Genomic DNA, 57,671 nt, shown 5'->3' with positions numbered 1-57,671 from the left:
GGTTGCTCATAGGTCGGGTCGAGCGCATCCTTGGTGTTGAAGATGTCCGTAGGATTGGCAAAATAGCCAGTGCCCAAAGAGATCTGCTGCTTGCCGGCCGTCACCGCGAACCGGTTGAGTGCGAACCGTGCGTATACATTGTCGAGGTACAGTGTATCTTCAAATCTGAAGGAATAGAAGGGACGCAGTAGAGGCGGTATCGTCGATGTCAGTTCTGCCGGCAGGAAATCGAGTATGTCCCAGTCGGTCTTACCGTGGTACAGCAGGAAGATCACGTCCGCTCCGAATTCGGTGTTTGCTATCGCGGTGCTCTTGAGGTCAACGCGCAGCTTATTAGATTGGAATTGATAGTATGAATCGCCAGAGTAAATTCCGTTGTACTGTGGTTCGAAATAGCCGTATACGTCAACCGGTTGAGCATATGCAACGGTGTATAGCAGAAGCGCTGCTGTGATCAACTTTGTTGTCTTAGTCATCGCTGCATCCCCATTTCAGTGAAGAGATCGTCCGCGAGATCGACCTGGTAAGTGATGTCGACAATATGCATTTTGGTGTATGTGTTGTCGAGTTTGTTAAACATTGTGCAGTCCATCGGCGTGTAGATGTCTTCGATCAGTTCTACGTCGTGACACACGAGTTGTTTCTCGTGCAATTCGGGATCGTCTTCGTGATAGTAGTCGACCACGAGAGGAATGAAATTTTCCTTATCTATCCAAAGCATGACGCGCGAGTAACTGGCGTTGCTCTCTGCTTTGCGCGTCAGCTCAATTTTGTAGCAAGAACGGCCTTCTTTGTTTTCATCGTTCAAACGCAGCGCATTGTATTCTTCGATGAACGCATCGGATGCGCCCATGTCTTCGTAAGAGAAATCGCTGCCTTCTACCTTCTGTTTCTTGGCATGCGTGGCGAGTTTGCGTACGCGTTTGGTCCTTGGAAAGTATGTCCAGATGTCGTTCGCGTCGTTCAGCATGAGTATGGTCTGTCCCTTGACCCGCTGGGGTTCAAGATATTTCATGAGGCTTTTGTCACCCTTGTCCTTGGAGAATGTCTCATACTTGAAGGTTCGTTCCTGCCCGGAGCTGGTCACGATGGTCATGGTCATTGTCCCATGTGACTGCTCTGGGTTCATTGTTTCGGTCAAAGTCTTCAAAATTTCATCCGCAGTCATTTCTTCTTGCGCAGTAAGTTGCCCAGAGGGCAAAATAGCTGCCAAGGAAACGTGCAGCAATATCATCAAGATAGTGTGTTTTCTGTGGTGTATCATTTTTCCTCCTTGTTCTTCTTTCCCATGTAGCCATAGAGAAAGAGATCAGCCAGTGCATCGGCGTAGTTTTCGTAGAATTCGTCATTCAGTTGCGCAGCGTATTCTTTGAACTGCGGATATTGTTCGGCCGCATACTTGCTCTGGAAGTGATTGAGGATCACCGCGATGATGGCGGTCGGGCCAACACTTTCCTGAAGAATGTCCTGTGCATCGACGTCCAGTTTTTTACGGAAGTGGGCCATGCCTTCGCGTATGCCTGTGACCCATTTGATCTTCAGTTCCATCACTTCCGGAATATCAAGTGGTATGATATCAAAGGCGACGATGACGAGTTCGGTGTTGTCCTTGAAGAATTGGACCGCGGTGTGGATTATTTTGCGTATGTGCTCCTCAATCGGAAGGTCTTCGTCGCCGACCGGTTTTATCGTTTTGAAATAACGGTCATAGCACTCGTTTATGATCGCTTTCAGGATTCCCGCTTTCTCTCCGAAGTAGTAGTTGATCATTGAGATATTAACGTCAGCCTTCTTGGCAATTTCCCTGACGCCGACCGCGGCATAGCCTTTGCGCGCGAAAAGAGCCAGGGCTGCTTCGAAGATCCGTTGTTTTGCTATCTTATGATGTTCAGTCGTCATGCCTTCCTCCCTTGGTATTGAACGTTCGTTTTAAACGAGCATTTGTATACCACATGGTAATGGCCTCTGTCAAATAGCGCTCACAGGATATCTCACAGTACTTCATCGACGCTGCGCACGAGATCGATATACTCATAGAACCTCCTTTCATGCAAACGATTGTTTTATACACACATTTGTTTTAATCAATCGTTCGTTTATATTATAACGAAAAAAATCGATTTGTCAAGGGATAAAGTGCATTACTATGGGGTTATTGAGAAAAACGGCGGTCTTTGAGTCTCTCGATCGTTGCCTGGCGATCGAGTTTCTTCCCTTTTTTCAAGAAGAAGTCTGTGATGAAATAAAATTCTACGCTGCAGATGATAATTATAGGCGCGTTGACCGCGGTTTGGTGCCACGATTCTTCCGATTCCATATCAGCCCAGGGTGCCATGAGTCCGACCGCGGTAGCGAGCGACCCTGCAAGTCCAGCGACTAGGCCCAGTGACCCAAACAGCATTTCATTATCTGTCCGCTTTGAGTAACTGATATCCTGTTCGGTGATCGGGAATCCGGCATTGTCAAAGGCGATGATGTTCCGGCCGATCGCGTCGAAGATTACCTGGTGTGATTTTGATTGGTGCTTTGCCCACATGTAACCCAGTCCCGAGCCGATTGCCGCACTACCCGCATAGACCAGGGGATTGATCCGGTAGTACTTACGTGTGATCTCGACCGGCACAAACGTGCACCCGCCATTGCCAGCCCAACATCCGACTGGTATGCCGATCGTGTCGACCTCGGTCCACGTTTTGCGAGTGATCAAGGCACCGGCATAAGCGCCCAGGGCGCAGCCTCCAGTAATACAACAGGATGTGGTCAAGAAACTGCTGCCTTTTAGTGATTTGGCTGCTGTCTGGATGTCATTATGAGAAATTATCGGCCAGTCGACTTTGAATTCCTCAACAAAGGTGCGGCGGAAATTATCGTCTTCGATGATGAGCCTGCAATTTTGGATATACGAGTTCAGCGTGTTGAAAACATTTCGGTCAATGGTCACTGCTGTATCAATGACCGTTTGGTCACGCCATATTTTCATGTGTACAGTTATTGTATCATCGGATTCAATGAATTGTGCCGAAACAAACCCTGCGATATCGCGGAATAGATGATACTTCTTTGCTTCCAAGGAATCGATTTCACTGCCTACCACTGCGTTGATTTCGAGTTGGGTGAAGATACAGAGAACGAGGAGCATCATTGTTTATCCTCCTTTGCTGTGCATTATACGATCGCCAATACAACTCATAGATTATACTCTTCATCTATTATACATGGAAGAAGGCATAGCTGTCAAGCGTTCGGGAGAATGAGCCATTTGCCATACGGCCAGGGTAGTAACGGTGGGAGGTGTACGCAATCAGAGTTTGACTGAGTTACGTATCAATATCGGATCTAGTGGATCATTATTGTCGATAACGATATCGGCAATTTTCTGCGGTTCGACGTCGTGGAGATATATCTTCTGACCCCGGACGTAGCGTTGTTCATAGCGTTCGGTTATTCTTTCCTTCGTGCCGAAAAGGGCGAGGTCCCGGCAAAGGGCACGCTGCAGAGAAACATCAAAATCAATGTGTAAAAAAATGCGTACGTCCCAGTGGTCATTGAGCTCAGGACGTAAGAGAAAAACGCCGTCGAAAAGAAGAACCGCTTCGGTCGGTGCACGCATCAACGGCGAAAGGAGCGGAGAGTCATTGCGGAAATCGAAGACCGTAGTTCGGTACTCACCAGTTCCGCCCGGCCCCAGCGGATGCAAGAGGTAGTCTCTGATTGCTTCATTGTCAAAGGAATCGTAGTAGTAACCCTCCGGAGAGAGTCCACCGCGAAAGTATCGGTCCTTTTTCGGCCGGTGAAAACCATCGATCGATGCCCTGATCACATGTTTATTGTCATGCTCCAGGGCGGCAGCGATTTCATCGGCAAGCGTGGTCTTGCCGGCGGCATCGATGCCATCAATGGCGATGCGTATCGGATGTCCGGATTCCAGCCTGCCGATCGCTTGTGCTATAAGGTCTACCAGGCGTTTATGTAACACGATTATGTATTATAGTTAACGCGTCACACAAATCAACCTGTCCCTGGCCCCGATTGACAATCAACCGGCTTCTGGTATAATACTACACATTTGAACAAAAATACTTTGATTAAGAAGTTCGAAGAGATATCGATGAACGCGTGGCCTGCGCTGCAGACGATGCTGTACGACGGTTGGGTGCTCAGGTTCGCAAACGGTTATACCAGGAGGGCGAATTCGGTCAATCCAGTCTGTGCTTCGACCATCGACTTGAGTACGAAGATATCGTATTGTGAAAAAGTCTATGCGAAGAAGGGGCTGCGTACGATTTTCAAGATGACTGAAGATGCCTGTCCACCTGACCTTGACCTGGTGCTTAAGGACAAAGGGTATGCGCGTGAAGCCGAAACCTCGGTACAGGTACTAATGCTGGATTTGGTCAACCCAACTGCTGATGGCCGCGTTGAAATCAGCGAACGGGTGGACGATTCATGGCTTGATGCATTCTTCCGCATGAGCGGAGCGGACGTGAGGTATAGAGATACGCTGAGTTCAATTCTGGAGAAAGGCCTGCTGGACAGATGCTTTGCCCGGATATGTAGTGGCGGGTCGATCGTTGCCTGCGGTGCTGGGGTCAGGGAAGAGAAGACGGTCGGCCTGTTCGACATAATCGTTGAGGACCGATTCCGTGGCAGGGGGCTGGGTAGAGTGATAACCGAAGGCATACTCGCGTGGGCACGGAACGCCGGAACGGAAAGATCGTACCTGCAGGTGATGGTCGATAACAGTATCGCGCTCGCGCTCTACCACAAGCTTGGTTTCAGGGAGATCTACCGTTACTGGTACCGGGTGAGCCCATGACGTTCTTCGTAGATGAGTTGCATGAGATAGACGTCCAGTAGCCGGCCAAATTTTTTTCCGACTTCTTTCATTATGCCAACGTGCCTGAACCCTAATGATTCATGGAGGTGAACGCTGACCTCATTGCCTTCTGCTATACGCGCGATCACCGTGTGCAGACCGGCATGCCGTCCTTTGTCCAGTATGTTCTTCAGCAACTCGCGGCCGATGCCTCTACCCTGATGAGACTCCCTGATGTATAGCGAAATTTCGGCCGTATCTGAATACGCACAGCGGTCCGACCACTTGCTCAACGCTGCCCAGCCAACGATTTCACCGCTCAGTTCAGCAACGAGGATCGGATTGGTTGCACCGTGTGCTTGGAACCACGCTTCCTGCTCGGCGAGACTCTTTGGCTCGGTGTCGAAGGTGGCGACCGTTTTCAGAATTGCTTCATTATATATATCGGTAATGGCCTTCAGGTCTGGGATCAGTGCCTGTCGGATGACTAATTGCTCGCCTGTCATATTATGCAAGAGAATATACGGGCGTCGGTCGCTGTCAAGAAGTTGCAGAAGAGGCCAATCCGTACGCCGGTCTGAATTCTCTTTTAGTGAAGTCATGTTCGGTGAGTCATTGACAGACAAGTTTATTGTTCTATAATGAACCACTAAACTCAATAAGATGTTGTGAGCGATCAGGAGGTCGGAATGCAGAAAAAGTTGTTGTGCGCAATATTTTGTTTAGTCTCACTGCTTACCGCGCAGAGTGTAGTATGGTCTTACTACACAACTACCGGAGGAACCTATGCACATTTCAGAGCCACGCGTACGATTGCCGATGTTGATGGAGATGATCATGACGATGTCATAACAGTATCGGAAAACGATACACTTTTTTGTTTCTCCGGAATATCGGGCTCGGTGATTTGGCGTTTTGCGGCCGACCCATGCTACGTGGAGCGCGGTCTGATATCGGTGCCGGACCTTGACGGTGATTCGGTCGCCGACGTCGTGCTCGGTACAGTCTGGGGCACGCGTTCGGTATTTGCGATCTCTGGTGCAGACGGTAGTGTCATATGGCAGTATGACACGCATGAATACGGTGACGGAGGTTGGATCTACGAAGTGGCATTGATGGAAGATATAAATGGCGACACGATCGCTGATGTTCTTGCGTCGGCCGGCGGCCCGGATGCGGAGCGTGTTTATCTTTTCAATGGCGCCACAGGTGCGAAGATCTGGGAGTACCCGGTCGGGTATGCATGTTATGCGGTGCGCGCGATAGGCGACATCAACGGCGACGATATTTCCGACGTTGCGGCCGCCACCGGCAATTATGTACCGGCCGCGTACAAAGTGATATTCCTGAATGGAATGAATGGTAATCTCATACATCAGGTGGCATTGGCGTCTTCGGGTTTGTGCGTGGTGCCGGTCGGTGACATAGATGATGACACGATACCCGATGTCGCATGCGGCACGAGCGGCGGTAGTGTTCTCGCGCTCTCCGGAGTCGATGGAGGCACGATATGGACGATGAGCACAGGAGGGATGGTCTGGGATCTAAGCCTGTTGCCGGATGTAGACAACAGCGGCCACCCTGAATTACTCCCTTCTGGCGTTGCCATGTACAGTTTTGGGTGTCTCGACGCGGCGAGCGGAAATGTCTTGTGGTCGACGCCGGCGGTTGACCAGATCTTCGTGAGCGTGGCGATACCCGATATCAATGGCGATAGCATATGGGATGTGGTGGGCGGTACTGGTTACACGAGCAGCATGTTGTATACACTGGATGGTTTGTCCGGGTCGGTGATCTGGCAGTATTCGATCGGCAGCCCGGTCGAATCGGCATATTGGATCGATGACATCGACGGTAATGAGTTCACTGACATCCTCGTCGGCACGCGGCATGGTTGGTTCTACGCGTTCAGTGATGGTAACGTCTCTGTGTTGGAGAATTCTCAGTTAGTAGATGGATTCACACAGCTCGTGAGCCGTTTCGGCGCGCTGGAAATAAAACACAGCATACCCTTTGGACAAACTGTGAGGATTGAGATCTACTCAGTGCTGGGGCAGAAAATGATCGATCTGAAATCGCACTGTAACAAGAACCCGATGAGTATCGACGTCAGCGGATTGTCTTCCGGAACATATTTTTGCCGGCTTCGCAATGAAGAATCCGACAAACTCTTGAAATTCGTGGTCTTTGACTGAACCCGATGACTTTGTGGGAGCGCAGGGTTCAGGGAGGTGACATGCGTAGAGCATTACTGGTTTTGGCACTCTTGACGGTGTGTGCGCTACACGCGGATGTCTTCAAGTTCTTGAATACGGCGCGTATCGCCTATTTCAATGAGAAAGACTACGGCCGGGCGAGGAAGTCATGTCTGGAAGGACTGGAAATAGAACCCGGTTATGTCGAACTTCTCGTGCTGCTGGGTGGATCGGAAATGGGCCTGGGGAACTGGGCCGCATCAGCGGATGCGTTCGTGAGAGCGTTTGCCGCCGATACTGCGAAAACCCTTGATTGGATCGACAGGCAGACCGAGGGCAGGAAGTATTATTTCCAGGCCTTCTATTTTCACGCACGCGAATTGTTCGAGAAGGGAGAGTTTGATGAAGCCCTCAGGTATTTGAGTCATGACACGGTTTTCGGAATCGATGATATTAATGTGTATGTACTCAGAGGGGCTTCATTATACAAGCTGGAGCGATTTGATGAGGCCAATAATGAGTATTTGAAGGTGCTCGACCTCGATCCCCAGAATCCGGATGTCAACTTCTTGATCGCAAAGTCGCTCTTTGACAATGGTGACTATGATGGTTGTCTTACGTATTTTACGACCGCGATAGATTACTACATGATCAGCTATCAACGGTTGGGCAGGATGCTATTCCAGAACTTGCTCGAGATCGACAGTCTATTGGCGCAGAAGATCGTGATCCTCTGGTTAAATGGCGAGATGGCAGAACTTGACCGAGTGCTAATTGACACGCTTGGCTTCCGCGAGGGTCTTGCCGTGCAGGGGACGAATGTTGAGCAATTTGCCAAGGCATCCGCTGATCTCGGACGCAGTTACTACTATTACAGCATGGCTCATCACAATCTGAAAGCGGACACGGTTGCCCTGACATACATGTTGCAGAGCGCGAAATACCAGCCGACCGATCTAGACGCGCTGTATTTTGCGGGTGAGATGAGTGTTCGGCTTGGCCGGTACCGCGAAGCCGTGCCGTATCTTGAAAGGCTCACAAGGCTCTCTCCGGAGGACAAGTACGCCTGGTTTTACCTTGGTGTCTGCTACACTGAAATAAAGGAGTATTCAAAGGCGATCGATGTCTATGAGAACCGTGTTCTTAAACTCGACCCGGGTGATATCGACGTGATGAATAATCTGGCGTATGTCTATCGTGAAAAGGGTGATAGCGAAAAAGCGTTGCAGTGGTTGATCCGGGCTGAAGAGCAACAGAAGAAGCAGAAGTAGAAAACAGGGAACTTATTCGAACCTGAAGTCTTTTTCCGCAAAAAGCTTCAGACACGCATCCACGGCATTGACGTCATAAGTGATACCCTTATTCCTTGATATTTCCTCGAGCGTATATTCAAGGCTGTAGGCAGGCCGGTAAGGCCGGTGGGAGGATATCGCCTCCACCACGTCTGCGACCGAGAGGATACGCGTCTCGAGCAGAATATTTTTCTCAAGTAATCCCTGGGGATAGCCAGAACCATCGATCCGTTCGTGGTGCTGCAGGACAATATCTGATATCGGCCAGGGAAATTCTATCGCTTTGAGGATATCACTGGCGACCCTTGGGTGTGTCTTGATGATTGTGAATTCAGCCTCACTGAGGCGCGTCGGCTTGCTCAGGATTTCCGACGGAACGGCCAGTTTGCCGATATCATGCAGCATGCCGGCCAGCCGTATACCATTCACTTGCTCTTCGTGAAGGCCCATTTCCTGCGCAATTGCCGAAGCCAGAGCCGTTACGCGACGTTGATGGTCTGTGGTATACGGGTCTCGCTTGCCTACTGCCGAAGCAAGTGCGTTCACAGTTTGTTCGAATATCATGCGCAGTTTCTTGTAGCTGTTCTGCACTTCCTCGGCCGCTTTTCTTCCCTGGACACGCGTGTGTAAAGAGGCGATACCATAGGCAAGGTCGTCGGAAAGCTCGGTGAGAAGTTTAACTTCTTCCGCGTCGAAAACATCGGATTCGACTGAATATATGTTCAGTGTACCGAAAATGTTACCGTCTTCATTGAGCGGGAGGGCTATCATTGCATTGTACCCGCGTTCTGTGGCCTCGCTGCGCCACGGCGCGCGCGCTGGATGGGCATCTAATCGCTTTATTATCTGGGGCTTCCGGGTGAGAATGGCTTGACTCACCGGTTCGTCTTCTTGACCCGGAATATGTATCTCTGAGACATCGAGATATGCATGCTCGTAGCCAGCATGGGCAACTGGACGGACAACACCGGTGTTGCCATCTGGTGCCACGCCAACCCAGGCGAATTTGTACCCACCGAGATTGACTATTATCTCACATATATCAGAGAGCAACTTTGTTTCATCAGTTGCCCGGACGAGGACCTGGTCGCATTCGGTCACCACCTTCAGCGCCCGATTTAGTTTCTTGAGCAGCTCTTCGGATTTCTTGCGTTCGGTTATATCCCTGATGATACCCAGTGTTCCGAGGAATTTCTTGCCCGTATCCTCCACTTCCTTATCATAATGGCCCGTTGAGCTTACATCACCGAAGGCAATAACGGTGCCGATACGTTCATCCATGCCGTCCGCTTTCTTCTTAAGGAGTAACCTTATTTCGAGGTCCGTAGTCTTTCGATCTCCGGTTCGTCTCTCGTCGAAAAGCTTCGGTGCATCTTCATCGCCTGTTTTCTTGCCGCTGTATGCGGGTAGCACAAAGTTGCGGGCGAATAACTTAACGTCATCGGGATGCACTATCTTGCTGAAATGCTCGCCAACCAGCTCCTCGGGTTGGTAACCGAGACTACGCACCGAATCGTTTATGAAAAGGAATATACCTTCGGGGTCGATACGGTAGACAATATCCGGGAGTGTTTTTACTACAGAAAGATAGCGTTCAGCCTCGCGTTGCGTTGTATGTTTGTCGTTTATTTCACCATTTGCCTTCATTTAAGCAGAAGTATACTGATTATGCTATTATTGTCAAGAACAAATGCTATACTACATGATATGACCGCGATGTGGGAATGTACCGGCGGTGGTATATTGCAGCCATCAACATCTGATGATGCCACAGGAGCAGGAGTGAAGATAACAGATATGCGGGCTGACTGGTCGGCTTGACACGCTAATGGATTAAATTATAATTGTACAAACAGGAGGCGATATGGCAACATACATTCTGGTGACGAGATTATCTCCCGAATTGACCAGGGATTTGAAGAAACGAGCTGAGATCGGGCGCAAATGGATGGAGCGAGTGAAGAAAGACTGCCCCGAGGTGAAGTTTCTCGGCCACTATGCGCTTCTGGGCCCGTATGATTTTCTCGATATCTATGAAGCCCCGGATGAAGAGACCGCGGCTAAGGTATCGATGATCAGTCTGTCCGGAGGTGCAACGTCAGCTGAGTCCTGGACCGCCATTCCCTACAAGAAATTCCTTGATTTGATCAAACACCTGTAATTTGACAGACTGGATTTGCGGGATTTGTTCCAACGCTGCGGTGATCGTTACGTAGATGAATGGAAGCTTTGCTACATCAGATTTTCTTGAAGAATTTTGAGAGCCAACCTTCGTCTTTAGTTTCTTCAATCTTTTGAGGCTGCGGTTTTCTGGGTTCTTTTTTCCGCTCCGTCTTCTCTGTTTTCGGTGTCACCGCTCTGACCAGCCCTGATGAAATCATGCCGTAGAAGATCTTTGCGGTGTCGAATTCAGAAATATTTGACTTTCGGGCAATCTGCTTGACCGTCAACGTGCCATCAACAAAGGAAAGCACCTTCCACTCGCGTGGATTCAACTGAATCTTCTCGACCCCTTCCTGCGGTACTTCTACAATCTCGATGGCCATATCAAAGGATGGGATCAGCTTCTGAACCCTGGTCAGTTCATCGATACGTCGTGCTGCTTCAAGAATGACCTGCTGGATCGGCAGATCTACAGTATGCTGGGGTATTTCTTCACCAGGATTGAACGTGAAGCGCCCCTTTTTCCAGCCGAGGATCGCATCGATGGCAGGTTCTCCCTGTATTGAATTTGTTTGTGCATGAGCCACTTTTCCGTTTTTGAAACATACGACGCCAAGATTATCCGCGGTCTGTATCCTGAGGACGCCATCTTTTTGACCCAGCTGAACCAGCTGGAAAACGTCCGTTATTTCAAAATCTTGTAGATCGCCAGCCAGCGACATTAGGTTTTGTACACTCCCATGTTTCTGAATTTCTGGATGCGCGCCTGAATCAGTTCAGAGATTGGAACGGCGACAAGTTCATCCAGATTCTTTATTATGGCTGCTCGGATATTCTTTGCGGTCGTTTCGAAATCCATGTGTGCCCCACCAATAGGCTCGGGGATCGTTGAGTCTATGATGTTCATCGTTCTCATATCCTGAGCGGTCATCTTGAGGGCTTCGGCCGCATCCTTGTTCTTCGACGCGTCGCGCCAGAGTATTGACGCGCAGCCTTCGGGCGTTATTACCGAGTATATTGCATTTTCCATCATCAGTATCCGGTCACCCAGCGCTATTGCCAGTGCACCGCCAGACCCACCTTCACCAAGAATGATGACGAGGATTGGTGTGGGCAGCGTGGCACACTCGAATAGATTCGAGGCGATAGCCTCGGCCTGTCCTCTTTCTTCTGCCCCGACGCCGGGAAATGCACCCGGCGTATCGACCATGGTCACGACCGGCATTCTGAATTTTGCGGCCATTCTCATGATGCGCATTGCTTTGCGATAACCCTCGGGGTGCGGCATACCGAAATTGCGCTTGATTTTTTCTTTAGTGTCGCGCCCCTTTTGGTGGGCAATGATGGCAATGTGGTGCTGTTCGATCTCGGTGATGCCCGAGATTATCGCGTGGTCATCGGCGAACCGTCTGTCTCCGTGCAGTTCGATGAACACATCGGTGATTAGTTTTATTATGTCGAGCGGATATGGCCGGCGGGGATGTCGGGCAAGTTGCACCCTTTGCCATCGCGTCAGGTTTGCATATATTGTTTTCTTGAGTTTTTCTGCCTGGGCCTTCAGCCGCTGTATCTCGTCGTCGACCCCTTTGAGTCCGCGTAGTTCCTCAATTTTCTTTTCCAGTTCGATAATCGGTCTTTCGAACTCAAGCCAGATTCCGTTCACTAGAGACCTATCTTGAGGGCAATATTATTGACCATGCCTAAATTCTTTGGGTAGAAGGAGCCGCCGTATTTTACTTCCAGGGCGCCGACGTCGATCGTCACGCCGAATCCCGGATAGATTTCATCCCGGTAGTTCGCCGCGGCGCTGAGCGTCAGGCGTTGATGTACGGGTATTGACGCGCCAATTCCAAATTCTAACGCAGAGTCGTTTACCAGGTAGCGCAGATCGCTGCTGAGCGTCAGTTTGCGTATTTGATGAAAACCTCCCACGTTTAAGCACGCCGGCAGGTTGACTTCGCCGTTGTTGATCATCATCTTTGTTCCGAAATTGGTCGCGCCGAATGTTATGCCGCTCGTGGTGTTCCGATATGAGAAGGCAATATCGAGGGCGAGCGCATAGTCTGAATATATATAGATGTTCTCCGTTATGTACTTGAGGTTTATGCCGATTCGTCCCTGTGTGGAGACTTCCGCTGACGCGGCGAGGATAAGAGAAAAATCATACGCGCGATACGTGATAAGCGGGTCTTCGGTCGGATAGTCTGGGCGCCATTCTATATCGCCATAATCAAAGTTGACGATGCCCAGACCAAAATCCACTTTCTTCATTTTCTTGCTCATGGATAGGGAGACGCTCTGCATGCCGAGATAGAACCGGTTATATGAGCATTGAACCGTGTAATTGTCGCTCGCCTCGAAGTTTGAAGGATTATAAAAAATCGCCTCTTCCCTGCTCGCGGTGGCGAAACTCGTTGTGACGCCAACCGGTGATGCCGGCATCAACAGCGATTTTACCCCTGCTGTCGCAAATATGATAAGCATAAAGGTATTCATTTATTCCTCGATTATTTCAACATTGGCCCTGGGTAGCGTGACTTTCCTCTTATCATCTAGTTCTACATCCAGAACCCGGACTATTGCCTCGGTGTCGATCTTGGACAAAGCCACAGGCAAGCCCACGACCTTGCCGATCAAACCAAAATAAGGTTCTCTGATTATTCTTACTTTCGTGCCATTTTCGAGTCCGGTACCAGTTGAGAGGTCAGCCGTTTTCTTGGTCACGTCCTTCCTGGCGAAGGGCACGATCAGTTCCGGACGCATAACACCAGCCCTTATCTGAGTGGCTCCATTCATTGAAGTTTTTCGGCCAACAAGTGACTTCAGCAATTCAAAGGTGCGATCGGCCATGCGTAATTTGCCAAAGCCTTCAGTGGCGATCAGTGTAATGCCAACGTTTTCCGAACCGGTGATCGCAACACCGATGTCGTATCCCATGAATCTCTTGAGGTCTGTATCTTCGATACCACCAACCACGACGCCTTTCGCACCGACTTCACGTGCTTTTTCGAGGGCGTCATATTCAGCAATGGAACCACCGATGACAACTTTATCCTTGAATGATTTATCGAGGCTGCTCGGTGTGAGCACTTCGTTAGGGTCACTGGCTGCCATTGCGATCTCGCCGATGGTTTCGCCGCCGATACCAAAAATTCCCTGGATGAAACTACCTGCGGTTCTGATCTCAACGCCTTCCTTCTTTATTATGCCGGTCACTTCACCGTCGATGTAGGCAATGACTTCCACCGGGATTGGCGGTTCGCGCAGGATGACCTGTCCGGTGATCTTGGAGATACTTTCGATCTCGCCTTCGATCGGGCTCTTTACATGAGACTTGAAAAGTCCGAAGAAGCCTTTGCTTTCAGCGCAGACTTCGTCTTTACAGCAGCTTTCGCCTGGTTTCTTCAACATCACATCGTCGATTTCAGCAGGAAGGACACCCAGCAGGCCTGCTACGTTTAAGGTCTGTACATTGCCCGGCAATTTTGTACGGGCGACAACCTGCTCGGCAGATACAGTAGAACCCTTTTCAACAACAATTTCTCCTGGTAATGGAAGGCGACGTTGTTTGGTCAAAACTGTGTACTCAAGAACTTTGAGCCCCGGAGTATATGCATGTGCCAATTTGTGCCTCCTTTAATTAAACTATATTAGTCATATTTTCACGGAGGTCAAGAGGATATCAATCTGCTTCCCTGATACTCAGGATAACAGGCATGGCCAGCCCCGGCAGGATACGGGCTCATTCAAAGGCGTCCTATCAACCGTCTTACCATTTTCATGTTCATCTGATCTTCCTTCAGATCCTTGCGCGGTGTTTCCATGATGAACGGCAGATGTTGGAGAGCTTCGTGTTGCAGAATATGCGACATGCCCCGTCCGATTTTACCCTTTGCGATGTGCCAGTGCCGGTCGCGACGCGAACCGCAGTCGGTCTTCGAATCGTTTAGGTGAATCAAGAACAGCCGGTTCAGACCGACGATCCGGTCGAATTCGGAAATGGTGTTACCGACCGAATCTCTGGTGCGGAGGTCATAACCTGCAGCAAAGGCGTGGGCAGTATCGAGGACAATACCGATCCTTTTGCTGCGCCCGACCCCATTGATGATCTCTCGCAATTGCCTGAAGTCATGGCCGAGTTCATTCCCGCTGCCGGCCGTATTCTCGAGCAGAAGCTTCACGTCATTCGATACCCTTGTCAGTGCCCGGCCGATGCCTTTACTCATCTGCTTCAGGCCCTTGTCCGGGTCGGGTGCAGAACCAACATGCAGGATCAGAAAAGGGGCACCTATCTGGGCACATCTCTTGAGGCCGTCGATAAGAGAGCCGACCGAGCGTTCGAATAGCCTTTTGTCGGCCGAAGCGAGATTAACGAGATAGGGCATATGAACGAATACCGGTCGGATGTCGTGCTCCTTAGCCTCCTGCATGAACGCGCTGGTATCGTCATTATCCAGGGGCCGGTATTTCCATCCTCGTGGATTGCGCGAGAAGATCTGGATCGTTTCGCATCGGCGTTCTCGAGCCCGGGCGATCACCTTCCTGAAGCCGCCGCTTATCGAAACATGGAAGCCGAATCTCATCTTAAGAATGATTGCGGAAATAATACAAAAGATGCCAGAGATGTAAAGACATCAAAGCCTGAATGTTATTCTTTTCTATGGATCGATAGGGTGTTTGGGTCAATCGTCAGGTAGCGGTCTTTGCCAAAATACAGGACTGGCCGGACTTTCTTTTCGTCGATCAGGTCTTGCTCACGTAGCATGTCTCTGTTAACGTGTATCGACAGGATCTGCCCGACAAGCAGAAAATGATCGCCGTATTCGTGGAGTGCATACTTTTCGCATTCGTACGCGCCGTAGCTTGCCGACATTATTACGCTGTCCACCTTTTCCGTAGTTCTGGTCGCAATCTTGAAATGACCTATTTTTTCGATGTCGCGGCCAGATGTGCTGCCGAGTTCGGCAATGAGATTTGCCTGATCATGCATCAGGAAATTTACCGTAAAACCGTTACATCCGGGTAGCAGCTCGAACGTATGTCGCTTTGGCGATATGAGAACGCCGTACAGTGGTGGTTTTGCGGATATCGGAGTATGCCAGGCAGCTGGCATCAAATTTTTCCCGACGCCGATCACGGCAACTGTCTGGGGAAAGATATAGTAGAATTTCTCTAGTGTGGTGGTGGTGAGCATTATTTTTTCTTTTTCTCGGGTTTTTGACAATCCGGACAAAAATTCTTGCCGCGTTTCGACACCATACCCTTGCCGCAGGACGGACATTTCTCATCGACCGGTGGATAAAAGGATGTGAAATCGCAGCTCTTACACTTATAGATCTTGCCGCGTTTAGTGGAGATGATTATCATTTCGGCACCGCAATTGCGGCATGGCACCTCGTGGGCAACATTTTCAGTGTGGCGGCATTCTGGATAGCCCGAACAGGCGAGAAACTTGCCGAATCTTCCGTGGCGCATGATCAATTCACGGTTACACTCAGGACACTTCTTGTTGCTTTTTTCTTCGATGAGATTCTCCGAGTGCTTGCATTCGGGAAATCCTGAGCACGCGAGGAACTTGCCGTACCTGCCCCATCTGATTATCATCGGGCGTCCGCATTTCGGGCATTTCTTGTCGGTCTTCTCAACGATTTCCTCTTTGAGCTTGTCGGCTTCCTTCTGGGCATCGTTCAACTTTACGACGAATGGGTCGTAGAATTCACGGACCACGTTCTGCCAGGCTTTCATGCCGTTTTCGACCTGGTCGAATTCCTTCTCCATCTTAGCGGTGAAAGAAACAGCGAAGATGTTCGGGAAGCGTGGTATGATTATCTTGAATACCTGCCGGCCAAGTTCTGTTGGGGTGATCCGGCCTTCATGCTTTAGCACATATCTGCGCTCGAAAAGTGTTTGTATTATGTGCGCGTAGGTTGAAGGTCTGCCAATGCCATTCTCCTCGAGCCGCTTTATCAAGGAAGCCTCGGTGTAGCGTGGTGCGGGCTCGGTCTTCTTTTCCTCGAATTCGATCTCGGTCAAGGTCACCCTGTCGCCGACCGCGACCTTTGGCAACACACCTCGTTCCGAAACATCCCCGGTCAGTATCTGATAACCAGGGAATATGTTCCTCAGTTCATCGGCACGGAAGTCGACGCCGGCATTGCTGAGGACCACTTCTTTCTGGTGATAGCGCGCAGTGGCCATTTGAGATGCCATGTAGCGGATATATATCAGTTTGTATATTTTGTACTGGTCCGGGGTCAGGTGTTGTTTTGTCGCATCTGGATCAAGGTGTATTTTCGTTGGTCTTATCGCTTCATGTCCCGCCTGGGCTCCTTTGCGGTCTTTGAACTTTCGTATTTCTTTGTGCAGATAGTCTTCTCCGTATTTGCCGACGATGTATTCACGCAGGTTATTGAGAGCGTCGGCATTGACGCGCGTCGAGTCAGTTCTCATATAGGTGATCAAACCGATGCGGCCTTCGGGTAAGCTGATGCCTTCGTAGAGACTTTGAGCGATGTGCATCGTCTTACGCGCGGACATGCTGAATCGCTTTGATGCTTCCTGCTCGAGAGTCGAGGTTATGAAAGGAGCTGGAGGCGTTCTCGTCGGATTGGTTGTTCTAAATGATGTCACGTTGAATGCAGTGCCTTTTTGGAATATACCCTGCAGCCGCTTCAATTCTTCCTGGCTCTCTATCTTACGGGGCTTACCGTCGATCCGCCAGAGGGCAGCTTTGAAAATCTCCTTATCCTGTGTTTCGAACTGAGCATCGGCTGTCCAGTATGGGGTTGGAATGAAACTTTCGATCTCCTCTTCACGTTCGCATATTAATCGGAGCGCTACACTCTGCACGCGCCCGGCCGATAATCCTCGCTTGATGATTTTCCACAGTATCGGACTCGTGTAGTAGCCAACGATACGATCCAGTATGCGCCGTGCTTTATGTGCATCGACAAGGTTTTGATTGATCGTTGTCGGGTTCGCGAGTGCTTGCCGGACATGCTCTGGTGTTATTTCATAGAAGAGCGCGCGTTTGACATTTGCACCGTTTGAATTCAGAATTTCATAGAGGTGTTGTGCAATCGCTTCGCCTTCACGGTCTGGGTCAGGGGCCAGGAAGATCTCCGCAGAATTCTTGCATACCTTCTTGATCTCGTTTATGATCTTGGCCTTACCGCGTATCTTGATGTACTGGGGTGAGAAGTTGTTCTCTACATCGACGCCTAACTTTGACTTAGGCAAGTCCTTTATATGCCCCTTGGATGATACCAATGCATATTGGGAACCAAGAAATCCTTTGATCGTCTTGGATTTAGTGGGTGATTCAACGATAATAACTCTCTTTTTCGCCACGGACTATTATATAGCATTTCGACTTCGCGTCAAGAACCGTCAGATTTGCCACCTCTTTCTTGACATCACACATGCTATAGTTATAATTGCACAATAAAAGATTCGCTGAAACCCGGTGGATATCGGAGGAGAGGTGTCATGCAAATTGCCGTCCCGTCCTGTAATACTGCCTTGCGGGTACCGAATGCAATCATCATAGAGATATTGAATGTAGAATCTACATGCTAACCAAAAAAGAGTTTCAAGAAATCGTCAAACTCGAAGGGCAGGTCCGGGGTTCGGCCCTGAACACGGACGCGGCTTGCATCCGGAGCCAGGAGGGCAGAGAAGGTCTGCACAGAGTAGAGGAAAGATTCCGAATTCTGGGTTATCCATTGGAGTACCGTCACATAAAGGACATGGGTTGGTACCCGATAAGTTTGCGCGTACTTTCGCTTTGCGCCGTGAGGGATGTTTTCAGACTGGACGAATCCGACATGAAAAAAATGGGTGATACGGCGCCGAAATTTTCTTTCATGGTCAAGGTTTTCATGAAATTCACTGACCTGCGTGATGTTGCGCTTGACAGTATCCCGGGCTACTGGCGCATGCACTACAGTATTGGCGATATGAAAGTTGGTGAAATCAATGAACATATGGGATATATGACCTTTCAGCTGGATAATTTTCGCGTTCATCCTATTCTTTGTTCCTATTTCGAAGGGTATTTCCGCAGATTACTGCAGTTCGGCTTTGTAGATGAACAGCTCGGGAGTTATGAAACAAAATGTGTGCATAGAGGTGATGCTCTTCATGAATACCGGATCAACTGGAAGAAATAGTAGCCGAAAGAAAATGCGGGCATTCACTGCCACGGAGCACGACCTGTTCACCATGGAGCAGTACATAAATGACATATGGCAGTTCCTGCCCATTCCGGTTGCCTACCTGAATCCACTTGGTGTGATACTGGATGTCAGCAGCTCACTCGAAGGTATGCTGCATTACCGAAAGGAAGAGTTGATCGGCGGCACCTTGATAGGTCTCTTTACCGAGCGGGAGAAGATCCAGCAGATACAAAAACTCACTCTGGAAAAAAGCCGCGTGAATGATCATCAATGTGTGATAAAGAATAAGGAAGGGCAAGAAATCCCCGTTAACGTGTCTACATTGATAAGAAAGGATGAACGGGGTGAATCGATAGGATACTTCGTGGCCTTGCTTGATATATCAAAGCGGTTGTCGGCCGAACAGGCTTTCAACACTTCTGAATCTCAGTATCGTGCGACCTTGAATTCAATTGGAGATGGAATCCACGTCGTGGACAAAGATCTTCGTCTTGTCATGGTCAATGAAGCTTTGAGGTCGCGAACCAGAGAGTTAGGAATCGATTTTGAACCGGTGGGCAGAACGATCGGTGATGTTTTCAATTTCCTTCCCGAGACGGTGAACAGAGAATATGCTGAGGTCTTTGAGAAAGGTGAGTTGTTGGTTACCGAGGAAACAGTGAAAGTCGGTAATCGGGAGTTCATTTCCGAAGTGCGTAAGATACCGATATTCGATGGCGACAGTGTCGATCAAGTGGTGACGGTCATTCATGACATAACGGCGCAGAAAAGAGATGAACAGGTCAAGTCAGTGCTCTACAAAGTTTCGCGTGAAGTAAACAGTGCCAGGGACCTTCGTGAGCTTTTCGATTTGATCCAGCGCAGTCTGAGTACAATCATCGACGCCCGTAATTTTTATATTGCCTTGCGCAACAAGGGAAGCAGGGAAATCTCTCTTGCGTATTTTGTCGACGAGAGAGAGGATTTCAAATCATTGCCCTCAGGCAGAACACTTACTACTTATGTGATTGACAACAACCGGCCGCTTCTGGTCACCGAGAGCGATATAGGACAAATGAGACGCGCCGGTCAGATCGATGCTGTCGAAACGCCGGTTAAGGTTTGGCTGGGAGTTCCCCTGAGGGCCAAGGATACCGTTGTTGGTGCACTTGTTTTGCATAACTATAATGATCCCTCGGCTTACACAAGGAAGGATATGGAGATCCTCGAGTTCGTATCGGAACAGGTGGCAGCGGCAATCGAACGGAAAAGAGTGGATGAAGAGATAAATTTGAATTTTCAGCGTTTGAAGAAAACTTCGACGAGCATAATTTTCACGATGGCGAAGATTCTCGAACTTCGTGATCCTTACACGGCAGGTCATCAACAGCGTGTGGCGCGGCTTGCGTGTGCGATCGCTCGCGAGATGGGACTCGACGAGGAGGAGGTCGATGGTATCTTCATGGCGGCGTTGATCCACGATATTGGGAAGATCTATGTGCCGGCAGAGATACTAAACCGTCCTGCCAAGCTCAACGAAACCGAGATGGACCTTGTGAAAACCCACCCCAGTATTGGCTATGATATCGTGAAGGAGATCGATTTTGCACAACCGGTCGATCGTATCGTCGTGCAGCATCATGAACGTATCGATGGCTCCGGTTATCCCGACGGCATCAACGGGAGCGACATAATACTACAGGCAAGGATCCTGGCAGTTGCCGATGTCGTTGAGGCGATGGCTTCCCACCGTCCCTACCGCCCTGCCCTGAGCCTTGATGAGACTCTTGGTGAAATTGACAAATACCGCGATGTACTTTATGACGGTCAGGTTGTAGATGCCTGCATGAAGATATTCAGGGACAGCAGCTTCAAGTTTGAGTGATCCTTTCATGACAGTACCTGTTCAATGGCAGACACTCGAATGAACCCGAATATCGTTGTCCGGGATGATGTATGAATCTGCTACCTTTACAGAATGGCATACTGTACGGACCGATCACTTCACGGCGTCTGGGAAAAAGCCTCGGCATAAATTTAATGCCGACGGGATACAAGTTATGCAGTTTCAATTGCGTCTACTGCCATTACGGTTGGACAAAGGTACATGCGTTTGATGTGGAACCGTTTGTCAGGGATATGCCGCGGTTCGACGATGTCATCAGCGCAGTGGAGAGTGCACTCATGTCACATCTGGAGTTCGATTACCTTACATTCTCGGGAAATGGTGAACCGACGCTTTATCCGGAATTCGCATCATTGGTGGAAGAGGTAGCACGTACGCGTGACAAATATCGACCCGGATTGAAGATCGCGCTGCTTTCCAACTCATCCGCGCTGAATCCTCCTGAAGTCAAAAGGAGTATCATTCATATCGATGTGCCCGTATTCAAACTTGATGCAGGAACCGAATTTGTCTTTAAAAATATCAACCGGCCATGTCCGGACGTGAGTTTTGACGATATCATTGCGAATCTACATTCGCTGATTGGCGTTGTGATCCAGACGGTGCTTGTGAATGGGAAACCCGGTAATGTTGGGAAAGAGGATTTGAATGAATATTTCGACCGGATTTCAATGATCCAACCAGCGTGCGTACACGTTTACTCGATCGACCGGCCGGTACCCAATGTTTCCATTGTCCGCATCCTCCCCGATGAGCTCGAACGGATAGCCGAGTTGGGTACGGGTGTAACCGGTGTCCCTTTCAAGGCATTTTTCATCAGGTAAGTAGCATAGCCATAATACGCCGGCATGCGCCGCCACAGGGTTTTGATGTGCTCACCACTATTCTCGCCGGATTTGAATCTCTTAGTGTTTGACATAATTTGAGAGTTATGATATAATTATGCTATGAGAGATACTGAGCTGATTGTAAGAACAAAGCTCGATACTCCCCAAGTAAAGGGTAAGATACTGCACAGGGATCGGCTGCTCAACATCCTCAGGCAAAACCTCGATAAGAAATTGATCCTCATTTGCGCGGATGCAGGCTATGGAAAAACCACGCTCCTGGCACAGTTCTGCCAGGAAATACACGATCGCTGCGTATTCTACGATCTGGATAGCCAGGACAGTGATGTCTCAACATTTTTCAACACCCTGATTGCTGGAGTCAGGAGACATGCACCCCGTTTCGGACAAAGAGTAAAGGCCGTTCTTTCTGAGAAGCGGGGTAATGACACGGTTGCCGGCACTTTTATCAACGAATTCGTGGAGAACGTACGAGACGAGTTTTTCTTCGTTTTCGATGATTATCACCGTTTGCGTAAGGACCGCAAGATTGCCAACATCATCAATTATATCCTGCGACACCTGCCGGCGAATCTACATTTCGTGATCTCCTCGAGGACAACACCGCCGATATATCTCTCGTATTATCTTGCAAAGCAAGAACTACTGCATCTCGACAAAGAGCACTTACAGTTCGATATCAAAGAGACCCGGACGCTGTTGCATGATTTGTATGAACTTGAAATGAACGATGACGATATAATGCGGATCGCCGAACTCTCGGAAGGATGGGTCACGGTCATCCAGCTCATTCTGCAGAAGATAAGTGCTACACCGGAAGTTCAAGTGAAGGAAACACTCAATACATTCGTCGCCTCGGGAGAGGATGTGTTTGATTACTTTGCTCAGGAGGTTTTTCAGAATCAAACCAAGACGGTCCGTGATTTTCTGATTCGGACGTCAATTCTGGAATACTTGAATCATGATATTTGCGACAGCATCCTCGGCATCCAGGGATCTGAGCAGATAATCAGTCGGTTGGAGACCGAACACATATTCGTGCTTCGTACCGGTGATAATGTACTCTATCATCCTTTGTTTCAAGAATTTCTGCTCAAGCGGTTGGGTGATAGTCGGAAAGGATCCGAGGTCAAGAAACTCCATATCGCGGCAAGTGACTATTTTCTGAGACAGCAGGATTATTCATCGGCGGTGCATCATCTTGTGAGTTCACGGCAGTACGCACGGGCTGCTAAGATCCTCCAAAAACACCATGATTGCTGGTCTTCATTAGGCGAAAGCACAAACTTCGTGCAGCTCACTGAAAAACTTCCAGAATCTTGTATCGAGAAGTATCCATATCTACGGCTTAAGAAAGCCGGCATGTATTTTGAATTGATGAAGGTTGAAAAGGGTTTGAAGGATGTTGACAAAGCGATGAAACGTTTGAGGAGAAGCAACGACCGTAGAGGGATAGCAAAGGCCTACAGCATGAAAGCCCTTGCTAGTCATTGTCTGATGCATACGGCAAAGTCTCTGTACTACGCCAAGAAAGCTTACAGTCTGGCAGGCAAAAGACGATCCCGCGAGAAGGCCATGATCCTTATGCAACTTGGCACTGCGTACCGGGTATTGGGTATGTTTCCTAAAGCCCAAAACGTGTTCAGGCAGGCGCTCGAGATGGCGCGTATTTTGAAGGATGATTCACTTGAAGTGCTTGCCCTTCAGGGTTTGGGTATGTTGTTTTACAACATGTCTGAGTTTAAGGAGGCAGAGAGGATATTCATGAAAATCGTGACAAGATTTCATGATCAGATATATCCTCTTGAATTGGCTTTCACTCATCGTAATATTGCGTCCATCGCCATTGACAACGGTAATGTCGCACGAGCGCTGCATTACATCGAACGCTCCGCAAGTATCGCTCAGCATTATACTGAACGGTACTTGAATAGTTATTTAATGCTATTGAAGGGAAGGGTTAGCGTTCTGCAAGGCGATTATGAGAAGGCAGTTGACCATTTCAGGGAAGTCATCGACTATAACCGGGAGAGCGATGTTAAGATCAGTGACCTTTACGCGGCACTGGATTTGGTCGACGCTCATCTGAAGATGAATGATATCCGGAGCGCGCGCAAGCAGCTGGATTTTGCTGAATCGGTTCTTGCACAAAGCCAGGAAATTCCGCAGCACGTTATTGCTTTTAATATCGCGAAGGGGAGGGTCGAGATCGCGCAGGGAGAATTCGTCAAGGCTCAGGCGTCGCTCGAGAGCGCACTGCGAATGAGTAAGAAAGTCTATGACCCAGTTCAGGTGATGGCGATCTACTACGCGCTGAGCGAGCAGTCCCTGGCACGCAAGAATCTATCGCAGGCTCTTGAATATTTCGAGAAATGTCTCGTTATCGCCCAGCAGTACGGATTCGAGACCTACCTGGTATTGCAGGGGCGTGCAGATATGAGGCTCTTCGAGCTGGCATTTGAAAAGGAATTTATGACCGATTTTCTTCTGAATCTAATACAACTCATTGATACTGACAAAGCTCGAGATATCGTGAGCCGTTTCGATGTAAAAAGAGGGAGTTATGATTTCGAATGCCGCTACTTCGGACCTTTTGAGATGAGGGATGCTGGTGGGAGCGTGATCACACCTCGCTGGAGAACGAATCGTACGAAAACCATTTTTGTTGTACTGAGCATAAATCATCCCAAAGGATGCACGAAAGAGATGCTCGCTGATATATGCTGGCCGCGAAAGAAAGTCGACCAGGCGGTGCGAAGCCTGCAAGTAGAGATATCTTCCCTCAGGAAATTGCTGGATAGGTTGCTCGGAGCAAGACCCAGGTCGATCAGTTCGATAATGTACCGAGACAGTCATTATACGCTAGCTCCTCGTTTTGTCATCAAGCGAGATGTTACTCTTTTCGAGAAATTGGTGCATGAGGCGATGGCGATGGAAGCAATTGACCGACAAAAAAGCATGCAGTCATACGCTCATGCCGTCGAAATTTACCGTGGAGATTTCTGTGAAGGTCTTGCCGAGGAATGGTGCTCAAGCATGAGATCCTACTACCGAGAGATGATCTTGAATGTTCTGAAGAAATTAGCACGTTTGAGCTACGATGAACAGGACCATGAAAAGGCATTGCTGCTATACCGACGCGCCCAGGGTATTGACCGCTATGACGAAACACTACATATCGGCGTAATGCGCTGCCTTGCCGCCCTGAAAGACAGTGAAGGCGTCCAGCGGCAATACCAGATATTAACGAAGACTTTGAGGGACCTGGATATAACACTACCATCCCAAGAAGCAACCAAGATATATCAGGAGAGTTTGAAATAACGTGAGGCTTTCATTCTGGCTCCAGGTGAGTATTATTATCTTAAATACGGCGAATCATGAAAAGAACTAGTCTGATCATCCAGACAAAACTGGAACCACCCCGGGTGAAGGGCACAATCCTGCGCCGAGAACGCCTTTTGAACCTGCTCCGTGACAATCTTGAAAAGAAACTCATTCTTCTATGTGCCGATGCTGGTTACGGGAAGACGACATTGCTTGCTCAGTTTTGCGAGGAGCTGTCGATACCGTTTGTTTATTATGACCTTGACGATTCAGACAGCAACATGGCGACATTTTTTAGCTATCTAGTTGCCGGAGTGAAGAAACATGATATGCATTTCGGGAAGGTCATTGAAGAACTGATCCCGCAGACGGGTAACGTTGATATCTTGGTCGGGACATTCATCAACCAGTTCGTTAAAAGCATAAAGAAAGAATTTTATATTATACTCGATGATTTTCACTATTTTCAGAATAACCGCAAGATATGCAGCGCGATTGATTATTTTCTACGTCACATGCCGAAGAATCTACATTTCATCATCTCGTCGCGTGCAGTGCCAAATATCAACCTTGCGTATCTTATGGCTAAACAAGAATTGTTTAAGATTGAGAAAGAGAACTTGCGGTTCAGTTTTGACGAAATACAATCACTACTTAATGCGGTCCACGGGTTAAGAATCGCGCCTGACGACGTAAAACGAATTGCTGAATTCTCGGAGGGCTGGGTGACTGTTCTTCAACTCATATTGCAGAGGATACGCGCGGCCGGGGAGGATACAGCCCAGGACACCCTCAATAGCTACGCTGCATCGGACGAGAATATTTTCAACTATTTTGCGCGTGAAGTCTTCGAGCAGACTCCCAGGGCTATCAAGGAATTTCTGCTCAAGACAGCAGTGCTTGACTATCTTAATCCCAGAGTCTGTGATCATCTGTTGAACATACGGAGTTCGAAGAAGATCGTAGGATTTCTCGATGCAGAAAATATGTTCATCTCAAAAGTGGGAGATAACTATCAATACCATCCCATTTTCCATGAATTTCTGCGCAAAATGCTCAGCCAATATTTCACCAGCAAAGTAGTAAAACAACTACACTACAAGGCGGGCATGCATCTTTTTGCCCAAAAGGACTACGGTGCAGCGGTGAAGCATCTGGTGGGTGCCGAGCGCTATGCAAAGGCGGCGCAGATTCTTGAGAAAAATTATCAACACTGGATGAGGCGAGCCGACTATTCGAGTTTTATTCAGCTCGTGGATATCTTCCCTGCGGCCATTCTCGACAAGTATCCATATCTGCTGTTGCGTAAAGCAGATGCGCTTGATAATCTGGATAAGAAGACGCAGGCCCTTAGGTTGACCGAATCGGCCATGAAAACTTTCAGACAGAAAAAGGACAATCGTGGTACAGCCGAAGGTCTGATATTGAAGGCGCTCATTTACTACAGTCAGGGTAGGCGCCGCAGAGGGATATACTACGCAAACAAAGCTTACGCTTTGGTGGATCACAAAGACTCTCCGCTGAAGGCAAATGTCCTGATGGAATTGGGCAGCATGTACCGGGACGCGTGCCAGTTCGAGAAAGCGCACGAATGTTTTGACAAGGCCTTGAGAATTCTCCGTAAGTTTGAAGACCGGGAACTCGAAGAATCGCTGCTGACACGAATTGCCTTGCTCCAATACACAATGTCGAATTTCAAAGAAGCCGACAAACTGTTCATGGAAGTACTCTCGAGGTTCGGCGATTTGCTCTCCGGTTTGAATTTGATATACAAATACAGCACGGTTGTTGCCATAAAGTGTGACCTGGGTGATTACCCGGCGGCGTGGGATTACCTGGTCCGCGCCGAGGATTTGCTGCAAAAATACAATGACCCATGGATAACGAAATACCTTGTATATATGAGAGGGAAGTTGCACTGGGCAGATGCCAATTTCAGGAAGGCGATCGAATTGCTGAACGAAGCGGTGGATAAGTACCGGACCTTCTCGAGAATCCTTGATCCTTATATCATCGGGGATATCGTCGATTCGCATTTGAGGTTGGGTGAAGTCAGCCAGGCGCGCACTGCTTTTTCGAAAATGGATGAAGTCATTGATATCATTAATGAAGCTCCTAATTTGCTCGTCGGCTATCTGACGGTGCGTGGGTCGCTGGAATCCGCAGAAGGGAATTACAGCGAAGCGGTGATGTTTTTGAAAGATGCCTTGAAGAGAGCACGCACAGTTGAGGAGAATTACCTGTTCATGACGGCGTATTTTGAACTGAGCAAGTGCTACTACAAGCAAGGCGCTCACGAGCAGGCCTTGTCTTCCTTTAAGAAATGCCTCGAGATTGCACGCAGCAAGGGCTACAATGCCTATTTGTTGATTGAGGCACGCCACAGCATTGATCTTTTCAAACTGGCCCTGGAGAATGACTGCATGACCGATTTCGTCGTGCGCATGCTGGAACAAACCGATAGCGAGCAGGCGAAAGATTTGGTTAACTGGCTGCATATTAAGAACGGGTTGTACGATCTTGAGTGCCGTCTCTTCGGCAAGTTGGACATAAGGGACACTAACGGTCGTGAAGTTATGCCTTCCTGGCGGACAAAAATCACCAGAGAGCTTTTCGTGCTCTTTGTTGCTGGGCACCGGAAGAAATACACGAAAGACCAGATGATCGATACTTTCTGGCCGCACAAAAACTTGCGTGGCGCTGCCCACAGCCTGCATGTGGAAGTCTCCGCCATGCGGAATACTCTGAAAGAAATGCTACGGACTGAGATCGATAAGCAAAAGCTGGTGCTTTTCGAGAATCAGCAGTATTTTTTGAACCCCAAGATATATATTAGCACCGATGTGCAGGAATTTGAGCGATTGGTCAGTCAAGCCGCCGCCGCCCTGAATCAGAACCGCCAGAAGGCCAGGCAATTGTACAACAAGGCACTGGATCTCTATCGTGGTGATTTTGTTGAAGATATTGCCACACAATGGTGCGAAGAGATCAGAGCATACTACAGAAAAATGGCGCTGGATATTTTGAGAAATCTCGGACAGATATGCTACGAGGACAAGGCATATGCTGAGAGTCAAAAATTCCTGGGACGGGCTCTGGAGTTGGATAACTTGGATGAGTCGATTCACGTCGCGATCATGCGGTGCCTCCAGGCGATTGGCGACAGAGACGGGATACAGAGGCAATACAAGAAGCTGGTGAAGACACTGGACGACCTTGGGGTATCGGTACCTTCACGCGAGGCAACCGAGATCTATCAAAGCAGTCTGCGCTGATTTTCTAACCAGCCCCGATAATAATAACTCAAACGTTCGTTCACTAATGCCTGAGCGGTTGTAAGAGCTGCAGGCAGACGATTGTTCACGCTGATCCCACGACAACAGACCATGTGTATCAAATTTGAGAGATTGTGTGAGTATTTTGTGAGTTAGCCCAATACTATTATGCGCGGAGGTGAAACATGAAGAAAATGATTGGCATGATGCTGGTTGGTATTCTGCTATTTGGTGCTGAATACGGCAGAATAACCGGCCGGGTCGTTGATGCCGAAACTGGAGCACCCCTGATCGGGTCCGATGTAATGGTCGAAGGCACTGATCTGGGTGCCGCTACAGACGAGAACGGAGATTTCGTTGTTCTCTATGTTCCTGCTGGTACGTATCGAGTCACCTCGTCCTATATCAGCTTTGATCCCCTTTCTTTTGCCAACGTCGTGGTCAATGCCGAATTGACAACAGTACTCAATTTCCGCCTGCCTCCGACGGTCATAGAGGTAAAAGGTGTAACTGCCGTTGCGGAGCGCGAAGCGATCGTGCGTGACGCGGTGCATACAAGACGCGCAGTTACTTCAACGGAAATGGAACGGTTACCCATAACAACGATAAACCAGGTAATCGCCCTGCAGGCTGGAGTTGTGACAAGCAAGAGAGGGACACATGTACGTGGTGGCCGGGATGGTGAGATATCATATTTCGTTGATGGTATCGTGACCAAGGTGCCGAATAACAATTTACAATCTTCGGTCATCAATCCCTCGGCCGTGGAAGAAGTATCCGTGGTGAGTGGCGGCTTCGATGCTGAATACGGTGATGCACTTTCCGGTGTCGTGAACATCGTTACACGTGAAGGTGGTTCGAAGATAGCAGGGAGCGTAAGCTATCTTTCGGATGAGATGTTCTCGGGATGGCAGGATCAGATCAATTACGGGTTCAGCCAATATGAGTTCTCGCTGGGTGGACCGGTCCCTGTTGCTCCGAGAGTGCGCTATTTCATGTCGGGTGAGTTGATGATGACCGACGCTCAGCATCTGGAAGGGTTGTTCAAAATATCCTCTCCGAGGATCGATTACCGCGGTCAGGCAAGGCTCTCATACCACCTGCCCAGCGCAAAAGGTAAGTTGACATTCACCGGATTCATGGAACGGCGTCAGTGGGTGATCTGGTCGACCGCAACTGGTACGGGTCAGTACGATCTGAAGTATTTCGACCAGAAACCGATAAACCGGATCAAGACATGGATGCTTTCGTCGACGTTCAATTACATGCTTACTCCTAAGACACTCACGTCGCTGAAGGTCGGCATGACGCATTATAACCGTTTCTATGGAAACCGTGATTACGTTTGGGAAGAAGAAAACAACCGGCAGTGGTATGAAGATTATCGCTGCCACGCTGAGCAGTTGTTTCCACTGTTATCCGAGGTTTCAAGCGACGGCTACAAGGTTATAAACGGCGACACGATATTCGTTCGGGATGTCTTGATCGATAGTCTGATGCCGTATCACGTTGAATACACCAATCGCGATGTCGAGGCGCTCAGACACAATCCCTATGGAGTTGAGGGGTTATTCTATACCTTTGGTGACTTTAGGAGCTGGAGCTTGTGGAACAACGATGATATCCAGGCTCGATTGGATGTCAGTCACGCCGTGGGGAAGGTCCATGAGTTCAAGACTGGTTTTGACGTAACGCGCTATGAGATGCAGTTCTTCCAGAATACTTTACCCTGGGTCGCAAATCCGTTCTGGGATTACTATGACCGCAGTCCCTGGAAGGTTGCAGCATACATCCAGGACAAAATGGATTTCGAAGGAATGGTGGCGCGCATCGGATTGCGCTTCGATTATTTCGATGCCAAAACATCAACCTTCCAGAATCCTGAAGACTATCTGAATGATGAGCTTGTTACTTCGGAACCATTGTTTCAGATCTCACCGCGGCTCGGATTTTCATTACCGGTAACCGACCGGATGAAACTGCGTTTCAATTACGGGCAGTACTTCCAGTTGCCGGCGTTAGCTAATATGTACACGTCAACCGACACGCAGGTGGTCAGGGTCTTGATAAGCCGGGGCAACGCGATTCTTGGCAACGTGCTTATCGAACCCGAAAGGACTATTCTGTACGAACTCGGTATCGAGAATCAATTCACCGAAGACATACTGTTCGGGTTCACTGCATACTTCAAGGATATTTACGATCTGAATCAGGTTCGCGAAGTGGTGGCAATTCCTTACTCCTACTATCAATACCAGAACGTGGACTACGGCAATGTAAAGGGTTTCGAGATCAATCTGCAAAAACGCATGACCAACATGTGGGCACTTGGCGTGAGTTACACGCTGCAGTTCGCCAAGGGCACGGCCGCGAGTAATTTCGAGTGGTACCAAGACCACTACTTCTACAATATTCCCGTACCAGTGATCGACTACTGGCTCGATTTTGACGAACGCAATATCCTAAATGCCAACATCGATTTTGAATTGCCCGGTGATTTCTTCTTGATACCGCTGCAGGATTTCAACAACTCATTCGTTTTCTCGTATCATTCCGGCACACCATACACGCCACGCGACCTGCGGGGGACTCGTCTAGGTGATGAAAACTCGGCGCGCGTACCAGGCTACATCAATGTTGACTGGAATTTCAGCCGTCGGCTAAAGGTTGGACCCATGAATTTCGTGGTTAGAGGTATGTTGCTCAATCTCTTCAACAGTGAGCAGATAGTCGAGGTCCACGAAACAACCGGAGATCCGACAAATCACGGTGATCCAGAACCATCGCTTGATCAGTTCGGCTACACATCGATCGCGAGTACTCGTTATTCACCGCAATCCGACTACGATCATGATGGTCTGATAAACCCTCGTGAAGCGAAACAAGCATACATCGACTGTCAAAACGACTACTGGTTTGACGCGCGTAATTATCTCCCTGGGTTCCGTGCCCGCTTTGGTGTGGGACTCATGTTCTGATTGGATGAATGAGATCAAGATTCAACTGCGCCATACTCATCTTTGAGTATAGTTGAAGCCTGCGATCCACAGACCGACACCTGGGAGAGCAAAGCCCCCATGGCGCATGCGCCATGGGGGCTTATAGAATAGGACTGGCAGACAGACGTGATTGGAAAGATTACTATGAGCGTTAGGAGTCAACGAGTTGCAGGGGGTACTCAGTATTTCAATTCACTTAGTTATTTCTAAACATATTTTTTGAGTTATAATATATCATGAGAAGGATTTCTTTGAAGACAATTGAGAGAAAGAGATGGTTGCTCGATAAGAATATCAAGATATTTCGAGTCGACGAAGCCAGGGAGTTCGTTGATCGGTTGGGTTTGGTATCTGCTCTCTCCAATGGTCAATTACCCAGTCTGCAGAGGGCAATATATACCGATGATCTGCAGAACCAGTTTGAGGTGGATCAAAGGTTATGGGATTTCGTTCATGTATTGATCGACAGGAAATGGGCCTTCTACGGCCGCGTACTGGGTGGGCATAACATATTGATATCAATGAAATTGTTACCGAGCTTTATTCGGGCATATCCGGTCCCCGATTACAGAAACATGTGCGAACAGGGAATGCTGAGCAGCATGGCCGGATCATTAATGGATCTGCTCATAAAGCATGGTCCGTTAATGACCCATGAGATCAGAGAGAAACTTGGCATCGTTTCCCCAGCTGCGAAGAAGAAGTCTACCCGGGTGCTTGTTGAATTGCAGCGCAAGCAGTTGATATGTTGCGCGGGGAAGATCGCATACAACAGATACCGGTGGCGTTCTGCGCTGTGGTCGGCTACCGAGCAATGGTTGCCTGAAGAGACAAAGGCACGTGCTCGCGCGTTGAGCGGCGACGAGGCTACACGGAAGCTGATCGAGAAATACATCTACGCGATGACCAGGACGACTGCAAAAAAGATCGCGCGATTCTTCAGCATGCCCTTGATCGAAGTGAACAGATTAATATCTTCGATGATTGACAAGGAGTTGGTTTCATCCTATAATCATAAGGGTGAAACGTATCTCTTCAAAGGCAATCTCTAAAAAATCCCGGCATAATCAAACAGATCTGCTGGTGAGCAGTGCAAAAGACGCGCGGCATTTGTTGTTTAAGAGACAAATGCGTGCACTGAGCAGTGAGATACTCGGGTTCACCAAGGAGTTGATCAGGATCCCCACCGAGAATCCACCGGGCGCACGCTACTCGGACTGTATTGATCTAATATCGAATCGTCTGAAACGATTCGGCATGAGTTCGCAGATCGTCAAGGTACCTGGCCTCGATGACCGCGCCTACCCGCGTTATAGTCTTCTTTCGTCGTACGGAAAGGGTAAGAGGAAATTGTATTTTCACGCTCACTACGACGTTGTTCCGGGAACCGATGCAAGACAATTCAAGCCCTATGTCCAGGCCGGTAGACTTCACGGTCGGGGCGCCGCAGATATGAAAGCCGGACTTGCCGCGATGGTCTATGCGGTACGCGCGCTGCAGCTTCTCGGTGCTGGACTGGACGGTCAGATCTGTCTGGTAATCGTTCCGGATGAAGAGACCGGCGGCAAGGCGGGCGCAGGGTATCTTTTTGAGAAGGGTTATATAAACAAAAAACATTGTGTCGGCATGCTCATGCCTGAACCGACGAGCGGCACGATCTGGAATGCTTGTCGCGGTGCGCTCAGTGTGTTGGTTAAGATCGAGGGCAAGCCCGTGCATGTGGTTCTGCAAAAAGATGGAGTCAACGCATTCGAACAGATGGTCAGTTTGTCAAATGCTTTGCTCGAACACAAAAACACCGTCGAAAAGAGAAAAACGAGTTATAGCATTTTACCGGGGGAATCTGAGAATTCAATACTGATGCTGGGAGGGATCTGCCATTGTGGCACTAATTTCAATGTTGTTCCCGGTTCATGCACTTTCTCGCTCGAGAGGAGGATCAACCCCGAGGAGAATTTTGTTGAGGAAAAGAGGAATTTACTTGCCATCTTCAATAGGTTCCGGAAAGCCGGTATGAATATTGACCTGGAGATTCTGCAGGAAGGCAAATCTGCCGGAATTTCTCGAGACAATGATCTGGTGAATGCACTGGCGCTCAGTGTCATCGAAGTCGCCGGTCAAAAGCCGGCATTCAATATGTGCCCTGGATTGCTGGAGATACGCTACTATCTTCAGAATGGTATTCCAGCTTATGCGTATGGTCCGGGGTTGCTTGCGATGGCCCATCATCCAGACGAGTTCGTCGAGGTTGCACGTGTGATTGATTGCGCGTCGATTTACGCGCTGACCGCGTTCATTTTGTTATCAAGGGGGAAGACATCATGATCACGGTAAAGCAGATGGGCCAGTCCGACATAGCATTCGCCAAATCACTGACCGACATAGAAGGATGGGGTCATCTTGAGGAGGATTTTGAACGATTTTTATTCCTCGATCCTGCGGGATGCTATGTTGCACGGCAGGATGGTAGACGGGCAGGAATTGTTACCAGTGTCAGTTATGGTAACCAATCTTTCCTGGGTAACTTGATCGTGCAAAAAGAAATGCGGGGCAGGGGTATCGGTGTGAAGCTGATGGAAGATGTTATTGATCATCTCGACCGCAAAGGAGCTAAGACGATTGAGCTCGATGGCGTATTCAAAGCGGTACAGACCTACCGGATCCTTGGCTTCAAGGACAAGTATCTCTCGATGAGGTTTGTCCGCCCGGCAGCAAAAGACCGGACTCATATGGAGGAGCGAAAAGCAGGTTGTACGGAAGATATTGAAGGAATACTACGCTTCGACCTTGAAAAAACCGGGATCGACCGCAGCATGTTTCTGGAGCATTTGATCAAAAGACATCCGCACACCACGTATACTGTACACCGGGAGGGTATTGCAGCCTATGCCGTGATTCGCGAACGGGCTAATGAGATGCTGCATATCGGTCCGATGGTTGCGGAAAACGAGAGTGCCGCCGGAGATTTGATCGCTAAAATATGCACGAAGCACATCAACAAGGATCTGACCGTCGGCATACCGTGCATCAATACCGCGGCGCTCAAGATGGTCGTGCAGCATGGATTCTTACACCGTCCGCCGTCCTTGCGGATGTACCGCGGTTCAAGAGTGGAATATGAACGGAATGTTTACGCAATTGTCTCTGCGGACGCCGGTTAGTAACATTTGTTGTAGCAAGCTGGATATCCGCAATACCCAAATCTATGTTGACTTTGCGCTTAGTGAGAGCTATAATGATACATGGAGGCATTTTTAAACCGATTTTGGCATGGGAAATATGGTTTTTCTATTCATCGAGAGAAGAAATCCACATCTGGTCGCACTGAATATTTGAAAAGCATATGGAAATAGAGAGAATTGTTGTCGGTGGACTAGAGAATAACTGCTACATTCTCAAATCGGAAGGGACCGGTATCATAGTCGATCCGGGTGATGAGGCGCAAAAAATATTGAATGCAGTTCGTGAACTTGAGATTGTGATCATCCTCGCAACACACCGGCACTTCGATCACATAACCGCGCTCCGGGAAGTAAAAGAAGCCCTGGGCACGCGGGCCGCGATCCATAAGCTGGACTGGGTTTCTGGCTTCGATGACGAGATCCAGGACGGCCAGGTTATCGAATTCGGTCGTGATAAGTTAGGGGTGACTCACACTCCAGGTCATACGCCGGGGAGCTGTTGTTTTCTCATAAAAGATGTGCTCATTTCAGGTGATACTTTATTTCCCAATGGTCCGGGTAACACATCATTCCCGGGGGGTGATGAGAAAACAATCCTCAGCAGCATACGCGAGAAATTGATGGTTCTGCCCGACGAGACAATGGTCTATCCTGGGCATGGTCCGAAGACAACGATCGGCAAAGAGAGGTCGTTATATTGAAGATAAAAAGATTTGGGGGTCTCGCTCTGGTCAACAAGAGGGAAATACTGTGTATGTATGCAATTGACTTAAAGGGCGAGATTTCCATTGTTAGGCCTTCAGTTACGGTCAAGGTATCCATCTGTGACAGACCTTCCGAGGTAGACATACTGAATGCTTCGGCCGTTGCGGCACGTAGCGCACGCGGTGACAAGATTTTTGTCGCCCATCATCAAGGAATCCTTGTTGCCTATCTCTTTGCGACAACAAAAGAATGTCAGGTGGGTGAGATCGATGATTGGCTGGACGTGGAACAGAAGGAAGTATATCTCTACGACGCCTATACACGTCCCGGTTTTCGCGGCAAGGGGATCTATCCGCATCTGATAACAAAGGCAACAGAATATTTCAGGAACGAATCCTATGGGCGAGCAATGATTTTTTCGACCAAAGACAATCTGAGTTCGAACAGAGGAATCGAACGCTGTGGTTTTAAGCTCTATGAGACAGTGCATTACCGTAATTTGATGGGTTGGAAATCATGGGAAATCAAGTCAGGGGATAGATATGTCGGGTCGCGCCTGCGAATTGAAAGTTGAACGGCTCTCGACGATAGAAAAGGTTTGGAAAGAGCTGTTCAAGAAGGCAAAGAATCCATTGCCTTTTACCAGCTATGAGTGGTTCTCTGTATTAGCGAGCAATCTTTTAGGGTTCGATCCCGAGATCATTGTGTTTCGAGATGGCGGTGTTGTTGTCGGAATATTGGCCGCAACGGTTACTCGTGATGTAGTGAGATTGGTTGGTGATGAGAGGGTTACTGATCTGAATGATATACTCTGTCTGCCTGGCCACGAGAATAGGATCACGGAGACTCTCGCCGAATTCGTGCGACAAAACGAACTGGGGCTCGACCTGTTCCCCCTTGAAGTCAATAGTGCATTGGTCGTTGGATTAAAGGATCAACTGCCTGAAGTTTCTGTAGAGAAGAAAGATCTTTGCCCTCTGCTCGAATTACCGCGAACGTGGGATGATTATCTCCGTGAACTCGACAGTAAATCGCGCCATGAGCTGCGCCGTAAGATGAGGAGAATAAACGGTACGGTCATTCGCGATGTCAAAAGCGCAGATATTGATATCTTGTTCAGATTAATGACTGTATCGGATAACAGCAAAGAAGAATTTCTGACGCCTGGTATTATGGCGTTTTTCAAAGAATTAACCGAGAGATTTGACCGAAACGGCTGGCTGCGATTCCGCGCGTTGGTTTTCGACTGCAATCCGGTTGGTGCCATATTGGCTTTTGTATTGAAGGGGCGTGTCTTTCTTTATAATATGGGATTCGATCCCGAATATCGTCGTATATCGCCCGGCATAATGACTATCGCGCGCGATATTCAATCGTCAATCAGCGAGGGTTACGAGTATTATGATTTTCTGCGAGGTGATGAAGATTACAAATATCGTTTTGGCGCAAAGGAGCGCTATACGGTGAGGGTGACGAGATGAGGATTTGTGTCGTGTCATACCACTCTTCACCCATGGCACCGGTTGGTTCGGGTAAATCGGGTGGTATGAGTATCGTTATCCGCAGTCTGTACGAGCGCCTCGCGCGAGTTTCCGACGTCGACATTTTCGTTCGAGGCAGGGAGCGCACGATAGAAATGGGGCCGCGTCTGAAGGTTATACATGTTGAAGAGCGTGATACAAATCGATTCGCCGAAGAGATAATCAACCGTCATGGTATCCATCAATATGGTCTTATGCATACTCATTATTGGTCGTCGGGTGTCGTCGGATTGCATATACATCGCGTCCTGAAAATTCCCTGGCTGCACACAATGCATACGGTGGAGGTGCTTAAGACAATCCGCCAGGACCGGACCAGAATTGAGATAGAAGAAGAGATTATGCGGGCTTGCGATCTAGTTGTCTCACCCACCGAACAGGAATCCCTGGCGATCAGAGCGCTCTACCCGGATGTCAGGGTGGTCGCGATACCGCACGGCGTTGATACGCGGCGTTTTACACCCAGCAGGAACGGCCACAAGAATATTCTGTTTGTGGGCAGGGTCGATCCGATAAAGGGCATACATTTTCTGATCGACGCCTTGAGACAGGTGAGAAATGAAATTAGCCTGACCCTGGTCGGAGGACCATCCAAAGGTGCCGGCAATCTCACGAGCATAGAAACCTATGCTGATGGTGTGCCGGTTGAATTTGTGGGACAGGTACAGCATGACAGACTTGCCGAATACTACAACAAGACTGCCATGCTCGTTGTTCCGTCACATTATGAATCATTCGGTCTCGTAGGGCTCGAGGCAATGGCCTCGGGGCGGCCGGTAGTAGGATTCTCCCATACGGGTTTGCAGGAGACCGTGGGCAGTGACGCCGGCATTTTGGTCAAGATGGGCGTGCGCAATCTCGCCAGAGCAATTGAGACACTTTCGCGGGAACATGGTCTGCGGCAAAGAATGGGGAGTAATGGCAGGAAAAAGGCACTGGCGTATGACTGGTCCAACATCGCCCGCAAATACAAGAGGCTATATGGAAGAGTCATCGAAAAATAGACTGATCATCATGGCTCACCCGGATGATCCGGAACTTTCGTGCGGCGGTAGCATCGCGCTTTGGGCAAAAAAAGGCAGCGTATACAATGTTATTGTATCATGCGGTGAAAAAGGCACGTGGAACAGGAATGCTTCACCGCTACTTGTCGCGGAGAAAAGAGAAAAGGAAGCGAGGAAAGCAGCACGATACCTCGGTGTTGATCGGAGCATCTTTCTACGTCATCCCGATGGTGAGATTTCCAGCATCAAAACACTCAAACTTGAACTGGCCGCGCTCATCCGCAAACTCAAACCCTACACAATAGTCACCCATGACCCGTGGTCCCGTTACTTTCATCCTGATCACCGGGCAACGGCCCAGGCCGTTATCGAGGGCATCATGATCGCACGAGACTGGCACTTCTATCCATTCTTACTGGAGATCGGTTTGAAACCTCACCGTCCTAAGGAGTTGCTGCTGGGAATCACCGAGAAAAGCAATCATGTCATCGATATTACTACGACCTACAAGAAAAAAATAAAGGCGATTTCGATGCACAAAAGTCAACTGGGTCAGTTGCCGGACTGGCAGAAGCGCGTGCGCAATCGCGTTAGAAATGACGGCATCCTTGCCGGTTACAAATTCGGCGAGGGATTTTACAAGATGCGTGTATGACCGCACTGCGGTCTTGAAAGATTCCGGAAATTCAATAGAATAGTCTGTGGCACCCCACGAGCACAACCATAAACACTCTTTCTCTGAACGGATATTCGAATTCCGTGACGTGGAGAAGAAGAAGCTGACCATCTCGCTGGTGATCACGGCTGTGGTCATGGTGGTCGAGATCGTCGGCGGCATTCTGTCACGGAGCATAGCTTTGATCAGCGATGCCGGTCACATGTTCACACACGCCTTTGCGATCACGATTAGTCTCGTGGCGATCATCATTGCGGCACGGCCCCCGTGTCACCATCGCACCTTTGGTCTGTACCGTGCGGAGATACTCGCCGCGTTCATAAACGGGCTCTTCTTGCTCGCGGTCGGTGGTCTTATAATATATGAAGCGATCGAAAGGATCATCAACCCTGAGGATATCCTGGCCTTGGATATGTTGCTCATTGCGCTCGTCGGTCTGGTCGTGAATATCGTCAGCATATTCATACTACATGGCAGCCATAAGCGGAACATAAACATCAAAGGTGTGTTCTATCATATGATCGCCGATGCCGCCTCTTCAGTGGGTATCGTAGTTGCGGCAATAATCATATATTACACAAAGTGGAACATAATCGATCCACTCGTAAGCATCGGGATTTCTCTAGTGATCGTTTTCTGGGCCTGGGGTATTCTGAAGGAGTCGGCAAAAATACTGCTTGAGATGGCGCCCACCGGCTTGAACGTCGATATAATCATACAGGACTTGAAAAAGAAATTTCCCGAGATCAAGCAACTAGAACACGCGCACCTGTGGACGATCACGGCGGACATGCTGGTGTTTTCTGCTCATATCTTGCTCGATGATAAACAACAAAGTGCCGAAGCGCAGAACCGTCTAATATCGAAGATCAACAGTTATCTCGCTCGCAGATACCACATAATTGAATCGACCGTACAGATCCTTTGTGAAGGGGATTCCGCAACCTGCCCGTTGATCCCGGAACATAATCACTAGTATGGTGCTCGTTTTAACCCTCGGGAGTGTGATCCTGGTCAGCCTTCTTTCCCTGGTTGGCATAGTCACGTTATCCCTTAACCGGCAGCGGCTGCAGAAGATGCTGATATTCCTCGTTGCCTTTGCCGTCGGTGCCCTGTTTGGTGATGTTTTCATCCACCTGCTGCCTGAATCTTTCGAGAAGATCGGCGCGAACCTTACAACTTCGCTTCTGGTGATCAGCGGATTCCTGATGTTCTTCGCTCTGGAGAAATTCATTCGCTGGCGTCATGTCGGCAGCGCGGCGGAGGAAAAACGAATAAAACCTGTTGTGAGCATGAACCTGGTTGGAGACGCGGGGCATAACCTGATCGACGGTATGCTCATCGCGGCGAGTTTCATGGTCAGTATTCCGATAGGGATTACTACCACGCTGGCAATCGTGCTTCACGAAATACCACAGGAGATAGGCGATTTTAGCATTCTCATCCACGGCGGTCTGTCCGTGAGGAAAGCGTTGTTCTTTAATTTATTGGCTTCCGTGATGGCGGTCATCGGCGCGGTTATCACGCTGCTGATCGGTGAACGATTTGAAAGTTTTGCCCGATTTTTGCTACCGATTACCGCAGGAGGTTTTATTTACATTGCAGGTCCGGATTTAATACCAGAACTTCAGCAGGAGGTCAAGGTGTCAAATTCAATATGGCAGTTCTCGGCAATCCTGCTGGGGATCGTTGTAATGGCGCTGCTGACTATTCTGGATTAGAGAGTATATCACCGGGAACTGAACCCGGTAACAGAGTACAAGTATATTTGTAGATATTAAGCAACATACGCCCGTAATCGCTCATACGTTATTCTCCGGATTGATCAAGATCGAGTTTTATCGACAGAAAATTCATGATGTCTTTGAGCGCAATTAGCCCCACGAGTTTGTCACCTTCAACGACCATGAGACGGCTGTTGCCAGTACGGTTCATCAGAGAGAGGACTTTGACGATGTCCGTTTTCGGGTCGACGGTGTTATCGTTCGAACATGTTGTTGCGATATCTCCCACATTTTTCTGAGCCCACTGGTCCCGCGGCACCTTTCCGATCTGGCGGGTATTTATGCAGCCGACCAGTTTCTCACCATCGACCACTGGAAACATCTTGTAGTGATACCTGTATATATATTCCTCGACGAGTTCTTTGACGCTTAGTGTCGATGTTACGGTCACTGGGTTGCGGATCATCAGATTGCTGATTGTTTCACCCTCGAGTGCCTGGCGAGTCATTAACTGCTGATACGACATTCGTGCCGCGTTCTGCAGAAACATTCCGATCATGAACCACCAAATACCGCCGATGAGGTTTCCGGAAAAGAACTGTATCACACCCATGGCAATCAGCAGGAAGCCGAAAACGGTACCGATACGCGATGATACGCGCGTTGCCCATCCGATATTACCCTTCCATTTCCAGAGCGCCGATCTGAGCACGCGCCCGCCATCGAGTGGAAATGCGGGGATCAGGTTGAACCCGGCCAGAATCCAGTTGATGAAGGCGAGATAGCCGATGACGCCGCTGACCGGCAGGGGCCAGGCTCCGATCCTCCCTACCGTGCGCACGATATAGAGCAGGAGTCCGAGGACCACGCTCGAGCCAGGGCCGGCTATCGCCATAAGGAATTCTGCCTTGGCACTTGGTGGTTCTTGCTCCATGTGTGCGACACCGCCAAATACGAAAAGCGTTATTCCTTTAATCGGCAAGCCGAAGCGCCGGGCAACGAGCGAGTGTGAGATTTCGTGAAACACTATCGAAAAGAAAAGGCCCAGGGCGCCGAAAACGCCCATCCACCAGTATGTCGTGGTGGTGAGATTCTTGAAATAATGCGGGAACAGCCCATCGGCAAGCGACCAGGTAATAAGGAAGGCGAGGATTAACCAGCTGATGTCGATCTTGACGTCAAAGCCGAACAGGCTAAAGAGTTTAATCGATTTACCGAACATATGATATCCTCTAGGCTTCTTATCGCTGCCAGGCATCAGCCGTGGCTTTTTGTGTAATGAGTTTTTTCTCGATCAGATAGTTGTAGGCGGTAAGCGCGGCCTTCGCGCCCTCACCCGCCGCGATTATAATCTGCTTTTCGGGCAAGTCGGTTGCGTCACCGGCCGCGAAGAGGCCGGGTACCGATGTCGTGTTCTCCCTAGTTGTCTCTATCTCTCCGTATTCGTTGAGCTTGACCAGCTCTTTGACTGGCTGCGTATTGGGCATGAGACCGATCTCCAAAAAGACCCCGTCGACCTGCAGGTCTTCATGTTGCTCTCCGCTTGTAGATTGCAGCCTGACGCCGGTGAGTTTTGTCTCGCCAAGGATCTCTCGTACAACGGTGTTCGTCTGGACCGTGACATTTTTCGCACCTCTGACCTGCTTGACCAGTTCACTATCGGCAGGGAATGTATCACGCCGGTGGATCAAATGTATTTCGGAAGCGAAATTCAACAGATCCCGTGCCGATGTGAACGCCGAATTTCCGCCGCCCACGACGGCGACTTTTTTGTCTTTGTACAGAGGCGCATCACATGTCGCGCAGAAAGCGACACCGCGCCCCATGAAACGGTCTTCACCAGGTATCCCCAACTTGCGGTATTGTTTACCTGCACAGTAGATAACTGATTTTGCCGTGTATTGTTTCTTGTCATCGGTTATTACGGTGAAGCGATTGCCCTTTTTTTCCACTTTCACAGCAGCGGCGCCCAGGGCTTCGGCAATAGAGAATTGTTCCATGTGCATGACGAATTGTTCGACCATCTCCTTGCCGTCTATGTTGGGCAGACCGAGATAATTCTCGACGAGAGCCGTGTAGTTGATCTGACCGCCAAGGTCTTTTGCTAGGAGCAGTACATCCAGCGATTTGCGCGCCGCGTATATCGCTGCTGACATTGCTGCTGTCCCGCCACCAACGATGATGACGTCGTACTCATGCTCGGTTTGTGCTTTGCGTATATGGCGCTGACCGTGGGTTTCCCTTATGGTTTGTTCAATACGTTTGTATTCCTCGGGGTTGACCGCTTTCAGGACCTCAAGATATACCCGGTCTGCGGGCAGGGCACCAACAAACGAGTGAGTTTCGTTGATCATTGTCTTGGGCGTACCTGTAACATCGTAGCGTTGTGCGAGCTGGGGAAATTCAGCGCTTTCGACCATGTCGGCGCGGATGTTATCGTTGACCATGGCGAGCTGCATGGCCGCATGTACTGCACGCGGGCAGTACGGGCACGTAAGGGTAGTCATCACTTCGATATGTACAGCACTATCGATATGGCGTATCGTTTCTTCGAATTCTGGAGAGATCCCGGATTTTCCTGTTGCCACCATGATCACTGCTTCGATCAATGATTGAAATTCGTAACCGGCAGTCAGGCCATAAAATCGAATACCATAGTCCTTCTTACCGATGATCGCGGTCGCGGGTATTTTGTCTATGCGGTATTGTGTGACTTGCTCGCTATCGCGTATGAAATCGAAGACCTTCAATCGAATCTTGTCGGTATGGCTGGCGATCTCTTCGAGTAATCGCTGCTGGTCCTTGCATGCCGGACAGGCATTTTCCTGGGTGAAGTAGAGAATGTCAACGCGTTCGGGAAGTTTCCCGAGGACGCGTTTCAGCTCTTTTCTTGTTCTTTCGTCCATCAAATCAAGCATTGCTTATTATACTGACGACCCGGTCACTGTCAATTTGGCAAAGAGTGCAGCTCCGAGTATTCCGGCATCGTCGCCGAGTTGTGCCGGCACGATCTTGTAGCGGCGATGTTCGGGTCCCAAGGTTGCTCTGCTGACCGTATTGCGTACAGGTTCAAAAAGAATGCTGCCGGCACGCGCGATTCCGCCGGAGAGGATGATGATATCAGGATCAAACAAGGCGATTATGTTAGCGACGCCGATGCCAACATACTGACCTACTTCAGCAAACACCTCGCGGGCAACCTTATCGCCTTTCTTTGCCGTGCGGGCTATGATTTCCGGGGTCAGGGTGTCGTAGCCTGCCAGTAAGCTCTTATTGTTCGCTATCTTTCTCCGGGCACGCGCCACAATGTACTTGGCGCCTGCATAACGTTCCACGTGACCGCGATGTCCGCAAATACATTTTGGACCATCCAGGTTGATCGTCGTATGGCCAAATTCGCCGGCGAATCCATGGGCTCCGAAAAGGAGTTTTCCCTCACAGATGGCTGCGCCGCCGACGCCGGTTCCTACCGTAAAAAGAAAAACATTCTCATGTCCCCGACCAGCTCCATGCTTCCATTCACCCAGGCATATCGCATTCGCATCGTTCAGAACATAAACCGGCAGGCCGAATGCGTTCCGCAGGATCCGGGCGAGAGGCACATTCTTCCATCCCTTGAGGTTTGGCGAATATTTGACCAGACCTTTTTTCGAATCGATGATGCCCGCGATGCCGATACCGATTGCTTTTGCTGCTTTTCGGACCGGTTCGATAACTGATTTTATCTGTTCTATGGATATATCAGGACCCAGTTCGGCGCGGGTGGAAGCTCTGGTCCGGTGATCTATCTTGCGACCGGTGACCAGGGCCGCTTTGATATTCGTACCGCCGATATCAATGCCGATGATGGCTTTGTTCTTCATGGTAATGCCCGGGTTTGTCGGATGCGTTTCAGAATGGTATAGGCACTGTACAAGATGATGGCCGCGGCGACGATCCAGAACCACGCGGGCAGGTTGTGACCGAAGACCGCAACATAAGTAAAGGGGGCGATAATGACGGCGCCGAGCACAAGACCGAATGTGACTGCCTTCCTGTAATCTCTGTTTTTCATGGCGTTGATTATTTTGTATATGGATAACCAGAATGGGATGACACCAGCGAAGTAGATTATCGCAAATATTACCGGATTGACACCGTGGTTATTTTCGATCTGTCGCAACCAGCTTTGCAGGTAATCAAACATGCTACTTGCCGATGCTATCTGCCCCCATATATTTCTTCAGGACATCCGGTATTCTTATACGTCCATCCTCGGTTTGGTAATTCTCGACAATCGCGATGAAGGTGCGCGGCGTAGCTAATCCCGAGCCGTTCATCGTATATACGAAATCCACGCCCTTGGCTGACCGCCGGTAACGAATGTTTGCCCGACGGGACTGGTATTGCTCGTAGCAGGAAACAGATGATACCTCAAGCCATTCTTTCATGCCCGGTGCATAGACTTCTATGTCATAGGTGATGGCCGAAGCAAAAGTCATGTCACCCGTGCAGAGGAGCATTATGCGATAAGGCAGCTCAAGCGCTTTGACCGCGGCTTCGGCATCCGCGAGCATTTTCTCAAATTCGTCGTAACCATTGTCGGGTGTGGCGTACTTCACAAGTTCTACTTTATTGAACTGATGCACGCGGGTGATGCCCCGTACTTCCTTGCCGTACGATCCTGCTTCACGGCGGAAACATGGGGTGTATGCTACGTAGCGAACAGGCAGTTGCTTTTCGAGAAGTATCTCTTCACGGTGCATGTTCGTGAGCGGTACCTCTGCGGTTGGTGTTAGGTAGAAAGCATCATCACGGCACCGATACATGTCCGACTCCAGTTTCGGTAACTGACCAGTACCGTAGAGGCATTCGGCAGGGTTGAGTACTGGCGGGAATATTTCGGTGTAGCCGTGTTTTGTGGTATGGAGGTCAAGAAAGAAATTTATGAGCGCACGTTCCAGCAAAGCACCCTGCCCTTTGTAGAGAATGAACCGCGAACCGGATATCTTGGATGCCCTTTTGAGGTCGAGAATGTCCAGGGCTTCACAGATATCCCAGTGTGGCAGGACTTCGAAATCGGACTCGGGCGCCTCAATAAGTCCGCGGATGAATTTGTTTGCTTCTGAACCGGCACCGACCGGTACTTTTTCGTTCGGAATGTTTGGCAACCACTGCACGGCGTATTCAAACTCCTGCTCTATATCACGCAGTGTTTCTTCTTTTTTCTTTATCTCGCCAGAAAGAGCTCGCGCCTGTTCCATGAGCTTTTTCGGTTCGTCCCCTTGGTGTTTTAACTTGGCGATCTCCTGGGATAGCATATTCCTCTTGCTTTTCTTTTCCTGGATCTCCGTCATGCATGCCCGTCTTTGTATATCGATGTCTATGATCTTATCCAGATCGATGTCGGAATTTCTTTTTTTCAGTGCGGCGCGGATCTTTTCGGGGTCGTCTCTGAGTAATCTGAGGTCAATCATTGTAGTATTATAACACATTTTGCATGCAAGTCAATGAAAGATGTGTTCGTGTTATACCGTAGGCGCTTGGCGTTGACACAAGCGCATATTTAGATAGAATATGCCATGGATTTGAAATACGGACATGGTTCCATAAGTTTCGAACCTCCGCCCGGTTTGATCGGCGTAGCCGAGCCTAAGATCACTGCGGTGAGGCCGCTCGGGATGCTCTTGAAGGAGAGTTTTACCAACCCGCTCGGGCTCGGTGCTTTGAACAGGGTTCTGCGTACCAACAAGCCGGGAGATGTTGTTATAATTGTGTCTGATATAACAAGGAAAATCACGAATTACGACGAGATTTTGAGGTTTCTGGTAGCTGAACTCGTAGATGCGGGGATTGATGAGAAGAATATCTCTTTTGTCGTTGCCCTGGGGACACACCGGCCGCACATCGCGCAGGAGAATTCGGCGTTGTACGGGAAATTATGTGATGATTTTGCATTCCTGCAGCATGACTGCCGCGGTGATGTTATTGTAGTTGGTAAGACTTCGACCGGTCTTGAGGTTGGGATAAACCGGCGCGTCGCCGAGGCCGATTTTGTGATCACCACTGGACGGATCGGGTTTCATTATCTGGCCGGGTTTTCGGGCGGCCGCAAATCGATTCTGCCCGGCGTTGCGTCATATGAAACGATCCGTAACAACCACAAGAAACTTGTGCGCAACGGAGTGTTCGTGAGTAAGATCGAAAGTAACATCATTGCCCGGGAAATGGATGAGGCCGCAGGCCTTCTGGGGGTCGATTACATCTTGAATGTCGTTGAGAACCCGGATCGCGAAACGGAAAAGATCTTCTGTGGACATCACGCGCATGCCTTCAGCGAAGCCGTCGATTATTTTGTCACGAAACGAAGGATCATGATATCCGAACCGGCAGACTGCGTGATCGTGTCGGCCGGCGGTTATCCTAACGACAAAGATTTCTATCATACACACAAGGCGATAAACCTGACAATGCTCGGTCTTAAGGATAATGGTAGTATCATACTCGTCGGTCAATGTGAGGAAGGTTTCGGCAATGAGGAGTTCCTGCGGCTCATGCGCGACAACAACATTGATGGACTTTTGGAATATCCTGAGGAAAAAATCGAAGTGGGCGGGCACCGGGCTTTTCTGACCGCCAAAATACTGAAGCAGCATAGAGTTTATGCCTGTACTGATCTGAATGGGGCGAGATTGAAGGAAATCAGCTTCACACCCATTCATAGTATACAACAGGGTATCGATGCCGTGAAAAAAGAGCAGCACAATGGCTTTAAGACATTGATCGTGTCAAACGGGCAGGCTGTGCTTCCCTCGCTTAGCGGATCGAAAGTTACATCTACATAGGAGGCTAAGATGATGCAAACTTTACGCAAGAAAACACGTTTGGTACTATTTATTGCTCTGGCAGGATTCGCCGGCCTCATATTTTTCCAGTGGGGGCTGGATATCACCGGTATTCGAAGCCGGCCAGAGATTGATATTGCCAAGATCGGAAACCAGGTAGTGTCATACCAGGATTATAGGCGTTTCACGTTGCTTAAAGAGAGTGAGAACAAGAACATCACACCGGATGAGGTCTGGATGAAGCTCGTTGAGGATATTGTGTGGAGTGATCTTGTCAAGAAGAAAGAATCGGCATAAACGATGAGGAGATCTGGGCGATCATACAGAATAACCCACCACCGGAGATCTTTGAAGCAGAGACAATGAAGGATGAAAATGGCGAATTCGACTGGAACAAATACTATCAATTGATTCAATCACCTCAGAGTCTGCAGTGGATGTACCAGTACGAGATGCAGCTGCGGCAGAACCTGCCGAAGGAGAAACTCCGTTCACTCATATCGACGATGGCATGGGTCTCGCCTTTCGACGACAGCATGTCCATTGCCGGGTTCAGTACTATGTATGATATCTCTTTCTTGAGTCTGCAGATAAACCGTATGCGCGGCATCGTTGAAGTAACCGATGAGGAAGTCAGCGACTATTACATGAAGCACCGCGATGAGTTCGCCGTTCCAGAATACAAGATCCTCAAATATGTTTTCTATGATCGCAAACCTTCATCCTACGATACGCTGGAAGCCAGACAGCGTCTCGAGGATTTTCTCGCCATGGTCGCAGAAGGCGAGGATTTTGTGGTATTAGCACGAGAGGTTTCCGACGACACGACCATCGATTATACCTTCGAAAATGAAAATGTTATGAGACCCTATATGCGTGATGTATACAAAGGACTGAAGGACGGAGAAGTGTCTGGGATCGTCGATGCAGCGCGCGGTTTTGAAGTGATGAGGCGTGTTCGCCCTGGTTACTTACAGGTGGTGAAAGCGAATGTTCAGGCTTCACAAACAACGATCGGCGAGATCGCGGACAATATCCTTTCTTTCATAGAAGCTGCCAAGGACATAGGTTTCGATCCCGCCGCGGTTGATTTTGGATTGACCGTTCTCAAGACTTACCCTCTTGATAGAGGTGAATTGAATTTTCCTGTGCGCAACGTCGACGGACTGGCCGATTTCCTTGATGATGTGAAGGAGGGTGAGATAAGTCACCCGTTCAGCAGCCTGGGCGGCTATTACGTTTTCGCCCTCGATTCGGTGATACCGGCAAACCAACCTTCTCTGGAAGAGGCATCCGCGCGTGTCAAAGCAGCGGCTGAACGTCAATCCTATGAGGAAGCCATGATTGAGTATCTGAACAGGCTGCACACACAAATGGTTTCCGGGACACCGATGGAATCGATCGCACAGTCAGATACAATAGTCCGCTTCCACACCGGCATCGCCAGCCAAAACCTATTCGGCTTGCGAAGCACGTATGGTGATCACTTTGCCGGGGCATTGGCGTCGTTGGAGGAGGGACAGATTTCTGTACCGGTCATCGATCGATACAGTGGTTATCTAATACGATGTGACCGAAAGAATGAAGTCCAGTTTGATTCGTCAATGGTCGGGGTGCTGCAGTGGAAGCGCCAGATGATGCTCCAGCAGATTAGCCAGAGCATCTTCACGCCGGAAGAACTGGTTGATTATCGAGACAAGTTCTTCGAGTGATTACTCGAAGACGTAACCGAGTAACCCCTTACCTATTGATACTTCAGGGATCGATTTAATCCTGATCTTGAAGTCATATCGCCAGTCATCACCCAGTTGATTGAAGTTGAATACTGCTTCCCAACAGTGCAGATTGCGTACGAGTCCGAAGCTGTAGTCGACTAAACTTTTCGTTTGCCAATCGTAGCGAGCCGAGTACGTCAGTGCCCAGTTGCTGGTCGGTTTGATATCACCGTTGAACCATATCTGGTAGTTACCTCCGCGTCGGTAACTCTGCCCGAGATTCAGCGATAGAAAATCTAATTTCATGCCGAAATTATTCGTGATAGTGTAAGAATACTCTCGCGTGTATGGATCGATATTGCCGTCTACCTGCGTGTTGAAAGTTGTGACCGGAGACGGCAGAGGGTTATACGGTGCCGAGAGAAGAAAATTGACGTCCGAGAGCGAGTCCCTTTTGAGATCATATCCGCCATTAAGATTAAGCCGCAGTATGTTTTGTTTCTTTGATTCATCGCCTACCTTCGCTTCAATTTCTTGATTCACGCCGAAGCCAATACTGTTTGTATGTGCGTATGAAGGAATACCGGTCACCCTCGGAAACGCGCCGAAATCAAAATCGGGTGTGTAGGCATATGTAATACTTGGCAGAATTTTGTGAAGTAGTCCATGTACGCCCAGCATATCGACACCGAAGACACGGAAGAAGTTCGTACTTGCAGTTGTGGCAAAGGAATAACCGAACCGGGATGGCCATTTGTTGCCTGAAGTATCCTCGTTGAAGAGAGCGACATCCAGATCGAATCTTGGAGAGAGCGAGACGATACCAAGAACATTCTGCTGGATCGTCGGCGCAGTATGTAGATTAGCGCCCAATACATCAATCGTGTCTTGAGTGGTGGTCTGACGATCCCTGCTGACATGTCCGGAAAGAGCGTAACTTATTGTTGAAAACAACATTGATGAAGGACCGCTCATAGTATAATAAGGTAGTTTAAGAGTGACCGTAGTATCGGTATAGTCCTCTTTTCGTTCGAGCGTGAGGGTGTTCTTGAATCCGGAGATGACGCGGGTGAGCGTTGCCTGCGAAGATATCTCCCTTTCCAGCCATATCGCGGTCGTTTCTGCATAGTCCTGGCGGTAACTATTGTCGCTCACGTACTTGATATCGCAGTTGAAGCTCGATCCCAGTAGGAAAAGTTCAGACACATTGCGTGCTTCTATGTTGTATCTGACTTTTTCGGACTCGGTGTCGCGAATGTAGGATGCGAATATTTTGCCTTTGGAAAAAGGCGAGTAATCCCAAACACCCTCGATTTGTGGCATTATTCCTTTTTTCTCCAAGGCATCGAGCTGCAGGGTGATGTCTGCGTAATCGGATATTACAAAGTAATAGGCGAGCCCTCTGATAAACTTACCGAACGTGCCTGAGTTGCCAATGCGAAAAGGCAGCAGTCCCGATTTTCTTTTCGAGGATATAGGGACAAACCAAAATGGCGCACCAAAGACCGGAATATCCTGGATGTATAGAAAGATCGGGCGCGCTATCACCATGTCACCGAGGTACACTTTCATCCTGGGCGAGTAGAAATAATAATGAGGAGGTGAATCATCGCACGTGGTGTAAGTGCCTTTGTAGCTGTTGACTGTTTTCTCGTCGATCCAATAGATTTCTTCCCCGTCGATAAAACCTTCTTCGATCTGAGTCCTGCCGCTCGTCATCAATGCCTTCTGATTTTCGATGTTGTATCTAATGAAATTGCCCTGTATGGAATCATCGAGTTGCTTAAGATGGCACCTGCCAAATGCCTCGAGGTGATTTGTTTCAACGTAGTAGTATGCGCTGTCGGATGTCAGCATGATATCTTTGTAAGTTATGACAGATGAATCATTAAGGATTATGATTGATCGTTCCAGGTCATACGTTATGGTAGTTGCCTGATAGCGGACAATGTCGATGGAGTCGCTCAGAGTAGTGTCTTGCATTAACCCTAAGCACAAGAACCAGATCATTCTTTCAGAATTTCTTTGTAGCTGTCCAGCACTACTTTGTAGTATTTTAGTGCCCTATCTTCCTCGCCGAGAGAACGGTACACATCGGCCAGACCTTCGTTGAGAGCGATTACGAGTTCGAGTTCGGCAGCATCCTTTTTCCGCTGACATAACTCAAGCGCCTTGTTGTAGTATTCAATACCTGACTCGTAACCCCCTTTACGAACCGCCTGGCGTGCAGAAAGCAGAAGGTATTCTATTGCTTTCTTGAAATTCTCGCCCTCACTGTAATGGAAAGCCGCATGTTCTTCGTGTCTACCAAGCCTTGAGTAATAATCGGCGAAGCGGATGTGCATATTTCTCTTGTGCTGGGCGAGTTCGTAAATCTCATCGTGCAGTGTTGGATTGGCAAAAGCGTAGTAGTTGACGCGTTTCTTGAGGTACCCGGTTCTGGTGAAATAATCAAAGAGATGCATATTCTCTCTTTCGAGCGGGAATTCATCAGGTTGTATCTTTATACCGGCGATCGATAGGTTGGCGATGAAATCTTTTTTATCACCGAGATTCTCGAATCTTCTCTTAATGATCGTCTTTATGTCATGGAAGGAAAGGGCAAAGCCAGCGATCGACGTTTCCCCCTGATACTGTTTGTACAGATAAGAGAGTTTCTCTTCATTGTAGAGTCCGATGTACTGCAAGACGTGAAACGGGGTAGTGGGTGGCAGGCTCATACTCTCACCAATCGTTTCTTCTACCAGCTTTGTTAAATCTCTCTTTTCAATTTCCCTGAGCTCAAATTCATGCAGTCCTGATAGATTGATATGAGAAAGGTATGAGCTGAAAATGAAGCAGACATCTTCTTCCGCGAGTTTAGTCATCAGATGCTGCAAGAATACAGTAGATGAGGCATCCATGTTCTCCGCATCCTCGATGATCAGTACAGCAGGTTTATTCCAGGATATTCGCTTGACTATGTCGGCAACCGTATCGGTCAATACCTGGACCCTCGTTTTGAGCTCGACTTTTTCAAGAATCGACTCCTCGTCGGTCAGAGAGAGAAAATCAAGAATGGTTAGATATGATGTCGCAATGTCGGCTATATTCAGCTCTTTCAATGTCTGTTCTATCTTTTTTTGTTTCTCTTCGGCGCTGTCAATATCATTTATGCCCAGGATCTGAATGACCAGTTCGGTTACGGGCTGGAAAGTGATCCCGCGCATATAGGAAGGACATGTTGTGCGGTAAGAGATCTTCTTATCCTTCCACTGGTCTGCCAGTTCGTCGAAGAAAACTGTCTTGCCGCCGCCGGTTGGACACACGACGAGCAGGGCTTTGGACACGCTCAGATGATACTCGAGCGATTCCACTTGACTGTGCCGCGAAATGTGTGGCCACCGTGGTTTCTGTTTTGGCGGTATGATTTCCTTGTTTGGTTCCTCCAATTTGCATACGAGGATCTCATTTGCCATGCCCTGAATTGAGAGCATTCCCAGGCATGTGACTTTGAAATCATCGATGACGATCTTTTCGATCTCTTCGGATATAAGTATTTCACCTTTCTCGGCAATCTTCGAGAGTCCCTTGGCAAGGGCGGTATGCTGTGAAAATCCGAAACGCGCTTCAGGATATTTCTTTTTTAATTCGAGCAGGCAGCAGAGTATATTGTTCTCTTTACTGCTGCCGACGAGGAGATCTTTTTCCGCGGAATCGATGCGCCCCCAGGACCTTTCTATCATGTCCACTACATCGGTAAACTGGTCCCATGATAGTTTCTGGATGTTTATTCCGAAGTGAAAATTCATATTGTCTTCAGATTCATTTTTTAAGCCGGAACGGTTGTGCCAGAAGCGTCTTTATGGGATAGAAGCGGAACTCATCTTTCGCGTTCACCGTGGTGATGACTATTTCGGAGGCAAGTTCACTGTACACCTGAAGGCAGGCGCCGCATGGGAGTATCGAATCGATATCCGGAGAATGGAGTAACAGCAGTAAGAAATCCTTTTCTCCTTCTGATACCGCCTTGAACAGCGCTACTCGTTCTGCACACATCGTAAGCGAGTAGGAGCTGTTTTCCACATTGCATCCTGTATATATGTTTCCGCTCGAGCAGTAGAGCGCGGCGCTGACTGAAATACCGGAGTACGGCGCGTAAACATGCTTTAGGGTTTTTTTAACACGCCTCAGTAATTCTTTTGAGATCTTCTTATTAACGGCAGTCTTCGAGGAAGTCTTTGCCATTTTTTATGCCTCCGATGCCCAGAAAATTTGCGGTTGTCTTCGCAAGGTCTGCAAAAGTCTCGCGTATTCCCACGTTCTGTCCAGCAAAGCCGTTACGGTACGCAAGGATCGGCACATGCTCGCGCGAATGGTCAGTCGAGGGAGTGGTGGGGTCATTACCGTGATCAGCGGTGATGAATATGATATCTTCGTCGCGGGCTTGTCTAATGATGCGGCCAAGGCCCTTGTCCATTTCGACCAATCCTTTTCCAAAACCCTCAACATCATTCCGGTGCCCCCAATCCATATCAAACTGGACGAAATTCGCGACGATCAAGGCATCGTGTTCTTCCTTCATTGAATCAAGGACAAAGTCGATACACTCCAGATTGTTCACCGAATGAAAGGATTCGTCGAAACCGCGGTGGCTGAAAAGGTCGTCGACCTTGCCGATGACCGTGACTTTTGTGCCATCTTCATGGACAATGTCAAGGAGTGTCGGCGCGGGCGGCGCCATGGAAAAGTCACGCCGGTCCTTGGTGCGGTAGAATTCAGGAAAGGTACCGGCAAAAGGACGGGCAATTACGCGAGCCACTCCGTATTCACCCTGCAGCATGGCGCGTGCCGTTTTGCAGAATGAATACAGTTCCTCGACGTTGAAAACATCGATGTGGCACGCGACCTGGAACACGCTGTCTGCCGATGTATACACGATCGGCTTCTTTTCCCGAATGTGCTTTTCTCCGAGGCGTTTGATAATCTCCGTGCCTGACGCAGGTACGTTGCCCAGGATTTCATGTCCGATCTGTTTCTCGAACTCGCTTATTATGTCTGCAGGAAAGCCTTTTGGAAAGGTCGGAAAAGGTTTTTCCAGGATCACGCCGCACAACTCCCAGTGTCCTGATGTCGAGTCTTTGCCAGGAGATTGCTCGGCCATCTTACCAAAAAAGGCAAGGGGTTCGGACACGCGTTTTACGCCCATGATGTCGGTTATGTTGCCCAGGCCGAGGCTTTCGAGCACTGGAAGGTCTAACCCGTTGCATTGTTCCGCAAGATTTACGAGCGTATTACTTCCTTCGTCTCCATACTGTGCTGCGTCTGGCAGCGCTCCAATACCTACTCCATCCAGGATCAGAACGATCGCCCTTTTCATTAAGGAATTATATATTTTTTTGTAGAGTTGTAAAGAACGCAGACACGAGAACCGATAAAACGGAGAAGGACAGAAGCTGAGAAGATAAGAGGGTAAGAGGATGGGAAATTGAGAAACGGAGAGGACGAAAAATTCAGAGGTTGAGAAGATAAGAACTTGAGAATCTGAGCAACGAAACTAACGTTCGTCTAAATTTCGAAATTCGAAATGCGCAATGCGAAATGTAGTTCTAACGAAATTAGCGGTATTAACGATAATAACGAGCCCAACGAAATTAACGAGATTAACCAGATTAACGAAATTAGCGGCATTAGCGAAAGCAACGATATTAACGGGATTAACGAAAATAACGTCCCTAACGTCTTTCGTCATATAGTGGAATATTTTGCCATACCGTTTGTATATTAATTAGAAGGAGGAAACATGAAGGATCATAAGAAGATGTACGGAATCTATCTGCGGGCCGGATTACTCTCCAGCCTCGTGATATTCATTGTTCTCTTTCTACTCGTTCCTTATGCCCAGCCCCTTCCTTATGAACTAAAACATGAAATAATCACGATGGTGGAAGATATTTCTTCATACATTGACAAGTATGAAGAACCGCCACCCGTAGAGCGCCCAAAGGTTGTGGTCCCGGCCGAGAATATAGGGGATGAAGAGAATGTTGTTGAGACCATTGCTGAAACCGAGTTTACCGAGAATCCTATCCGGACAAGACCCATAGGACCCGAGATAGAGATCGTGCCCTATTATAAGGTTGAAGTGAAACCGCAGCCGGTCGTTCAGACGAAACCCCGGTATCCTGACCTGGCGCGCCGGGCAGGGATCGAGGGCCAGACCGTGGTCAAGGCCTTGGTCGACATTGATGGTAGTATAATGGATGTTCAGATACTGAAATCGAGCGGGAATCAGATGCTCGATGAAGCGGCGCTTGCAGCGGCGCGCAACTGGAAGTTCTCCCCGGCAAAACAGCGAGACAAGTACGTGCGCGTATACGTTTCGATTCCATTTAACTTCAGGCTGGTCGATTCGGGATGAGCCCAAATGCAAGTTCTAGAGAAACGCCCCGCACTTTTGGGGTGCGGGGCGGTAAAGAAGTGCAAGGTGTCTATCGAACGATAACGAGTTTCCGGAAGGCGACTTCGTTTTCGGCTTCTAGTTGCAGGAAGTACACACCGTTCGCGACGGCCCGGTTGTTGATGTCCGTGCCGTTCCAGACCAAAGATTTCTCGCCGGCGGTTTGATGTTCGTCAACGAGTGTCTGCACCAGCCTGCCGATGCGGTCATAGATCTTCAAGGAGACATGGCCAGGCATAGTTATTGTGTAGGATATCGGTTGCCGTTCGTTGGTAATCGTGGGCATCGTGGGGGCAAAACCGAATTTCGCGATGCTCTGCGTTCCCGGTCCCTCAGCAATGCCGACATAGGTAAGACCGATACCGGCAAGATCATCAATGTACCAACCAGAATAGTATACAGAAGCATCAGTCCCAAAGTGGAAGCGAAGTCTGAAAGTCTGCCCTACATTCACCGGAATAATAATATCCTCTACCTGCCAAGTTGCCTGCATGCCAGTAAAGCAACTCTCAGCGGGAATGCCACTATTGCCGGAATAGGCAACATCGTCATAGCCACCAACTGGATGGAGTAGCGGCCAGGTACTGCCATTATCAGTAGAATATTTGACATTACCACCATCATAATAGTCTTCGATATCGTACCAGTGGAAGAAGAGGATGTGTGGATTGTTCATGGTAGCAGTATAGTCGTCCTGCGAAGTAAGTCTCCAGTTGGCACTATTGCTATAGTTGCCAGCAAGTACCGTTGCCCAGAGTTGTGTCCCGGAATGAGCGGCGCCCGGACCAGAAGTCGGAACTCCCCATTGCCAAGCACCGGAAGCAGGGTCAGCAACAAAACCGCCATTGTTAGACTCGAAGTCTACTATCCATTCGAAAACGCTGACGGTGGCAAACACTGTATCATTAGCTGGATTTTGATCGCCGACCAGTTCCGAGTAACTGACAATGCTATAGGCTCCACCCTGAGTAAACGTATAGTCCTCGAAGACAGCGGTGTCAACAGCACCACTCGCGAGGGTCATCATAACTGTGTCTGCATAAACCAGCAGAGCATTGCGAGTCATTGTGAAGGTAACGGGGAAACTCTCTTCAAGATCGCCGTAATTCCTTACTTGCGCTTGCGGTGTAACGACATCGTTAATGGAGTAAGTACCGACCGGCTCAATGATTGCGTTTACTCCAACATCTTCCACTGGTGCTGGATAGAGGCCGACATTGTCAAAAGCCGCATAATAACCCCAGGTGCCTAAGTCGGTAAAATAAAACCACGCCTGAATACTGTCCGCACCGGCATAAGCTGACACATCTACTGAATCCCAGCCCGGACCCGTGACCGTACCGGTGGCATAATGTACCAGCTGGACCGTAGTCCAAGCACTACTCGCATAGTACTTGATCCCAACATCCATCTCGTCCAAGTACGAACCACCGCCACCATAGTGGAAGATACCCCATTTGTACTTTTCCAAACCATTGGGCGGTACCACGGCCGGTGATATAGCCGTATCCGCGATCAATCCGCCACCAGAACCGGCGGCATCAGAATCGATCCACATCGTGGAATCACCGGCATCCGGCAGTGAATCATGAAGCGCGGCAGCTTGAACACCCCAAGCTGCGGGAAACGTACCACCATTGGTATGCGTCCATCCCTGCCATCCATCCTCAAAATCCCAGACGTACTCTTCCGCTCCGAGGACACCAAAATTGTCCAGCATGATGTAGACAATATCTTGCCATTCAGCCCACGGAGTCGGGTTCCGGCCATCCACGGTCCAGAAAGAAGTCGTGTAATCATTGCTGACTATGGACGGATAGTAAGAAGGAAAAGCGACGTCCTGAATAACGTGGTGTGCGTTCGCAGTTGGTGTAAGAGCATCGGCAAAGACATCACTTCCCCAGTCAACGAGGAAAGAGAAACCGAGACCACTCAGTTCAGCCACACCAGCCACCGGATAGGGAATTGCTCCTGATGCACCATTGTAATCCTGTATTGCACTCTGGAGTTCGAAGTTCGCCGTCATCCAGGCAACAGACACACCGCTCCACAGGATATCCTGGCCAATGAGCCAGACCTTGCCTCCGCCAGTAATGTAATTCGAGATATTCGTCTGATCAGTCGCGGTGAGCGCGGGCCCCAGAGCGTTATTCCATGTATCGTAAGTATTCCAAATTACCAGATCGTAACCTTGCATTATTGCGAGACTTGGTCCATTTGCTGTTTGAAGGGTGTCCACGGCAAACCATCCATAATTACCGCTGCCTACTATGCTATCAAGCACTGCTGACCAATATTGATCAGGGCTTGGCGGCCCCAACGCTGCGGGGTCTTCAACGAAGAGGATTCCTGATTGACGTGTTGCCGGCCGATAGTACGGACCATCTACCCTGGAGGACGGTTTTACACGTAGTTCAGTTCCGGTAATCTTTCTTGCTGTGGGGGCTGTCGATCTATCTGCCGCTTGATTCTTGCCAGCATAAAGCAGTGGCACAAAGAGCAAACCTAGTATTACGATCATTAGATGTTTCTTCATAATCTCCCTCGCTTCTTTTGTTTGTTGGAATGTTTTTGATCATGGATGGAGTATGATTTGTTCCTATCCACCCTGTTTGTGCTATAGCCTTCACCTCCTTCCGTTTTTAATGCTGAGTTTACTGGACACCTCTATGTAGATATACTCATTAAATGGTCTGTGTCAAGTATCAATAAGACGCCCACCCCGCACTTATTAGGTGCGGGGTGGTTTACAGCGATTGTTAGTGTTTACCGTACGAGGATGAGTTTTCCGGTCGCGACATTACCGGCCGCTTCGACGCGGTAGAAGTAGATACCATTAGCTACTTCACGGCCCTGGTTGTCAGTACGATCCCAGACCATGGTA

50 protein-coding genes (1 of these 50 running past the window's edge) are annotated in these 57,671 nt (G+C 49.0%); 25 read left to right on the top strand and 25 right to left on the bottom strand.

What is annotated here, in order from left to right:
• The 6 genes from OEV79_06260 to OEV79_06235 all read right to left on the bottom strand — a co-directional run.
• Nucleotides 1-476, bottom strand: partial view of a hypothetical protein gene (locus OEV79_06260; protein MDH4211034.1) — the 5' portion only. Its footprint begins 694 nt before the window's first position; only the first 476 of its 1,170 coding nucleotides appear in the window; its start codon is at nucleotides 474-476; the stop codon falls past the left edge of the window.
• Nucleotides 473-1,264 (bottom strand): outer membrane lipoprotein-sorting protein, encoded by a 792-nt coding sequence (locus tag OEV79_06255; protein MDH4211033.1) that lies wholly within the window; start codon nucleotides 1,262-1,264, stop codon nucleotides 473-475. The genes OEV79_06260 and OEV79_06255 overlap by 4 nt, the downstream gene beginning before the upstream one ends.
• Nucleotides 1,261-1,899: a TetR family transcriptional regulator gene (locus OEV79_06250; protein ID MDH4211032.1), complete on the bottom strand. Its 639-nt coding sequence runs from the start codon at nucleotides 1,897-1,899 to the stop codon at nucleotides 1,261-1,263. The genes OEV79_06255 and OEV79_06250 overlap by 4 nt, the downstream gene beginning before the upstream one ends.
• Nucleotides 1,889-2,035, bottom strand: coding sequence for a hypothetical protein (locus tag OEV79_06245; GenBank protein ID MDH4211031.1), 147 nt, complete (start codon nucleotides 2,033-2,035; stop codon nucleotides 1,889-1,891). Before OEV79_06245 ends, OEV79_06250 begins: the two co-directional genes overlap by 11 nt.
• A 117-nt stretch (nucleotides 2,036-2,152) precedes the next feature.
• Nucleotides 2,153-3,142 (bottom strand): hypothetical protein, encoded by a 990-nt coding sequence (locus tag OEV79_06240; GenBank protein ID MDH4211030.1) that lies wholly within the window; start codon nucleotides 3,140-3,142, stop codon nucleotides 2,153-2,155.
• Nucleotides 3,143-3,301: 159 nt separating this feature from the next.
• A complete protein-coding gene (locus OEV79_06235; GenBank protein MDH4211029.1) occupies nucleotides 3,302-3,976 on the bottom strand; it encodes a uridine kinase in 675 nt (224 codons plus the stop codon).
• Nucleotides 3,977-4,066: 90 nt separating this feature from the next.
• Between OEV79_06235 and OEV79_06230 the strand changes: the two genes are divergently transcribed.
• On the top strand, nucleotides 4,067-4,816 hold the full coding sequence (locus OEV79_06230) for a GNAT family N-acetyltransferase (GenBank protein MDH4211028.1): 750 nt from the start codon (nucleotides 4,067-4,069) through the stop codon (nucleotides 4,814-4,816).
• On the opposite strand, the gene OEV79_06225 is transcribed toward OEV79_06230, so the two are convergent.
• Nucleotides 4,792-5,322 carry a GNAT family N-acetyltransferase gene (locus OEV79_06225; protein MDH4211027.1) on the bottom strand — a complete coding sequence of 177 codons (531 nt, stop codon included), beginning with the start codon at nucleotides 5,320-5,322 and terminating at the stop codon, nucleotides 4,792-4,794. The two genes, OEV79_06230 and OEV79_06225, sit on opposite strands and share 25 nt — an antisense overlap.
• Nucleotides 5,323-5,505: 183 nt before the next feature.
• Between OEV79_06225 and OEV79_06220 the strand changes: the two genes are divergently transcribed.
• Complete coding sequence (locus tag OEV79_06220) at nucleotides 5,506-7,011, top strand: PQQ-binding-like beta-propeller repeat protein (GenBank protein MDH4211026.1); 1,506 nt, start codon at nucleotides 5,506-5,508, stop codon at nucleotides 7,009-7,011.
• 41 nt (nucleotides 7,012-7,052) lie between these two features.
• Nucleotides 7,053-8,282 carry a tetratricopeptide repeat protein gene (locus OEV79_06215; protein ID MDH4211025.1) on the top strand — a complete coding sequence of 410 codons (1,230 nt, stop codon included), beginning with the start codon at nucleotides 7,053-7,055 and terminating at the stop codon, nucleotides 8,280-8,282.
• 12 nt (nucleotides 8,283-8,294) lie between these two features.
• On the opposite strand, the gene OEV79_06210 is transcribed toward OEV79_06215, so the two are convergent.
• On the bottom strand, nucleotides 8,295-9,950 hold the full coding sequence (locus OEV79_06210) for a GAF domain-containing protein (protein MDH4211024.1): 1,656 nt from the start codon (nucleotides 9,948-9,950) through the stop codon (nucleotides 8,295-8,297).
• Nucleotides 9,951-9,971: 21 nt separating this feature from the next.
• Between OEV79_06210 and OEV79_06205 the strand changes: the two genes are divergently transcribed.
• Both OEV79_06205 and OEV79_06200 read left to right on the top strand, forming a co-directional pair.
• A complete protein-coding gene (locus tag OEV79_06205) occupies nucleotides 9,972-10,124 on the top strand; it encodes a hypothetical protein (protein MDH4211023.1) in 153 nt (50 codons plus the stop codon).
• Between the two features lie 43 nt (nucleotides 10,125-10,167).
• Complete coding sequence (locus OEV79_06200; GenBank protein ID MDH4211022.1) at nucleotides 10,168-10,464, top strand: GYD domain-containing protein; 297 nt, start codon at nucleotides 10,168-10,170, stop codon at nucleotides 10,462-10,464.
• Between the two features lie 76 nt (nucleotides 10,465-10,540).
• Here OEV79_06200 and OEV79_06195 read toward each other — a convergent pair whose 3' ends face one another.
• From OEV79_06195 to topA, 7 genes are all read right to left on the bottom strand, one after another.
• Nucleotides 10,541-11,188 (bottom strand): DUF4388 domain-containing protein, encoded by a 648-nt coding sequence (locus OEV79_06195; protein MDH4211021.1) that lies wholly within the window; start codon nucleotides 11,186-11,188, stop codon nucleotides 10,541-10,543.
• On the bottom strand, nucleotides 11,188-12,129 hold the full coding sequence (locus OEV79_06190; GenBank protein ID MDH4211020.1) for an acetyl-CoA carboxylase carboxyltransferase subunit alpha: 942 nt from the start codon (nucleotides 12,127-12,129) through the stop codon (nucleotides 11,188-11,190). Before OEV79_06190 ends, OEV79_06195 begins: the two co-directional genes overlap by 1 nt.
• On the bottom strand, nucleotides 12,129-12,950 hold the full coding sequence (locus OEV79_06185) for a hypothetical protein (protein MDH4211019.1): 822 nt from the start codon (nucleotides 12,948-12,950) through the stop codon (nucleotides 12,129-12,131). The genes OEV79_06190 and OEV79_06185 overlap by 1 nt, the downstream gene beginning before the upstream one ends.
• Before the next feature lie 12 nt (nucleotides 12,951-12,962).
• Complete coding sequence (locus OEV79_06180) at nucleotides 12,963-14,090, bottom strand: hypothetical protein (protein MDH4211018.1); 1,128 nt, start codon at nucleotides 14,088-14,090, stop codon at nucleotides 12,963-12,965.
• Nucleotides 14,091-14,212: 122 nt separating this feature from the next.
• On the bottom strand, nucleotides 14,213-15,049 hold the full coding sequence (locus tag OEV79_06175; protein MDH4211017.1) for a deoxyribonuclease IV: 837 nt from the start codon (nucleotides 15,047-15,049) through the stop codon (nucleotides 14,213-14,215).
• Between the two features lie 65 nt (nucleotides 15,050-15,114).
• Entirely contained in the window at nucleotides 15,115-15,660 is a 546-nt protein-coding gene (locus OEV79_06170; GenBank protein ID MDH4211016.1) for a flavin reductase family protein, read from the bottom strand.
• Nucleotides 15,660-17,816, bottom strand: coding sequence for a type I DNA topoisomerase (gene topA / locus OEV79_06165; GenBank protein ID MDH4211015.1), 2,157 nt, complete (start codon nucleotides 17,814-17,816; stop codon nucleotides 15,660-15,662). Before topA ends, OEV79_06170 begins: the two co-directional genes overlap by 1 nt.
• 221 nt (nucleotides 17,817-18,037) lie before the next feature.
• Between topA and OEV79_06160 the strand changes: the two genes are divergently transcribed.
• The 16 genes from OEV79_06160 to OEV79_06085 all read left to right on the top strand — a co-directional run bounded on the left by OEV79_06160 (nucleotide 18,038) and on the right by OEV79_06085 (nucleotide 39,806).
• Nucleotides 18,038-18,637 carry a hypothetical protein gene (locus OEV79_06160; GenBank protein MDH4211014.1) on the top strand — a complete coding sequence of 200 codons (600 nt, stop codon included), beginning with the start codon at nucleotides 18,038-18,040 and terminating at the stop codon, nucleotides 18,635-18,637.
• Nucleotides 18,573-20,507 carry a PAS domain S-box protein gene (locus tag OEV79_06155; protein MDH4211013.1) on the top strand — a complete coding sequence of 645 codons (1,935 nt, stop codon included), beginning with the start codon at nucleotides 18,573-18,575 and terminating at the stop codon, nucleotides 20,505-20,507. The genes OEV79_06160 and OEV79_06155 overlap by 65 nt, the downstream gene beginning before the upstream one ends.
• A gap of 71 nt (nucleotides 20,508-20,578) precedes the next feature.
• Nucleotides 20,579-21,352, top strand: a complete 774-nt coding sequence (locus OEV79_06150) for a radical SAM protein (GenBank protein ID MDH4211012.1) — start codon at nucleotides 20,579-20,581, stop codon at nucleotides 21,350-21,352.
• A gap of 123 nt (nucleotides 21,353-21,475) precedes the next feature.
• The gene (locus OEV79_06145) at nucleotides 21,476-24,700 is read left to right on the top strand and encodes a tetratricopeptide repeat protein (protein ID MDH4211011.1); all 3,225 of its coding nucleotides are present in this window, start codon (nucleotides 21,476-21,478) and stop codon (nucleotides 24,698-24,700) included.
• 56 nt (nucleotides 24,701-24,756) lie between these two features.
• Complete coding sequence (locus tag OEV79_06140; protein MDH4211010.1) at nucleotides 24,757-27,978, top strand: tetratricopeptide repeat protein; 3,222 nt, start codon at nucleotides 24,757-24,759, stop codon at nucleotides 27,976-27,978.
• Nucleotides 27,979-28,163: 185 nt separating this feature from the next.
• Nucleotides 28,164-30,956, top strand: a complete 2,793-nt coding sequence (locus OEV79_06135; protein MDH4211009.1) for a TonB-dependent receptor — start codon at nucleotides 28,164-28,166, stop codon at nucleotides 30,954-30,956.
• Between the two features lie 272 nt (nucleotides 30,957-31,228).
• Nucleotides 31,229-32,029 (top strand): winged helix DNA-binding domain-containing protein, encoded by an 801-nt coding sequence (locus tag OEV79_06130; protein ID MDH4211008.1) that lies wholly within the window; start codon nucleotides 31,229-31,231, stop codon nucleotides 32,027-32,029.
• Nucleotides 31,998-33,302 carry an ArgE/DapE family deacylase gene (locus OEV79_06125; protein MDH4211007.1) on the top strand — a complete coding sequence of 435 codons (1,305 nt, stop codon included), beginning with the start codon at nucleotides 31,998-32,000 and terminating at the stop codon, nucleotides 33,300-33,302. The genes OEV79_06130 and OEV79_06125 overlap by 32 nt, the downstream gene beginning before the upstream one ends.
• The gene (locus tag OEV79_06120; protein MDH4211006.1) at nucleotides 33,299-34,138 is read left to right on the top strand and encodes a GNAT family N-acetyltransferase; all 840 of its coding nucleotides are present in this window, start codon (nucleotides 33,299-33,301) and stop codon (nucleotides 34,136-34,138) included. The genes OEV79_06125 and OEV79_06120 overlap by 4 nt, the downstream gene beginning before the upstream one ends.
• Nucleotides 34,139-34,320: 182 nt before the next feature.
• Nucleotides 34,321-34,860, top strand: a complete 540-nt coding sequence (locus OEV79_06115; GenBank protein MDH4211005.1) for an MBL fold metallo-hydrolase — start codon at nucleotides 34,321-34,323, stop codon at nucleotides 34,858-34,860.
• A complete protein-coding gene (locus tag OEV79_06110; protein ID MDH4211004.1) occupies nucleotides 34,857-35,438 on the top strand; it encodes a GNAT family N-acetyltransferase in 582 nt (193 codons plus the stop codon). The genes OEV79_06115 and OEV79_06110 overlap by 4 nt, the downstream gene beginning before the upstream one ends.
• Nucleotides 35,407-36,345, top strand: coding sequence for a GNAT family N-acetyltransferase (locus OEV79_06105; GenBank protein MDH4211003.1), 939 nt, complete (start codon nucleotides 35,407-35,409; stop codon nucleotides 36,343-36,345). Before OEV79_06110 ends, OEV79_06105 begins: the two co-directional genes overlap by 32 nt.
• A complete protein-coding gene (locus tag OEV79_06100) occupies nucleotides 36,342-37,409 on the top strand; it encodes a glycosyltransferase (GenBank protein ID MDH4211002.1) in 1,068 nt (355 codons plus the stop codon). The genes OEV79_06105 and OEV79_06100 overlap by 4 nt, the downstream gene beginning before the upstream one ends.
• Complete coding sequence (locus tag OEV79_06095; protein ID MDH4211001.1) at nucleotides 37,387-38,064, top strand: PIG-L family deacetylase; 678 nt, start codon at nucleotides 37,387-37,389, stop codon at nucleotides 38,062-38,064. The genes OEV79_06100 and OEV79_06095 overlap by 23 nt, the downstream gene beginning before the upstream one ends.
• A 46-nt stretch (nucleotides 38,065-38,110) precedes the next feature.
• Nucleotides 38,111-39,061 carry a cation diffusion facilitator family transporter gene (locus tag OEV79_06090; protein MDH4211000.1) on the top strand — a complete coding sequence of 317 codons (951 nt, stop codon included), beginning with the start codon at nucleotides 38,111-38,113 and terminating at the stop codon, nucleotides 39,059-39,061.
• A 1-nt stretch (nucleotide 39,062) separates the two neighbouring features.
• A complete protein-coding gene (locus OEV79_06085) occupies nucleotides 39,063-39,806 on the top strand; it encodes a ZIP family metal transporter (protein ID MDH4210999.1) in 744 nt (247 codons plus the stop codon).
• An 88-nt stretch (nucleotides 39,807-39,894) separates the two neighbouring features.
• On the opposite strand, the gene OEV79_06080 is transcribed toward OEV79_06085, so the two are convergent.
• From OEV79_06080 to serS, 5 genes are read right to left on the bottom strand one after another with little or no spacing between them, the layout of a single operon-like run.
• On the bottom strand, nucleotides 39,895-41,031 hold the full coding sequence (locus tag OEV79_06080; protein MDH4210998.1) for a site-2 protease family protein: 1,137 nt from the start codon (nucleotides 41,029-41,031) through the stop codon (nucleotides 39,895-39,897).
• A gap of 19 nt (nucleotides 41,032-41,050) precedes the next feature.
• Nucleotides 41,051-42,727, bottom strand: a complete 1,677-nt coding sequence (locus OEV79_06075; GenBank protein ID MDH4210997.1) for an FAD-dependent oxidoreductase — start codon at nucleotides 42,725-42,727, stop codon at nucleotides 41,051-41,053.
• Nucleotides 42,728-42,733: 6 nt separating this feature from the next.
• Nucleotides 42,734-43,672, bottom strand: coding sequence for an ROK family protein (locus tag OEV79_06070; GenBank protein ID MDH4210996.1), 939 nt, complete (start codon nucleotides 43,670-43,672; stop codon nucleotides 42,734-42,736).
• Nucleotides 43,669-43,995: a hypothetical protein gene (locus OEV79_06065; protein MDH4210995.1), complete on the bottom strand. Its 327-nt coding sequence runs from the start codon at nucleotides 43,993-43,995 to the stop codon at nucleotides 43,669-43,671. The genes OEV79_06070 and OEV79_06065 overlap by 4 nt, the downstream gene beginning before the upstream one ends.
• A gap of 1 nt (nucleotide 43,996) precedes the next feature.
• Nucleotides 43,997-45,265 (bottom strand): serine--tRNA ligase, encoded by a 1,269-nt coding sequence (gene serS / locus OEV79_06060; protein ID MDH4210994.1) that lies wholly within the window; start codon nucleotides 45,263-45,265, stop codon nucleotides 43,997-43,999.
• A gap of 105 nt (nucleotides 45,266-45,370) precedes the next feature.
• On the opposite strand from serS, the gene larA reads away from it, so the two are divergent.
• From larA to OEV79_06045, 3 genes are all read left to right on the top strand, one after another.
• On the top strand, nucleotides 45,371-46,633 hold the full coding sequence (larA, locus tag OEV79_06055; GenBank protein MDH4210993.1) for a nickel-dependent lactate racemase: 1,263 nt from the start codon (nucleotides 45,371-45,373) through the stop codon (nucleotides 46,631-46,633).
• A gap of 9 nt (nucleotides 46,634-46,642) precedes the next feature.
• The gene (locus tag OEV79_06050; protein ID MDH4210992.1) at nucleotides 46,643-46,930 is read left to right on the top strand and encodes a SurA N-terminal domain-containing protein; all 288 of its coding nucleotides are present in this window, start codon (nucleotides 46,643-46,645) and stop codon (nucleotides 46,928-46,930) included.
• Nucleotides 46,931-46,995: 65 nt separating this feature from the next.
• Nucleotides 46,996-48,345 (top strand): peptidylprolyl isomerase, encoded by a 1,350-nt coding sequence (locus OEV79_06045; protein MDH4210991.1) that lies wholly within the window; start codon nucleotides 46,996-46,998, stop codon nucleotides 48,343-48,345.
• On the opposite strand, the gene OEV79_06040 is transcribed toward OEV79_06045, so the two are convergent.
• From OEV79_06040 to OEV79_06025, 4 genes are read right to left on the bottom strand one after another with little or no spacing between them, the layout of a single operon-like run.
• Entirely contained in the window at nucleotides 48,346-50,331 is a 1,986-nt protein-coding gene (locus OEV79_06040) for a putative LPS assembly protein LptD (protein MDH4210990.1), read from the bottom strand.
• A 23-nt stretch (nucleotides 50,332-50,354) separates the two neighbouring features.
• Complete coding sequence (locus OEV79_06035) at nucleotides 50,355-52,139, bottom strand: hypothetical protein (GenBank protein MDH4210989.1); 1,785 nt, start codon at nucleotides 52,137-52,139, stop codon at nucleotides 50,355-50,357.
• 13 nt (nucleotides 52,140-52,152) lie between these two features.
• The gene (cdd, locus tag OEV79_06030) at nucleotides 52,153-52,575 is read right to left on the bottom strand and encodes a cytidine deaminase (protein ID MDH4210988.1); all 423 of its coding nucleotides are present in this window, start codon (nucleotides 52,573-52,575) and stop codon (nucleotides 52,153-52,155) included.
• Nucleotides 52,544-53,707 (bottom strand): phosphopentomutase, encoded by a 1,164-nt coding sequence (locus OEV79_06025; GenBank protein ID MDH4210987.1) that lies wholly within the window; start codon nucleotides 53,705-53,707, stop codon nucleotides 52,544-52,546. Before OEV79_06025 ends, cdd begins: the two co-directional genes overlap by 32 nt.
• 423 nt (nucleotides 53,708-54,130) lie before the next feature.
• Here OEV79_06025 and OEV79_06020 point away from each other — a divergent pair, with 423 nt between their 5' ends.
• Nucleotides 54,131-54,748, top strand: a complete 618-nt coding sequence (locus OEV79_06020; protein MDH4210986.1) for a TonB family protein — start codon at nucleotides 54,131-54,133, stop codon at nucleotides 54,746-54,748.
• 70 nt (nucleotides 54,749-54,818) lie between these two features.
• On the opposite strand, the gene OEV79_06015 is transcribed toward OEV79_06020, so the two are convergent.
• Nucleotides 54,819-57,323, bottom strand: coding sequence for a hypothetical protein (locus tag OEV79_06015; GenBank protein ID MDH4210985.1), 2,505 nt, complete (start codon nucleotides 57,321-57,323; stop codon nucleotides 54,819-54,821).
• Nucleotides 57,324-57,671 lie beyond the last annotated feature (348 nt).

The sequence above is a fragment of the candidate division WOR-3 bacterium genome (assembly GCA_029858255.1).
In the GTDB taxonomy this organism is placed as follows: domain Bacteria; phylum Hydrothermota; class Tepidihabitantia; order SM23-42; family SM23-42; genus SM23-42.
This window is presented reverse-complemented; position numbering and strand designations above follow the sequence as displayed.

Coding starts and splice junctions, on each gene's coding strand:
- OEV79_06255 (MDH4211033.1), bottom strand. CDS start 1,264: ATGATACACCACAGAAAACACACTATCTTGATGATATTGCTGCACGTT.
- OEV79_06250 (MDH4211032.1), bottom strand. CDS start 1,899: ATGACGACTGAACATCATAAGATAGCAAAACAACGGATCTTCGAAGCA.
- OEV79_06245 (MDH4211031.1), bottom strand. CDS start 2,035: ATGAGTATATCGATCTCGTGCGCAGCGTCGATGAAGTACTGTGAGATA.
- OEV79_06240 (MDH4211030.1), bottom strand. CDS start 3,142: ATGATGCTCCTCGTTCTCTGTATCTTCACCCAACTCGAAATCAACGCA.
- OEV79_06225 (MDH4211027.1), bottom strand. CDS start 5,322: ATGACAGGCGAGCAATTAGTCATCCGACAGGCACTGATCCCAGACCTG.
- OEV79_06220 (MDH4211026.1), top strand. CDS start 5,506: ATGCAGAAAAAGTTGTTGTGCGCAATATTTTGTTTAGTCTCACTGCTT.
- OEV79_06215 (MDH4211025.1), top strand. CDS start 7,053: ATGCGTAGAGCATTACTGGTTTTGGCACTCTTGACGGTGTGTGCGCTA.
- OEV79_06210 (MDH4211024.1), bottom strand. CDS start 9,950: ATGAAGGCAAATGGTGAAATAAACGACAAACATACAACGCAACGCGAG.
- OEV79_06205 (MDH4211023.1), top strand. CDS start 9,972: ATGCTATTATTGTCAAGAACAAATGCTATACTACATGATATGACCGCG.
- OEV79_06200 (MDH4211022.1), top strand. CDS start 10,168: ATGGCAACATACATTCTGGTGACGAGATTATCTCCCGAATTGACCAGG.
- OEV79_06195 (MDH4211021.1), bottom strand. CDS start 11,188: ATGTCGCTGGCTGGCGATCTACAAGATTTTGAAATAACGGACGTTTTC.
- OEV79_06185 (MDH4211019.1), bottom strand. CDS start 12,950: ATGCTTATCATATTTGCGACAGCAGGGGTAAAATCGCTGTTGATGCCG.
- OEV79_06175 (MDH4211017.1), bottom strand. CDS start 15,049: ATGAGATTCGGCTTCCATGTTTCGATAAGCGGCGGCTTCAGGAAGGTG.
- OEV79_06170 (MDH4211016.1), bottom strand. CDS start 15,660: ATGCTCACCACCACCACACTAGAGAAATTCTACTATATCTTTCCCCAG.
- OEV79_06160 (MDH4211014.1), top strand. CDS start 18,038: ATGCTAACCAAAAAAGAGTTTCAAGAAATCGTCAAACTCGAAGGGCAG.
- OEV79_06155 (MDH4211013.1), top strand. CDS start 18,573: ATGAAACAAAATGTGTGCATAGAGGTGATGCTCTTCATGAATACCGGA.
- OEV79_06150 (MDH4211012.1), top strand. CDS start 20,579: ATGAATCTGCTACCTTTACAGAATGGCATACTGTACGGACCGATCACT.
- OEV79_06145 (MDH4211011.1), top strand. CDS start 21,476: ATGAGAGATACTGAGCTGATTGTAAGAACAAAGCTCGATACTCCCCAA.
- OEV79_06140 (MDH4211010.1), top strand. CDS start 24,757: ATGAAAAGAACTAGTCTGATCATCCAGACAAAACTGGAACCACCCCGG.
- OEV79_06135 (MDH4211009.1), top strand. CDS start 28,164: ATGAAGAAAATGATTGGCATGATGCTGGTTGGTATTCTGCTATTTGGT.
- OEV79_06120 (MDH4211006.1), top strand. CDS start 33,299: ATGATCACGGTAAAGCAGATGGGCCAGTCCGACATAGCATTCGCCAAA.
- OEV79_06115 (MDH4211005.1), top strand. CDS start 34,321: ATGGAAATAGAGAGAATTGTTGTCGGTGGACTAGAGAATAACTGCTAC.
- OEV79_06105 (MDH4211003.1), top strand. CDS start 35,407: ATGTCGGGTCGCGCCTGCGAATTGAAAGTTGAACGGCTCTCGACGATA.
- OEV79_06100 (MDH4211002.1), top strand. CDS start 36,342: ATGAGGATTTGTGTCGTGTCATACCACTCTTCACCCATGGCACCGGTT.
- OEV79_06095 (MDH4211001.1), top strand. CDS start 37,387: ATGGAAGAGTCATCGAAAAATAGACTGATCATCATGGCTCACCCGGAT.
- OEV79_06085 (MDH4210999.1), top strand. CDS start 39,063: ATGGTGCTCGTTTTAACCCTCGGGAGTGTGATCCTGGTCAGCCTTCTT.
- OEV79_06080 (MDH4210998.1), bottom strand. CDS start 41,031: ATGTTCGGTAAATCGATTAAACTCTTTAGCCTGTTCGGCTTTGACGTC.
- OEV79_06075 (MDH4210997.1), bottom strand. CDS start 42,727: ATGCTTGATTTGATGGACGAAAGAACAAGAAAAGAGCTGAAACGCGTC.
- OEV79_06070 (MDH4210996.1), bottom strand. CDS start 43,672: ATGAAGAACAAAGCCATCATCGGCATTGATATCGGCGGTACGAATATC.
- OEV79_06065 (MDH4210995.1), bottom strand. CDS start 43,995: ATGTTTGATTACCTGCAAAGCTGGTTGCGACAGATCGAAAATAACCAC.
- serS (MDH4210994.1), bottom strand. CDS start 45,265: ATGATTGACCTCAGATTACTCAGAGACGACCCCGAAAAGATCCGCGCC.
- larA (MDH4210993.1), top strand. CDS start 45,371: ATGGATTTGAAATACGGACATGGTTCCATAAGTTTCGAACCTCCGCCC.
- OEV79_06050 (MDH4210992.1), top strand. CDS start 46,643: ATGATGCAAACTTTACGCAAGAAAACACGTTTGGTACTATTTATTGCT.
- OEV79_06045 (MDH4210991.1), top strand. CDS start 46,996: ATGAAGGATGAAAATGGCGAATTCGACTGGAACAAATACTATCAATTG.
- OEV79_06040 (MDH4210990.1), bottom strand. CDS start 50,331: ATGCAAGACACTACTCTGAGCGACTCCATCGACATTGTCCGCTATCAG.
- OEV79_06035 (MDH4210989.1), bottom strand. CDS start 52,139: ATGAATTTTCACTTCGGAATAAACATCCAGAAACTATCATGGGACCAG.
- cdd (MDH4210988.1), bottom strand. CDS start 52,575: ATGGCAAAGACTTCCTCGAAGACTGCCGTTAATAAGAAGATCTCAAAA.
- OEV79_06025 (MDH4210987.1), bottom strand. CDS start 53,707: ATGAAAAGGGCGATCGTTCTGATCCTGGATGGAGTAGGTATTGGAGCG.
- OEV79_06020 (MDH4210986.1), top strand. CDS start 54,131: ATGAAGGATCATAAGAAGATGTACGGAATCTATCTGCGGGCCGGATTA.
- OEV79_06015 (MDH4210985.1), bottom strand. CDS start 57,323: ATGAAGAAACATCTAATGATCGTAATACTAGGTTTGCTCTTTGTGCCA.